The sequence below is a fragment of the Elusimicrobiota bacterium genome (assembly GCA_016182905.1).
Lineage (GTDB): Bacteria > Elusimicrobiota > Elusimicrobia > UBA1565 > UBA9628 > GWA2-66-18.
In genome coordinates, this window is record JACPFR010000056.1 from 1 (window position 1) to 56,150 (window position 56,150).

Annotated in this window: 60 protein-coding genes and 1 tRNA gene (1 of these 61 running past the window's edge); 28 read left to right on the plus strand and 33 right to left on the minus strand. The window is 67.8% G+C overall.

The genetic code is table 11. From position 1 onward, the window contains the following. Positions 1-287 precede the first annotated feature (287 nt). The 5 genes from def to HYV14_16545 all read left to right on the plus strand — a co-directional run bounded on the left by def (position 288) and on the right by HYV14_16545 (position 3,843). Positions 288-830, plus strand: a complete 543-nt coding sequence (gene def, locus HYV14_16525; GenBank protein MBI2387593.1) for a peptide deformylase — start codon at positions 288-290, stop codon at positions 828-830. Between the two features lies 1 nt (position 831). Continuing rightward, positions 832-1,809 (plus strand): ATP-binding cassette domain-containing protein, encoded by a 978-nt coding sequence (locus HYV14_16530; protein MBI2387594.1) that lies wholly within the window; start codon positions 832-834, stop codon positions 1,807-1,809. Further along, a complete protein-coding gene (locus HYV14_16535; GenBank protein ID MBI2387595.1) occupies positions 1,806-2,600 on the plus strand; it encodes an ABC-2 family transporter protein in 795 nt (264 codons plus the stop codon). The genes HYV14_16530 and HYV14_16535 overlap by 4 nt, the downstream gene beginning before the upstream one ends. Next, positions 2,600-3,391 (plus strand): ABC-2 family transporter protein, encoded by a 792-nt coding sequence (locus HYV14_16540; protein ID MBI2387596.1) that lies wholly within the window; start codon positions 2,600-2,602, stop codon positions 3,389-3,391. Before HYV14_16535 ends, HYV14_16540 begins: the two co-directional genes overlap by 1 nt. Positions 3,392-3,459: 68 nt before the next feature. Continuing rightward, complete coding sequence (locus tag HYV14_16545; GenBank protein MBI2387597.1) at positions 3,460-3,843, plus strand: PilZ domain-containing protein; 384 nt, start codon at positions 3,460-3,462, stop codon at positions 3,841-3,843. 9 nt (positions 3,844-3,852) lie between these two features. Here HYV14_16545 and HYV14_16550 read toward each other — a convergent pair whose 3' ends face one another. From HYV14_16550 to HYV14_16660, 23 genes are all read right to left on the minus strand, one after another. Next, entirely contained in the window at positions 3,853-4,791 is a 939-nt protein-coding gene (locus HYV14_16550) for a hypothetical protein (protein ID MBI2387598.1), read from the minus strand. Between the two features lie 99 nt (positions 4,792-4,890). Continuing rightward, positions 4,891-5,175: a hypothetical protein gene (locus HYV14_16555; protein MBI2387599.1), complete on the minus strand. Its 285-nt coding sequence runs from the start codon at positions 5,173-5,175 to the stop codon at positions 4,891-4,893. Positions 5,176-5,214: 39 nt separating this feature from the next. Beyond that, a complete protein-coding gene (locus tag HYV14_16560) occupies positions 5,215-6,072 on the minus strand; it encodes a glycosyltransferase family 9 protein (protein ID MBI2387600.1) in 858 nt (285 codons plus the stop codon). A gap of 3 nt (positions 6,073-6,075) precedes the next feature. Continuing rightward, positions 6,076-7,194 (minus strand): radical SAM protein, encoded by a 1,119-nt coding sequence (locus HYV14_16565; GenBank protein MBI2387601.1) that lies wholly within the window; start codon positions 7,192-7,194, stop codon positions 6,076-6,078. Next, positions 7,182-8,042, minus strand: coding sequence for a hypothetical protein (locus HYV14_16570; GenBank protein ID MBI2387602.1), 861 nt, complete (start codon positions 8,040-8,042; stop codon positions 7,182-7,184). Before HYV14_16570 ends, HYV14_16565 begins: the two co-directional genes overlap by 13 nt. Beyond that, on the minus strand, positions 8,035-9,030 hold the full coding sequence (locus HYV14_16575; GenBank protein ID MBI2387603.1) for a radical SAM protein: 996 nt from the start codon (positions 9,028-9,030) through the stop codon (positions 8,035-8,037). Before HYV14_16575 ends, HYV14_16570 begins: the two co-directional genes overlap by 8 nt. 80 nt (positions 9,031-9,110) lie before the next feature. After that, a complete protein-coding gene (locus HYV14_16580; GenBank protein MBI2387604.1) occupies positions 9,111-9,581 on the minus strand; it encodes a hypothetical protein in 471 nt (156 codons plus the stop codon). A 145-nt stretch (positions 9,582-9,726) separates the two neighbouring features. Then, entirely contained in the window at positions 9,727-11,076 is a 1,350-nt protein-coding gene (locus tag HYV14_16585) for a TldD/PmbA family protein (protein ID MBI2387605.1), read from the minus strand. 7 nt (positions 11,077-11,083) lie between these two features. Next, positions 11,084-11,302: a hypothetical protein gene (locus tag HYV14_16590; protein MBI2387606.1), complete on the minus strand. Its 219-nt coding sequence runs from the start codon at positions 11,300-11,302 to the stop codon at positions 11,084-11,086. After that, on the minus strand, positions 11,299-11,859 hold the full coding sequence (locus HYV14_16595) for an aminoacyl-tRNA hydrolase (GenBank protein MBI2387607.1): 561 nt from the start codon (positions 11,857-11,859) through the stop codon (positions 11,299-11,301). Before HYV14_16595 ends, HYV14_16590 begins: the two co-directional genes overlap by 4 nt. A gap of 12 nt (positions 11,860-11,871) precedes the next feature. After that, positions 11,872-12,603: a 50S ribosomal protein L25 gene (locus HYV14_16600; protein ID MBI2387608.1), complete on the minus strand. Its 732-nt coding sequence runs from the start codon at positions 12,601-12,603 to the stop codon at positions 11,872-11,874. A gap of 22 nt (positions 12,604-12,625) precedes the next feature. Continuing rightward, positions 12,626-13,558 (minus strand): ribose-phosphate pyrophosphokinase, encoded by a 933-nt coding sequence (locus tag HYV14_16605; protein MBI2387609.1) that lies wholly within the window; start codon positions 13,556-13,558, stop codon positions 12,626-12,628. Between the two features lie 91 nt (positions 13,559-13,649). Then, positions 13,650-15,038, minus strand: coding sequence for a bifunctional UDP-N-acetylglucosamine diphosphorylase/glucosamine-1-phosphate N-acetyltransferase GlmU (glmU, locus tag HYV14_16610; GenBank protein ID MBI2387610.1), 1,389 nt, complete (start codon positions 15,036-15,038; stop codon positions 13,650-13,652). Positions 15,039-15,060: 22 nt separating this feature from the next. Beyond that, positions 15,061-15,131 (minus strand) — tRNA-Gln (locus HYV14_16615). Further along, positions 15,117-15,410, minus strand: a complete 294-nt coding sequence (locus HYV14_16620) for a septation protein SpoVG family protein (GenBank protein MBI2387611.1) — start codon at positions 15,408-15,410, stop codon at positions 15,117-15,119. Before HYV14_16620 ends, HYV14_16615 begins: the two co-directional genes overlap by 15 nt. A 4-nt stretch (positions 15,411-15,414) precedes the next feature. Then, positions 15,415-16,305 carry a 4-(cytidine 5'-diphospho)-2-C-methyl-D-erythritol kinase gene (ispE, locus tag HYV14_16625; protein MBI2387612.1) on the minus strand — a complete coding sequence of 297 codons (891 nt, stop codon included), beginning with the start codon at positions 16,303-16,305 and terminating at the stop codon, positions 15,415-15,417. Beyond that, the gene (locus HYV14_16630) at positions 16,302-18,419 is read right to left on the minus strand and encodes a tetratricopeptide repeat protein (protein MBI2387613.1); all 2,118 of its coding nucleotides are present in this window, start codon (positions 18,417-18,419) and stop codon (positions 16,302-16,304) included. The genes ispE and HYV14_16630 overlap by 4 nt, the downstream gene beginning before the upstream one ends. Further along, positions 18,416-18,841 (minus strand): GNAT family N-acetyltransferase, encoded by a 426-nt coding sequence (locus tag HYV14_16635; protein ID MBI2387614.1) that lies wholly within the window; start codon positions 18,839-18,841, stop codon positions 18,416-18,418. The genes HYV14_16630 and HYV14_16635 overlap by 4 nt, the downstream gene beginning before the upstream one ends. Beyond that, on the minus strand, positions 18,822-19,442 hold the full coding sequence (gene tsaB / locus HYV14_16640) for a tRNA (adenosine(37)-N6)-threonylcarbamoyltransferase complex dimerization subunit type 1 TsaB (protein MBI2387615.1): 621 nt from the start codon (positions 19,440-19,442) through the stop codon (positions 18,822-18,824). The genes HYV14_16635 and tsaB overlap by 20 nt, the downstream gene beginning before the upstream one ends. Beyond that, on the minus strand, positions 19,435-19,887 hold the full coding sequence (gene tsaE / locus HYV14_16645) for a tRNA (adenosine(37)-N6)-threonylcarbamoyltransferase complex ATPase subunit type 1 TsaE (protein MBI2387616.1): 453 nt from the start codon (positions 19,885-19,887) through the stop codon (positions 19,435-19,437). Before tsaE ends, tsaB begins: the two co-directional genes overlap by 8 nt. Further along, positions 19,878-20,798 (minus strand): NAD(P)H-hydrate dehydratase, encoded by a 921-nt coding sequence (locus HYV14_16650; GenBank protein ID MBI2387617.1) that lies wholly within the window; start codon positions 20,796-20,798, stop codon positions 19,878-19,880. The genes tsaE and HYV14_16650 overlap by 10 nt, the downstream gene beginning before the upstream one ends. Continuing rightward, a complete protein-coding gene (locus HYV14_16655; GenBank protein MBI2387618.1) occupies positions 20,795-21,373 on the minus strand; it encodes an HNH endonuclease in 579 nt (192 codons plus the stop codon). The genes HYV14_16650 and HYV14_16655 overlap by 4 nt, the downstream gene beginning before the upstream one ends. A 100-nt stretch (positions 21,374-21,473) precedes the next feature. After that, positions 21,474-21,773 (minus strand): zinc ribbon domain-containing protein, encoded by a 300-nt coding sequence (locus HYV14_16660; protein MBI2387619.1) that lies wholly within the window; start codon positions 21,771-21,773, stop codon positions 21,474-21,476. A 135-nt stretch (positions 21,774-21,908) separates the two neighbouring features. Between HYV14_16660 and HYV14_16665 the strand changes: the two genes are divergently transcribed. The 4 genes from HYV14_16665 to hrpB are packed head-to-tail and all read left to right on the plus strand — an operon-like array spanning position 21,909 to position 26,899. Beyond that, positions 21,909-22,943: a methyltransferase domain-containing protein gene (locus HYV14_16665; protein ID MBI2387620.1), complete on the plus strand. Its 1,035-nt coding sequence runs from the start codon at positions 21,909-21,911 to the stop codon at positions 22,941-22,943. Further along, complete coding sequence (locus HYV14_16670; GenBank protein MBI2387621.1) at positions 22,930-23,820, plus strand: radical SAM protein; 891 nt, start codon at positions 22,930-22,932, stop codon at positions 23,818-23,820. Before HYV14_16665 ends, HYV14_16670 begins: the two co-directional genes overlap by 14 nt. Further along, positions 23,817-24,485 carry a glycosyl transferase, family 2 gene (locus HYV14_16675; protein MBI2387622.1) on the plus strand — a complete coding sequence of 223 codons (669 nt, stop codon included), beginning with the start codon at positions 23,817-23,819 and terminating at the stop codon, positions 24,483-24,485. Before HYV14_16670 ends, HYV14_16675 begins: the two co-directional genes overlap by 4 nt. Further along, positions 24,485-26,899, plus strand: a complete 2,415-nt coding sequence (gene hrpB, locus HYV14_16680; protein ID MBI2387623.1) for an ATP-dependent helicase HrpB — start codon at positions 24,485-24,487, stop codon at positions 26,897-26,899. The genes HYV14_16675 and hrpB overlap by 1 nt, the downstream gene beginning before the upstream one ends. 92 nt (positions 26,900-26,991) lie before the next feature. Here hrpB and HYV14_16685 read toward each other — a convergent pair whose 3' ends face one another. From HYV14_16685 to hpt, 8 genes are read right to left on the minus strand one after another with little or no spacing between them, the layout of a single operon-like run. Then, positions 26,992-27,843, minus strand: coding sequence for a succinylglutamate desuccinylase/aspartoacylase family protein (locus HYV14_16685; GenBank protein MBI2387624.1), 852 nt, complete (start codon positions 27,841-27,843; stop codon positions 26,992-26,994). Continuing rightward, on the minus strand, positions 27,840-28,175 hold the full coding sequence (gene acpS / locus HYV14_16690; GenBank protein ID MBI2387625.1) for a holo-ACP synthase: 336 nt from the start codon (positions 28,173-28,175) through the stop codon (positions 27,840-27,842). The genes HYV14_16685 and acpS overlap by 4 nt, the downstream gene beginning before the upstream one ends. Before the next feature lies 1 nt (position 28,176). Further along, positions 28,177-30,045 (minus strand): glutamine--fructose-6-phosphate transaminase (isomerizing), encoded by a 1,869-nt coding sequence (gene glmS / locus HYV14_16695; GenBank protein MBI2387626.1) that lies wholly within the window; start codon positions 30,043-30,045, stop codon positions 28,177-28,179. Between the two features lie 3 nt (positions 30,046-30,048). Beyond that, positions 30,049-30,774 (minus strand): pyridoxine 5'-phosphate synthase, encoded by a 726-nt coding sequence (locus tag HYV14_16700; GenBank protein ID MBI2387627.1) that lies wholly within the window; start codon positions 30,772-30,774, stop codon positions 30,049-30,051. Next, on the minus strand, positions 30,771-32,147 hold the full coding sequence (gene glmM / locus HYV14_16705) for a phosphoglucosamine mutase (protein MBI2387628.1): 1,377 nt from the start codon (positions 32,145-32,147) through the stop codon (positions 30,771-30,773). The genes HYV14_16700 and glmM overlap by 4 nt, the downstream gene beginning before the upstream one ends. Further along, on the minus strand, positions 32,144-32,983 hold the full coding sequence (folP, locus tag HYV14_16710; GenBank protein MBI2387629.1) for a dihydropteroate synthase: 840 nt from the start codon (positions 32,981-32,983) through the stop codon (positions 32,144-32,146). The genes glmM and folP overlap by 4 nt, the downstream gene beginning before the upstream one ends. 16 nt (positions 32,984-32,999) lie before the next feature. After that, positions 33,000-34,805: an ATP-dependent metallopeptidase FtsH/Yme1/Tma family protein gene (locus HYV14_16715; protein ID MBI2387630.1), complete on the minus strand. Its 1,806-nt coding sequence runs from the start codon at positions 34,803-34,805 to the stop codon at positions 33,000-33,002. Further along, the gene (gene hpt / locus HYV14_16720; protein MBI2387631.1) at positions 34,806-35,351 is read right to left on the minus strand and encodes a hypoxanthine phosphoribosyltransferase; all 546 of its coding nucleotides are present in this window, start codon (positions 35,349-35,351) and stop codon (positions 34,806-34,808) included. Positions 35,352-35,467: 116 nt separating this feature from the next. On the opposite strand from hpt, the gene HYV14_16725 reads away from it, so the two are divergent. From HYV14_16725 to HYV14_16745, 5 genes are all read left to right on the plus strand, one after another. Continuing rightward, positions 35,468-37,006, plus strand: coding sequence for a response regulator (locus tag HYV14_16725; GenBank protein MBI2387632.1), 1,539 nt, complete (start codon positions 35,468-35,470; stop codon positions 37,004-37,006). A gap of 7 nt (positions 37,007-37,013) precedes the next feature. Further along, positions 37,014-38,066 (plus strand): chromate transporter, encoded by a 1,053-nt coding sequence (locus HYV14_16730; protein MBI2387633.1) that lies wholly within the window; start codon positions 37,014-37,016, stop codon positions 38,064-38,066. Between the two features lie 15 nt (positions 38,067-38,081). Next, positions 38,082-38,456, plus strand: a complete 375-nt coding sequence (locus HYV14_16735; GenBank protein ID MBI2387634.1) for a response regulator — start codon at positions 38,082-38,084, stop codon at positions 38,454-38,456. Beyond that, a complete protein-coding gene (locus HYV14_16740) occupies positions 38,453-39,547 on the plus strand; it encodes a D-alanine--D-alanine ligase (protein MBI2387635.1) in 1,095 nt (364 codons plus the stop codon). The genes HYV14_16735 and HYV14_16740 overlap by 4 nt, the downstream gene beginning before the upstream one ends. Positions 39,548-39,639: 92 nt before the next feature. Then, positions 39,640-40,995 (plus strand): hypothetical protein, encoded by a 1,356-nt coding sequence (locus HYV14_16745; protein MBI2387636.1) that lies wholly within the window; start codon positions 39,640-39,642, stop codon positions 40,993-40,995. 33 nt (positions 40,996-41,028) lie between these two features. On the opposite strand, the gene HYV14_16750 is transcribed toward HYV14_16745, so the two are convergent. After that, positions 41,029-43,383 (minus strand): diguanylate cyclase, encoded by a 2,355-nt coding sequence (locus HYV14_16750; GenBank protein ID MBI2387637.1) that lies wholly within the window; start codon positions 43,381-43,383, stop codon positions 41,029-41,031. A gap of 93 nt (positions 43,384-43,476) precedes the next feature. Between HYV14_16750 and HYV14_16755 the strand changes: the two genes are divergently transcribed. From HYV14_16755 to HYV14_16815, 13 genes are all read left to right on the plus strand, one after another. Then, the gene (locus tag HYV14_16755; GenBank protein ID MBI2387638.1) at positions 43,477-44,244 is read left to right on the plus strand and encodes a TSUP family transporter; all 768 of its coding nucleotides are present in this window, start codon (positions 43,477-43,479) and stop codon (positions 44,242-44,244) included. 12 nt (positions 44,245-44,256) lie between these two features. Further along, a complete protein-coding gene (locus tag HYV14_16760; protein ID MBI2387639.1) occupies positions 44,257-45,345 on the plus strand; it encodes a ribulose 1,5-bisphosphate carboxylase large subunit in 1,089 nt (362 codons plus the stop codon). Between the two features lie 88 nt (positions 45,346-45,433). Then, entirely contained in the window at positions 45,434-45,865 is a 432-nt protein-coding gene (locus HYV14_16765; protein ID MBI2387640.1) for a hypothetical protein, read from the plus strand. Between the two features lie 93 nt (positions 45,866-45,958). After that, a complete protein-coding gene (locus tag HYV14_16770) occupies positions 45,959-46,243 on the plus strand; it encodes a hypothetical protein (protein ID MBI2387641.1) in 285 nt (94 codons plus the stop codon). 10 nt (positions 46,244-46,253) lie between these two features. Continuing rightward, a complete protein-coding gene (locus tag HYV14_16775) occupies positions 46,254-46,592 on the plus strand; it encodes a hypothetical protein (protein MBI2387642.1) in 339 nt (112 codons plus the stop codon). Positions 46,593-46,727: 135 nt separating this feature from the next. Further along, on the plus strand, positions 46,728-47,213 hold the full coding sequence (locus HYV14_16780; protein MBI2387643.1) for a translation initiation factor IF-3: 486 nt from the start codon (positions 46,728-46,730) through the stop codon (positions 47,211-47,213). Between the two features lie 26 nt (positions 47,214-47,239). Next, the gene (gene rpmI, locus HYV14_16785) at positions 47,240-47,437 is read left to right on the plus strand and encodes a 50S ribosomal protein L35 (protein MBI2387644.1); all 198 of its coding nucleotides are present in this window, start codon (positions 47,240-47,242) and stop codon (positions 47,435-47,437) included. A gap of 13 nt (positions 47,438-47,450) precedes the next feature. Further along, on the plus strand, positions 47,451-47,798 hold the full coding sequence (gene rplT, locus HYV14_16790; GenBank protein MBI2387645.1) for a 50S ribosomal protein L20: 348 nt from the start codon (positions 47,451-47,453) through the stop codon (positions 47,796-47,798). Positions 47,799-47,808: 10 nt separating this feature from the next. Continuing rightward, a complete protein-coding gene (pheS, locus tag HYV14_16795) occupies positions 47,809-48,861 on the plus strand; it encodes a phenylalanine--tRNA ligase subunit alpha (GenBank protein ID MBI2387646.1) in 1,053 nt (350 codons plus the stop codon). After that, positions 48,845-51,241 carry a phenylalanine--tRNA ligase subunit beta gene (locus HYV14_16800; protein ID MBI2387647.1) on the plus strand — a complete coding sequence of 799 codons (2,397 nt, stop codon included), beginning with the start codon at positions 48,845-48,847 and terminating at the stop codon, positions 51,239-51,241. The genes pheS and HYV14_16800 overlap by 17 nt, the downstream gene beginning before the upstream one ends. A gap of 2 nt (positions 51,242-51,243) precedes the next feature. Further along, positions 51,244-51,480, plus strand: coding sequence for a hypothetical protein (locus tag HYV14_16805; protein MBI2387648.1), 237 nt, complete (start codon positions 51,244-51,246; stop codon positions 51,478-51,480). Continuing rightward, the gene (locus HYV14_16810; protein MBI2387649.1) at positions 51,477-51,785 is read left to right on the plus strand and encodes a cell division protein ZapA; all 309 of its coding nucleotides are present in this window, start codon (positions 51,477-51,479) and stop codon (positions 51,783-51,785) included. Before HYV14_16805 ends, HYV14_16810 begins: the two co-directional genes overlap by 4 nt. Further along, positions 51,782-53,071: a replication-associated recombination protein A gene (locus tag HYV14_16815; GenBank protein ID MBI2387650.1), complete on the plus strand. Its 1,290-nt coding sequence runs from the start codon at positions 51,782-51,784 to the stop codon at positions 53,069-53,071. Before HYV14_16810 ends, HYV14_16815 begins: the two co-directional genes overlap by 4 nt. A gap of 100 nt (positions 53,072-53,171) precedes the next feature. Here the strand turns inward: HYV14_16815 and HYV14_16820 are convergent, their stop codons facing one another. Next, positions 53,172-54,566: a hypothetical protein gene (locus tag HYV14_16820; GenBank protein ID MBI2387651.1), complete on the minus strand. Its 1,395-nt coding sequence runs from the start codon at positions 54,564-54,566 to the stop codon at positions 53,172-53,174. A gap of 110 nt (positions 54,567-54,676) precedes the next feature. Here HYV14_16820 and HYV14_16825 point away from each other — a divergent pair, with 110 nt between their 5' ends. Next, on the plus strand, positions 54,677-56,150 hold the 5' portion of the coding sequence (locus tag HYV14_16825) for an AMP-binding protein (protein MBI2387652.1). 1,154 nt of this gene lie beyond the right edge of the window; only the first 1,474 of its 2,628 coding nucleotides appear in the window; the start codon lies at positions 54,677-54,679; its stop codon lies off the right edge, out of view.

The following is a 56,150-nucleotide window of genomic DNA, read 5'->3' on the forward strand; positions in this document are numbered from 1 at the left end:
AGAAGCTTGACGGATTTGTGCAAGCGTTTCTTTAGACACACGGCATGACAGTACAGGCCTTGCGTGGGTTGAACTTCTCCACCCTCTGAGAATCCGGGCGTATAGGCGAGTTCTCCTGGGTCGGTGTCATTTGCAGCGATAGGAAGGCCGCAGAAACAACATTGGAATATCTGGCGATCGCTCATGGAATATTTCCTATATAGGCTAAAGCATAAGTTCGGTACTCCCTTGAGTCAATGCTTTACCTCGGGATGACGGGACAAGTCCGGATATGGCAAAATGCCCTCATGAGCGCGAACATCGTCGGCATCGCCACCCGGAAGGTCACCTTGCTCGGTCATCCCGTCCTGCGCAAGGTCCTGCGCAAAATAAAGCCCGACGAGATCCGCTCCGAGGACATCCACCGCCTCATCCAGGAGATGGCGGTCACCATGGAGGAGTACGACGGCGTCGGCATCGCCGGCAACCAGGTGGGCGAGGACCTCTCCGTGTTCGTCATGGGCCTGCCCAAGGGCACCAAGCGCCACCCCGACGGCATCGAGCTGACCGTTGTGTTCAACCCGGTCATCAAGCCGCTCGGCGACGAGACCGAAGAGGACTGGGAGGGCTGCCTGTCGGTGCCCGACCTGCGCGGCAAAGTGCGCCGCCACAGCAAGCTCGAGCTCAGCGGCCACGGCCTCGACGGCAAGGCCTTCAAGCGGATCTACGAGGGCTTCCCCGCCCGCGTCGTCCAGCACGAGACCGATCACCTCAACGGGTTCGTCTACCTCGACCGCATGGACGGCCTCAAGACTCTCTCCTACATGAGCGAGATCGGCCGCAGGGGCTGAAGTGGCCCTCGCGGTCGAGACGAAGGGCCTCACCAAGGACTACCGCTCGCCGGTCAAGGAGCCGGGCCTGTGGGGCGGCGTCAAATCCCTGTTCGACCGCAGGTACAAGGACACGCGCGCCGTCGACGGGGTCTCGTTCTCCATCGAGGAGGGCGAGCTCGTCGGCTTCCTCGGCGCCAACGGCGCGGGCAAGACCACCACGCTCAAGATGCTCTCCGGCCTGCTCACGCCCACGGCCGGGGAGGCCACGGCCCTGGGGCACGTCCCCTGGAAGCGCGAGCCGTCGTTCCAGCGGGCGATCTCGCTGGTCATGGGCCAGCGCTCTCAGCTGTGGTGGGAGATCCCCGCCTTCGAGACCTTCAAGCTCAACCAGGCGATCTACGGCCTCTCGGACGCGGACTTCCGCGTCCATCTCGACGAGCTCGTGGAGCTGCTCCAGCTCGGCGAGCACCTGTCGATCCCGGTCAAGAAGCTCTCCTTGGGCCAGCGCATGCGCTGCGAGCTGGCCGCCGCCCTGCTGCACCGGCCGCGCCTCCTCCTGCTCGACGAGCCCACGATCGGCCTCGACGTCGTCATGCAGAAGAACGTGCGCGAGTTCATCAAGGCCTACAACAAGCGCTCCGGCTCGACGATCATGCTGACGAGCCACAACATGACCGACGTCGTGGAGCTCTGCAAGCGGGTCATCGTCATCGAGAAGGGCCGCCTGCTCTACGACGGCGCCCTCGACCGGCTCGTCGAGCGCTACGCCGACCACAAGATCCTGCGCGCGCGCTTCACGACCGACGTCGAGCCCGGCGATCTGAAGGGCCTGGGCTCCGTGGTCAAGTACGAGGAGCGGACCGTCACGCTCGAGGTGCCCCGCGCCCGGATGGCCGCCAGCGCCGCCGCTTTGCTCGGCTCCTACCCCGTCGCCGACCTCAACGTCGAGGAGGTCGCCATCGACGACATCGTGCGCCGCCTCTTCACCCACGAATGAACAAGTACTGGGTCGCCTACCAGATCGCGCTCCAGGAGACGCTCCAGCGCCGGTCGACCTTGATCATGGACCGCCTGGGCGGCTTCGCCGTGGTCGTGAGCCTGTATTCGTTCTGGACCGCGCTGATCGGCGACAAGGCGACCTTCCTCGGCTACACGCGCGGCGAGATGCTGACCTACGTCCTCGCGCTGAACGTCCTGCGCTCGTTCGTCTTCACCGGACGCGGCTGGCAGCTCGTCGGGGAGATTTCGAGCGGCAAGATATCCTCCTACCTGATCCGGCCGCTCGAGTACTACGGCTACGCCCTCTCCCTCGACCTCGCGCAGAAGACGGTCCACGTCGCCGCGTCCTTCTTCGAGGTGAGCCTTCTCGCCTTCCTGGTCCAGGACGAGCTTTTCCTGCCGCTGTCTCCCTCGACCTGGCTCATTTTCATCGTCGCCGTCGTGCTCTCGTCGCTGCTCTTCTTCTTCCTCGAGTTCATGGTCAGCTCCCTCGCCTTCTGGACCTCGGAGTCCGGCGGGCCGCTGTTCTGCTTCGACCTGTTCCTCCAGTTCGCCGCCGGGGCCTTCTTCCCCCTCGACGTCCTGCCCATGGGCCTGCGCCGGCTGCTCGAGATGACCCCTTTCCCCTACATGGTGTACTTCCCCGTCCGCGTCTTCCTCGAGAAGGTGCCCCCCGCCGAGGCCATGAGGCTCATCGGCATGGAGGCGCTGTGGCTCATGGCCGTGTTCACGGCGGCGATGATGGTATGGAAGAAGGGCGTCGCCTCCTACTCGGCGGAGGGCGGCTGATGGAGTTGCTCCGGAAGTATTGGCGCATCTGGCTGCGCACCGCCTCGATGGCGATGCAGGCGCAGCTCACCTACCGCCTGGGCTCCTTCGGCTTCCTGCTCGGCAAGATGATCCGGCTGCTCTTCTTCTTCGCCTTCATGGCCGCCGTCTTCAACCACGTCGAGACCGTGGCGGGCTACAACCTCGTCGAGACCGCGCTGTTCTTCATGACCTTCAACCTCGTGGACATGACCGCGCAGATCCTGTTCCGCGGCGTGTACGGCGCCCGGCGCACGGTCAGCGAGGGCGACTTCGATTTTTATCTCGTACAGCCCTGCTCCCCTTTATTCCGCATGACCTGCTCGAGCGTGGACTTCCTCGACATCATCACCATCATCCCGGTCATCGTCATGACGGGTGTGGTCTTCGCGCGCCTGCCGCCCCTCGGCTGGCAGAACTACGCCGCCTACGCGCTCCTGATGCTCAACGGCGTGGGCCTGATCTACGCCATCCACATCCTCGTCGCCGCGCTCGCCGTGCGCACGCAGGAGCTCGAGAGCGCCATCTGGATCTACCGCGACGTGATGTTCATGGGCAAGTTCCCCGTCGACGTCTACGCCCCGGCCGTGCGCTGGGCGCTGACCTTGGGGATCCCGATCGCGGTGATGACGACCTTCCCCGCCAAGGCCCTGCTCGGCAGCCTGTCGGCCGCCTGGATCGCCTACGCCCTGGCCCTGACCGCCGTCGCTTTGCCCGCCTCTTGGCTCTTCTGGAAGGATTCCGTGGCCCGCTACACCTCGAGCTCCAGCTGATGATGGTGTCAGGCATTCCACTATTTTCAGTATTGACGCCGTAACCGGCCCCGGATACCCTAAAGACGATGAATGAGAGCGGCCGCACCCACCAGCGTTGGCCCAGCGACCTCGCCGTCGAGGTCTTCAGCGGCCCCGTGGGCGGCGTGCGCATCGGCGAGGGCGTCCTGCTCGACCTGAGCCTTACCGGCTGCCTGCTGCGGGTGCGCGGCCTGCTCAAGGCCGGCTCGACCTACCGCGTCCGCGTCAACTGGAAAGGCGGAGCGCTCGACCTGCCGGGACGCGTGGCCCGCGACGCCGGGCGCTCCGGAACCGATCAGACCGCGCGACACTACGGCTTGGCCTTCAACCTCACCGGCGGCCAGGAAAAGGAGCTTCGCCTCCTGATCGACCAGGTCCGGCGCACCGAAAAGCCCGAGGACAAGGGCTTCATGCGCTCCTACTGGGGATAGCCGACGCCGTCAGTCTTGCTTCTCGCGCGGCGTCGTTCCTATTCGATCCGTCTTCCGAGTCCCGCCGGACGGCGGGCAGCGGGAACGATCCGCCTGCGCGTCTCCGGCACAGACGGCGGGTCCGAGCATCGCCTCGAGAACCGGGCGCAGTTCGGCGTGATGGCTCGCGCCGTAGACGACGAGGATGCGCTTCGCGCGGCTCAACTGCTCGGCGATGAGGGCGGCGAGGACTCGGTTGCGCACGAGGCTGTCTTTGTCGGCCACGCGCCGGCTCAGCAGCGGCGAGTCCGGTTGCGGGAGAATCTCGTCGAAATCGGGTTCGCCGGTGAAGGCCTTCCCGTTCCCGGCGGAGTACCAGGCTTCAAACTCCGGGTCAGACATCAACAAGCGCGGAGCCACGCCGAACTCCCGCGAGAAAGCGGACACGATCTCGCCGATGGTGCGCCGGCCCTCGGGACGAGCGGCGTCCAAGAACCAAGTCCGTAAAATATAGAAACCCTGAAAATCGCGCATCGTGCATTTGCGGCGGGCGTGACAATCCTCGGCGAGCACGCCCTGCAACTCCTTCGCGGCGGCCGGCTCGCCCCCCAGCCACCTTACTCCTTGAGCTTCCGCCAGTCTCGCCGCGTGCGCCGACTCGCCTCCGGACGGGGGGCGTCGAGACCCCGGGCGCACGCCCTCGAGGATCAGCACGGCGGGACTCTGGGCGGCCAACTCCTCTTCGATGAGACGGAACGTCGAGGAGTCCTCGCCGTGGCGCGCCGCCACGAAGGAGAGGGCCGCGCGTCCATCGTCGTACCGCGCCCAGAACGGAGCCGGCGCCAGGTCCAGCGAGGAATTCCATGAGCGCACGAGCCGCGGATCGCTCGAATAGGGGGGCGTAGCGGGCGTATTCTCCGCCGCGAGCCCCGCCGAGAGGATCAGCATGATCGAGGCGGCGCGCACCATGGCGCAAACAGGATAGCCCCGCCGCCGCGTCACGGCAAGGGTCCTGTCCCAATCCTAGCCGCCGCGGCGGCGGCATGTCGCTGCGCCGCGCCGGTCAGTTCAAGAAGAATGCGAGATGTAATAGTAGCTGATGTGATCAGAGTAGCTGCTATGCGCGTAGCTGTTGTGGTCCGTGTATTTGAGGTAAACGGTATAACCGCTGTCTATCAACCGAAAGACTTTGTTTTTGGGGCCTTTCGGGCCCAGGGGGTTCTTTTGGGACTTGAACCCGCCCTTGTTGGCGGCCAAGGCCGCCATTCGTTTCAGCGCCTGCCGTCTCGCCGGCGTTGCCTTGCCGATGACCGACTGCTTGGTTTTCCCGCCGCTCTTTTTTCCCTTCTTCATTGGTGGCTCCCTGTACCGCTCGCCTCGCGGGCGAGCCGTTCACTCTTGGGTCTGAATGATCTTTAGAATTTCGCCGAAAATCCGCTCTACGGAGATTTCGTCAAGGCAATGGTTTTCCGGCCGCGGGCATTGCGAGGCGTAATTCTTGGGGTATCGCGGACCGATGCAGCGGCTTCGTTGATCGCACCTTTCCGCGGCAGCCGACAGCAAAACTTGGCCGTCATACCCGTACGTCGCCGCATCGGTCGGGCCGAAAACGACGATGGCCGGCGTCCCCGCCAAGTGGGCCGCGTGCATGATGAAATTATCCGCCGTGACGACCAAGTCCGCTCTTTTCAACAGCGCCAGGAGCTGGCGGGGAGTAGTCAACCCCAATAGGGAATAAGCTCCCCTAACGTATGGGTCGCGCTTCCGGCCAACCTGCAGCGCCAGCAGGCCCTCGCTCGACGACAACTCGACGAGCCTCTCCCACCTTCCCATGCTCCATATTTTCCGCGGCGAATCCGAACTCGGCGCGATGATCACGTTCTTCCTCTTCCATGGGACGGCGCCCGCGACCAGAGGATCGTCCTGAATGGCCCCCGGCAGATAAAGATTTTCCGCGATCGGCGTGGCGAGGCCGAACGCGCGCGCCAGGATTTGAAAGGGACGCCGGCTTCCTCCTCCCAACTCCTCCAGCGCCCAGTAATCCGTCTTGATGATTCGCGCCCCTTTGGGGGGGAATCCGATGCGTTCTATGGCCGGATGTCCTTTGAAAATCGTCGTATACCGCGTTCTTCTGATCAAATTGAACTTCTGTCGAGGATTTCTCTCGAAAGCGGCCTTCAGCACGCCCGAGACCATCAGCGCGTCCCCGTACCCGCCGACGACATTGATCCATGGTTTATCCATCAGCATGGCCTAGGCATTCGCGTGAACCGAAAAGTCGGCCTTCAACCCGGTGATCGGCTCGAAATATTTTTTCAAGAAAATCCGCTTGGCGTCGCACCATTCCGTCTTGTGCATGAAATCCTTTCGATCGTTATAGGCATCCAGCGGACAGCCGCCATGGCATATCCGCCAATATCCGCAGCCGCGGCACTCCGTTTCCTGCAGCACATCGTCACGCTCCATCAGAACCCTCCGCTGACGATCCTGGAAGATGTCGGTCAGGGACCGGTCCTTGATATTCCCATATGAAAGGACTTCCCAGTCGGACGAGCGCCCGCAGTGGGATGCCCGGCCCGTCGGGCCGATGTATACGTGATCGAAGGCGCACTGGCCGGAGTTCGAGCAGCTTAGATGCCGGGGGCCTTCCTCGTAATTCTTCAAGTAAGTTCTGAAAGGATCCACCTCCTTGAACCGCGAGCGGTGTTCCCACCATGCGGGGAAGATGGCCCCCAGGAACTCGGTGAATTCGAGAGGAGTGATGCCGATCTTATTCTTGTCGTCGTTCTCGAATATTTCCACCGGATGGATCTTGAAGTTCCCGTTAAGCTTGAAATTGGCTAAAAAATTGAAGATGTCCAAGGGCCTCGTCAGGGCTTGGCGCGTCACCACGTAGATGAAGCCCCAACTGATCTTGTTCTTTCGGAGAAGCTCGGCGCCCTTCATGAACAACCGATTGTACGTCTCGGAATTCCGGCGTTTCCCGACGCCCCTGATATTGGGCAGCACTTCGAAGCTCGTCCCGATCGTCCCGATTCCCAGGCGCCGGAGGACGTCGATTATGTCCTGATTGATCAGGGTCAAGTTGGATTGTATGCTGTGATGCAGTCGAGCCTTCGTCGCGCGGCAGTGGTTTTCCTGAAACTCGACGGCTTCCTTGAAATAGTCCGCGCCGACGATGCACGGCTCTCCGCCGTGCCAGGTCAGGTTGATCGTCTCCCTCGGGTTCTCCTCGAGATAGCGGTTGAAGCTCTTGAAGCAGACCTCCAGCAGGTCGAGGGGCATGATCCGGGGGGCTTTTCGCTGAACCACGTCGCAGTAGATGCAATTCGCATTGCATGCTTCCGTGGCTTTGAAGATTATGGTCGGCACGAGGCCCTCGGGGACTTCTCCCGCGTCCGATGGGAATCGGCGGCGTCCAGTAAATTCGAAAACAGCGTCCGGCAGCCGGCGTCCTCGCCGCGGCGGCCGGCGAATTTTCCCAGGCAGATTCTCCAGGCCGGGCAGAAGGCGCACGCGCTTCGCTGGAGGAAGGGTTCTTGCCAAACGGCCAGGGCGGCCTGGTATTCGTCGTTTTGCGAGATCGATCCGAGCGAGCTCACTCCCTGCGCGATGAATTCGCCCCGTAAAAGTGCCGCGTGATTCAAGGCGATATTCTCGTTTTCGTCGATATGCAGGTATCGCCGGGGGTTTTCGAAATAGACCGAATCAAAATCCATGGGCGTCCGGGGATCATAATGCGACATGACGTGATGAAACGGCTCGATAGTTCCGCGGCCGGCCCGCCCGTAGACCGAGTAATGCATGAGGTCGTCCAACGCGTCCCAGTCGAGCTCCTCGGCCTCGAAAGTCAGCCCGCAATCGATCCCCAACGAGGCCAGAATCCTCGATTCGCGGATTCCCTCAGGGCTGGCCGGGGAGAATACACGGATATTCAGCTCCTTCAGCAGCGCAAGGCGCTCCGTGAGCTCGTTGAACGGACCGAGGCCGGCGACATGGAGCGCGATTGGGATCTCGCGCCAGTCTTCGTCGAAAGGGACCCCCGTCAATGACTCTTTCCGGCTTGAGAGCAGCACGGCGTGCAGCTTGTTGCGCGCGTTCGCCAGGCGATCGATCTCCCGGATCCAGCCGGCGTCATCGGTCCGCACGACAAGCGCTTTCCGCTCGATCCTCGAGATCAGCGCCTCATCGCACGGGCAGACCAGAATATGGTCACTCATCCGGATAGGCGCTCGCCAGGCGCACCTTGGGCTCGTTCATGAAATGCGTCAAGTTGTGCGCCAGACATCCGCCGGCGCAAAGCCCGTTGTCGCGATGCTTGCAGGCGTCGCACTCCTCGAATATCCCGCCCGCCTCGACCCTCATGGAGCGGTGCATCTCCGAGAAAAACTCATAAATGTCCGCGATGGAGTCGAACTCATAGAGTGATTTCTTTTGATAATTGGAAGTGGCGAAGCACGACCAGACGCTCATGTCCGGGCCAATGTCGAACGCCGGGCTGCAGCCGAAGTTCAGCCGCCCGCCGTTTAATTTGTAGAGGCGCCCCAGCTGCTCCTCGCTGAAGAGGCATAGCGGCATCCCGCAGTCGAGAAGCGGCATGATGCCGAAACTCTCGAATTTTGGGATGAGCGCCACGAGACGCCCCGCCATTTCGCGCATATCCTCGATCTTCACGTGCTGATTATAGTCCCGGCCTGGTATCGGATGCGCCAGTCCCAGGCGAACGTGACGCTTCAAGCCGAATTGATTTATCAATTGGAACAGGAAGTCGAGCTCGAAATCGGGACGATAGATGTTGAATCCAGCGCTGGTCAGGCGGCCGAGGGAGCCGAGGAATCTCTTGATGCGTCCGGATTCCGCGGCAGTGGAAATCCCGGGGTCGTTGATGTTGCAGACGATGGACAGCCGCTCCGGGTCTCGGCCGCCCAGATGGCGCGCCGCCTCTCCCAGCGTTTTCTCCGAGAGTATGCCGCTCGTGAAGACATTCACGTGAAGGTCCCTCTTGAGCAAATACAGGATGAACTCAACGGAATGCGGATGTAGAAAGGGCTCGCCGCCGAGAAGCGCGACATTTTTTTCGCCGGATGCTTCCGCGAGATCGGCGATATAGATCAGGTTCTCCCAGCTCAAGACGTCCTCCGGGGCGGAGTCGTCCATATGCTTCTTGGCGAAGCAATAGGGACAGGAGCGCACGCATTTTTGCGTCAATAAAATATTAGGAATGGCGCGGCATCCTTGCGATCGGCTTACCCTCGGCCTGCTTCCCGGACGCTACGGTCGGGCATGGCCTAACTGTTGAAAAAAGAGTCGGCGGCAACTTTGGCGAGCTCTTGAAGGTCCGCCTCCGCGCCGGCCAGCCCCGCTATATCGGCGGAATCCCCCGACGACTTCGCGAACGCTTCTCGCCGGTGCCGCAGCCCCGCGGCCTTCGCCGCGGCGAGGCGGGCGAGCGCTTTCCCCTTCGCTTCGGCGTCTAGCGCCGTCTTTAAAGCGTCCTTCGTGGATTTCTCGGCCGTGTCGGCGCGCCGCTCGGCCTTGGCGGCCTGCTCCCGGTGCACCTCTCGGCCGAAAAGGAAGCCGGCGGCGGCGAACGCGATCGCCTCGACGCTTCCGAACAGATAAATCGCTCTTGTCCACGTTCTTTCATCGGCCGTGCCGGTTATCTGCAGCATGTGCCGGAGCACGAGCCCAAAAGCCGCCAGCACGGCGATAGCCCCGACGAGAAGGACGGGGGTCCATTTTCCATTGGCGTCGTCCATGTTTAAAAGATCGCTTCCATCGCCCCTGCTCGTGGTAATTTTTGTGATTTCGTTCTATCATTAAATCCGATGGCGGACGGATGGGCAATCCTCTTTCACGCCTCGAATGAGAAGACCGGCGCTGGAGAGACCGAGGGTGGACGCGTTAAGCGACGTCGAGGGAGGAGATGCGGAAGGTGGGGGCGCCGAGGGAGCCTTGGAAGGTGAGGTCGGAGGCGACGCCGTCGACGCGGGACAGGAGGTCGAGGAGGCTGCCGGAGATCATGGCGCCTTTGACGGGGCGGGCGACTCGCCCTTTCTCGATGGACAGGCCGGAGACGCCGACGGAGAAGGCGCCCGAGACGGGGTCCACCATGTGCATGCCGAGCACCTCGGCGACGAGGAGGCCCGACTTCGTGTCCGCGATGAGGGCCTCGCGCGTCGCCGCGCCGGGAGCGAGGTAGAGGTTCGACGCGCCGGGGCCGGGCAGGCCGGCGTAGGAGTCGCGGAAGGCGCAGCCGTTCGAGGGCAGGCCTTCCCGGGCCGCGGTGAACGCGTCGTGGAAGAAGCCGCGAAGGACGCCCGCCTCGATCATCGCCTTGTCGCGGGTGGGCACGCCCTCGTCGTCGAATCGGCTCGACCCCAGGCCGCCGGGGCGGCGGGGATCGTCGCGCAGGGTGACGAGCGGGGAGGCGACCGTCTTGCCGAGCTTGCCGGCCAGCAGCGAGCGTCCGCCCTGGACCTCGTCGGCCGAGAGCAGCTCGGCCAACAGCTCGAGGAATTCCCCCGCGACCCAAGGCTCGAAGAGGATCGCGCGCTTGCCGGCCTTGACGCGGCGGGCGCCGAGCAAAGACGACGCGCGCAGGCCCGCCTCGCGGCCGGCGGCGGCGAAGTCGAGGGACGACGCGCGCCGCTCGGCGCGATAACCCTCGCCGAGCTGGACCTCGGCCCCGTCCTCGGCGGCGACGACGAGGGAGACGCTCGCCGAGCCGCCGCGCTCGCCGGCGAGCAGGCCGCTCGTGCCGGCGACGACGACGGACCCGCGGCTCTCCGCGTACTCGACGCGCATGACCTTGGCCACGCGCGGGGACGCGAGCGCGGCCGCTTCGGCCTCGCGCAGGCGCTCCTCGACCTTCTCCCACGGGGCGGTGAACAGCGCCTCGTCCCACAGGGTCCCGGGCAGGGCGTCGTCACCGGGGGCGGGCTGGGGGCCGGGGAGGACGCGGCGGGGGTCGGGTTCGGCGTGAGGCAGCTGCTCGAGGGCACGAGCGTATAATTCCTTTATAGCCTCGAGGTCCGCGCCCCCGGCCGCGGCGAAGCCGACGCGGCCGTCGCGCACCACGCGCACCCCGGCGCCCGCGTTCTCCGAGGCCTCGACGCCGTCGCGCTCGCCCTCCCGCCGGGACACGGAGCGCGCCTCGCCGCTCGACAGGAAGACCTCGGCCTGGGTCTCGGCGGAGCGGGACCGCATCCAGGCGACGGAATCACGCGCCAGCTGCTCGAGGTCGGCACTCATGCGGGTGTCAGCGGCCCAGCGAGGACCAGCCCGTGTACAGGAACAGGAAGGACACCAGCAGGAAGAACATGCCCCACTTCTTGCGCTCGAGGGCGATGTAGGCGTCGTTGAGCAGGTAGTCGCGCAGGACCGCGTTCATGCGCTCGATGAGGTCCGGGCGGTACAGGTAGCCCAGGCCGAGGACGCCGCTGAGCAGGCCGATGACGATCTTGAGCGTGGGGGTCATGCAGCGGGATTATAGCGGTTCATGGCCATGTCGATGCCGTTCTCGCGAACGACCCCGACGGCCTCGGCCGCGGTGGCGAGAACGGCGTCCAGTTCGTTTTCTTCGCTTTTATTGAATTTTCCCAGAACAAAATTCGTCGCGCTTACCTTCTCCGGCTGAGGCCCGATGCCGATGCGAAGCCTCGATATGTTCTCCGTTCCAAAGTGCGAGATGATGGACTTCATGCCGTTCTGACCGCCCGCGGATCCGTTCTTCCGGATACGGATCTTGCCGAGAGGGATGGCGAGCTCGTCATAGACGATCAATATATCCTCCAGCGCGATGTTGTGGTAGGCGGCGAACTTCTGCACGAACTCTCCGGAGAGGTTCATGAAGGTCATCGGCTTGGCGACCCACAGGTCGCCGCTCTTGGCGGCGATGCCCAGTCCTTTAAAATCCTTCCAAAAAGAGTCCGCCTCGCCGACCAAGCGGTCGGCGAGGCGGAAGCCCACGTTGTGGCGCGTCTTCTCGTACTCCGGGCCCGGGTTGCCGAGGCCGACGACGAGCTTAAGCGCCACCGAAGGAAAGGGCTACTTGCCTTCCTTCTTGGGTTCCTTCTTGGCGTCGGCGGCCGGAGCGCCGGGCTTCGCCGCTTCCTTGATGACCTTGCCTTCCTCGTCCTTCTTGCCCTTCGTGGAGGCGGATTCGGGCTCGGCGGGGACGGCGCCTTCGACGACGGCGCCGGCGACGGGCTCAGCGACGACCTCGACCTTGGCGAGGACGATGCGGATGATGGCGGCGTCCGCGGCGTCGAGGACTTCGATGCCTTCGGCCAACGAGAGGTCCTTGACGAGGATGCCCTGGTGAAGCTCGAGCTTGGAGACGTCGACGTCGATGTGCTGCGGAATGGCCGTGGGCAGCGCCTTGATGCGCAGCTCGCGCATGTCGATGGACATCATGCCGCCGGAGGTCTTGACGCCGGGCGCCTCGCCGACGACGTTCAGCGGGACCTTCGCCTCGATCTTCTGGGTCAGCGAGATGCGCTGGAAGTCGGCGTGCACGGGCCGGTCGGTGACCGGGTGCCGCTGCAGCTCCTTGACGATGACGGTCTCCTCGCCCTTGGCGTGCTTCAGGCGCAGGATGGCGTTCGCGCCGCCCTTGCGGCGGGCCGCCATGAGATCCTTCTCGGACAGCGCGACGCTGATCGGAGCTTTCTCGCCTCCGTACACGACGGCCGGGATGCGGGATTCGGCGCGCAGGGACGAGAGCGCCTTCTTGGTGCCCTTCTCGGCGCGGACTTCGACGTTCAGCGTGATTTCCATGACTCTATTACTCTCCTGTGTCTTAAACGAACAAAGCGCTGATGGACTTGCCCTGATGATTCCGCGCGATCGCCTCGCCCATGAGGGGCGCGATCGACAGGACCGTCAGTTTCCCCCCGGCCAGCGCATGGACCGGGATCGAATCGGTGAGGATCATCTCCTCGAGAGACGACTTGGCGATCAAGTCGTGGGCGGCGCCGGACAGGACGCCGTGGACGCAGGCGGCGTAGACCTTCAGCGCGCCGTTCTCGCGGATCTTGTCGGCGACCTTGCACAGCGTGCCGCCGGTGTCCACCATGTCGTCGAGGATGAAGCAGTTCTTGCCCTTCACGTCGCCGATGATGTTGTAGACCGAGGCCTCGTTCGGGCGCGGGCGCCGCTTGTCGATGATGCAGAGCTGGGCGTTGAGGCGCTTGGCGAACGCGCGGGCGCGCTCGACGCCGCCGACGTCGGGCGACACGACGACGAGGTTCTTGAGCGCCTTCTTCTTCACGTAGTCGATGATGATCGGCGCGGCGTAGAGGTGGTCGACGGGGATGTCGAAGAAGCCCTGGATCTGGGCGGCGTGCAGGTCCATCGTGATGACGCGGTTCGCGCCGGACTCGACGATGAGGTTCGCGACGAGCTTCGAGGTGATCGGCATGCGCGGCGCGGTCTTGCGGTCGGCGCGCGCGTAGCCGTAGTAGGGCATGACGGCGGTGATGCGCCCCGCCGACGCGCGGCGCAGCGCGTCGATCATGATCAGGAGCTCCATCAGGTTCTCGTTCGTCGGACGGCAGGTCGGCTGGATGACGTAGCAGTCGGCGCCGCGGACGTTCTCCTCGATCTGGAGGTTGATCTCGCCGTCGGCGAAGCGTCCGACGTGGGTCTTGCCCAGCGGCACGCCGAGATACTTGGCGATGTCGTCGGCAAGGGGCCGATTGGCGTTTCCGGAGAACACCTTGAGGCCCCGCAGGGTCTTGAGGCCCTCCATGGGGAGCGGCTTCTCCACGAACTTATGTGACGCCATCCGCGCCTCCGCCTTCTCCGGGGATTTGATCGCCATATCAGGTCTTGTTCACCTGGCGGGCGCGCGCGATCGCGAGAGCCTCGTCGGGGACGTCCTCGGTCACGGTCGAGCCGGCGGCGACCTTCGCCCCGCGCCCGACCTTCACCGGCGCGATCAGGTTCACGTTGGAGCCGATGAACGCCTTCGCGCCGATCGTCGTCTTGTGCTTCTCCTTGCCGTCGTAGTTGCAGGTGATCGTGCCCGCGCCGATGTTGACGTCCTCGGCGATGTCGGCGTCGCCGATGTAGGAGAGGTGGTTGACCTTGGAGCCGAAGCCGATCCTCGACGCCTTGACCTCGGTGAAGTTGCCGACGCGCGCGCGGGGCCCGATCGTGGACTCCGGGCGGATGTGGGCGAACGGCCCGACCGAGGTCTTCTCGAGCAGGCGCGACTGGATCACGTAGGAGAAGCGGACCTCGCACTCGTTGCCGATCTGGGTGTCCTCGATGTGCGTGTAGGGCCCGATGCGGCACATGCGGCCGATCTTCGTGTGGCCGCGCAGGATGGTGCCGGGGTAGATGACCGTGTCCTGGCCGATCTCGACGTCGGCGTCGACGTGCGTGGACTGCGGGTCGCGGATCGTGACGCCGGAGATCATCAGCCTCTCCAACATGCGCTTGTTCAATACGCGCTCGGCGGTGGAGAGCTGGGCGCGGTTATTGATGCCCTGGATCTCCTCGGAGTTCGAGGACGTGTACGCGTGGATGCGCCCGCCCTTGCCGCGGATGGCCTCCATCACGTCGGTCAGGAAGTGCTCCTTCTTCGGGCCCTTGGCGCCGATCTCCTTGAGGCCCTGCACGAGGGCGTCGACCTCGAAGCAGTACGCGCCCGAGTTGACCTCGGTGAGCGCGAGTTCCTTCGGGGAAGCGACGCTTTCCTCGACGATGCGCTGCACCTCGCCGAGGGCGCCGCGCACGATGCGGCCGTAGCCCTTCGGGTTCTGCAGGCGCGCCGTCAGGAGCGTGGCCTGCCCCTTGAGCTGCTCATGGGTCAGATAGAGGTTGTAGATGGATTCGTAAGTGAGCAGCGGCGTGTCGCCGCACATCACCATCGCGGTCTTGAACTTCTTCAGGTATGGAAGCGCCTCGAGGACGGCGTTGCCGGAGCCCATCTGCTTCTTCTGGTGGATCATCTGCAGCGGACGGGCGATGCCGACGGACTTGAGCATCTCCATCGACGCGTCCTTGACCTGGCCGGCCTCATGGCCGACGACGACGCCGATCGAGCCCGGCTTGAGGGCGTTGGCGATGCGCAGGACGTAGAACAGCATGGGGCGTCCGCCGACGTGGTGCAGAACCTTCGGGATGGTGGATTCCATCCGGGTGCCCTGACCCGCGGCGAGGATCAGCACGCACAGCTGGCCTTGGCCCTTTTTCGTCGCGCTCATTTCATTTTCCTCGAAATCTGCATTCCCGGGCGTGGATTCGAACCACGAATAACGGCTTCAAAGGCCGCTGTGTTACCATTACACCACCCGGGAGTCTGCCTTGTTCCCTGCAGCGGCCTGGAGAACCTCCCGCTCGTAGCAGGCGAACACTTTGCTCTCCAGAAACGACCTGAATTCGACGGTGATCGGATGCGCCACGTCCTTGAAGCTGCCGTCGGGCATCTTCCGGGACGGCATGCAGAGTATGAGCCCTTTGTCGCTCGCGATCACTTTCATATTGCGGACCACGAAGCAGTGGTCGAACGTGACGGTGGCGAACGCCTTGAGCTTGTCCTCGTTGCGCAGGTGGACGCGGATTTCCGTGATCTCCAAGATTTCAGCCGTGACAGCTCGTCAAATAGACTTTCCAGGGGTAAGCCTGGAGCCGCCGGACCACACGCACGCCTTCGGCGTGCGAGCCGATAAACCCGAAGACCGAAGAACCCGAACCCGACATGCGCACCCCCTTCACACCCGCTGACTCCAGGATGCGTCGGGCTTGTGCGACTTCTTTCATGACCGGCAACTCCGCCTGCTCCAGGCGGTTGAAAAGAAGACCCCCCCATTCCTCGACGGGACGGCCGCTTTTCAGACGACGGATGAGTTTATCAAGTTGAGACAAGCGCGTCAATATATCGCTTCGGCGGCGGGGCGGCACGGCGGTGAAGACCGGGCCGGTCGGCGACGGGAAGCCGGGCCAGACCAGGACCATAAAAGGAAGGGATTTGGCGATCTTGATGGGCTTCAGACGGTCGCCGATCCCGGTGGCGCGGCAGAAGTTGGCGTCCTTCAGGAAGAACGGGACGTCCGCGCCCAGCTTGACCGCGATGTCGTGCAGCTTCTTCTTCTTGGCCGCCGTCAGATCGATCTGCAAAAGCCTGGCTAATCCGAGAAGAGTGCCCGCCGCGTCCGAGGACCCGCCGCCGAGGCCGGCGCCCATCGGGATGCGCTTGTACAGCACGATCTTGACGCCGACGCCCACCCGGAACTCCCGATAGAAGGCCCGCGCGGCGCGCAGGACCAAGTTGTCGGGCCCGGCGGACAGGGGCATGGTGCCCAACTCGTCCACGATCTCGAGGGTCGGCTTATTGCCGTTGACGACCTCCATGTCGAGTACGTCGTAGATGTTGATCTTGGCGAAGAGGGTGGCCAACGTGTGGTAGCCGTCCTTGCGCCGCCCCGTGACCTCGAGGAACAGGTTGACCTTCGCGGGGCACTGCTGCTTCATGGAAAAAACTCGGCTTTCGGTTCAGCGCAGGAGACGGCGAGCTCCCAGAAGCGGCCCTTGGTCTCCATCAGGCGCGGGACCTGGCGAGCGCGCGCGCGCAGGAAATCCGACAGGGCGACGCTGACGCCGTTGCCGGCCGGAGAGATTCCCCGCGCCATCCCTTCCTCGAGGTCGATCCTCCAGGCGGGACGCATCAGGCTCGTGCGGCCCCAGCCGCGCTCCATGCGCGCCGGCCCCGGGGCGAAGGCCTCGCCGGACAGCGCGGCCGCGATCGCGGCGAAGGCGCCTTGCGCGGCCTCCTCGACGCGCGCCTGGTCGAGGCCCTCGACGGGGAACGGGTCCATCGAGAAGCCGCGCGCGTCGAGCCGCGCGCGCCAGGCGGTCGAGAACATCGGGCCGAGCAGCTCGAAGGACACCTCGCGCGGGGCGCGGAAGGCGAACAGCGCCTGGCGGGACACCGGGCGGCCCGCGATGCGGCCCTTGAGCTCGCACAGGCCGCTCAGCTTCTTGACGCCGCCCTGCACGGCCTCCAAGTGGCGGCGCCAGAGCTCGGCGAGCGTCTCGTCGGACATCTCCTTCTGCAGGGCCTCCGCCTTCTCTCCGGCCTTCGCTCCGCCGAGGCTCTGCGCGAGGCGCCACGCGAGCCAGGCCGAGCCGGCGTCGCCGACGGCCTGATGGGCGGCGCCGAGATGGTCCCAGAGGGCCCCGTCGTCGGCGATGGCGCGCGCGGACGCCTCGAGCTCGACGACGGCCTCGGTGCTGCGTCCCTGCTTGAACAGCGCCCAGCCGAGGGAGTCGCGGTACGCCGCGTTGCCGGGCTCGAGGGCGAGGGCGCCGCGGATCAGCGCCTCGGCCTCGACGAGCTTCAAGCCCCGGTCGGCCAGCGCGTAGCCGAGGTAGTTCAGCGCCGGCGCGTCATCGGGCTTGCTCGCGATGAGCGCGCGGAACTCCGGCTCGGCCTCCGCCATCTTGTCCATCTTCTCGAGGATGGTGGCCAGCTGCCACCGGGCGTCGCGGTCGTCGGGCTTGAGGGCGAGGACCTCGCGCAGCAGCGCCGCCGCCTCGGCCCGCTCGCCGAGGTCGTCGTGGCCCAACGCCAGGTAATAGGCGATGCGGTCGTCCTTCGGCCAGCGCGTCCGCGCCTCCTGCAAAGTCCTCATCGCCTCCTTCACGCCGCCGGACTGCAGCTGATAATAGCCGAGGCGCAGGTGCAAGGTCGGATCGTCCTTGAGGGCCGAGCTGTCCTTCAGATAGCCCGCGGCCTTGCGGAAGTCGCCGGCGCGCTCCGCGTCGGAGGCAAGCCAGGCGGCGGCCATGGCGTCGTCCGGGCGCTTCTCCTTCAGGCGCAGGAACTCGGCGCGCGCGGCGGCCGCGTCCCCGCGCGCGGCCTCGAGCTCGGCGACGTGGGCCCACAGCTCATGATCGTCCGGGATCGAGGCCAGCACCTTGCGGTATTCGGCGACGGCCGCGGCGGTGTCGTGGGAGATCTCGTACACCTGCCCCAAGGTCAGGCGCACCGGGTCGGACTCGGCCTCGTCGAGGGAGATCGCGCGGCGGAGCTTCTCGACGGCGGCGGCGTAGCGGGACTCCTGCGCGTCGAGCTTGCCGAGCTCGTGCAGCACCTTCGCCGCGTGCTCCGGGTTGGCGGCGAGGAAGCGCTCGAGCATCGAGCGGGCGCGCTTCGGGTCCTTCGGCGCGATGAGCTCGGTCAGCGCCATGATCGCGTCGATGGAGGCGGAGTCGAGCTTCAGCGCCGCCTCGAACTCCTTGACCGCCTCGTCCTCCTGGCCGCGCGACCAGAACACGCGGGCCAGGATCATCGCCGACTTGCCGTCGGTGGGGGCCAGCTCGAGCCGCCGGCGGGCCCATCTCTCGGCGCGGGCCCAATCCTCGAGCTCGAGCGCCAGGTCCGCCGCCTCGCCGGCGAGGAACGCCGAGCCGGGATCGAGCGCGAGAGCGTTCTCGTACGCCGTCAGCGCCTCCGCGAACGCCCCGCGCCGCTCGAGCAAGGTCCCGCGCAGATATTCCTGCTGCGCGCTCGCCGAGGCTCCGGAGCCCGCCGACGAGGAGGCCGCGGCCGGGACGGCGAGGAGGAGCGCCAGGAGCAGGTTCATGGGATGTCGAGGTCCATCAGCACGGCGTCCGAGCCATCATAGTAGAACTTCGGACGGCGGCCGACAACCTTCGCGCCGGCCTTCGCGTAAAAAGAGAGCGCCCGGGCGTTCGCCGCCGAGGCCTCGAAGGTGACCTTCGCGCAGCCGCGCGCCTTCGCGGCGCGCGCCAGCGCCGACAGCAGCGCGCGGCCGACGCCGCCGCCGTCCGCGGCCGCCGCGAGGTCGAGCAGCCGGCATTCGCCGTCCGCGACGCGCGCGAGCGCGTAGCCGCGCTCCGGCACGACGAGGAAGATCGCGTCGTCCCGGCCGAGCTCGCCGGCGAGCGCCGCGCGGCTCCAGCCGGCGGCGAAGGGACGCGCGCCGATCGCGGCCACGGCGTCGAGGTCCCCCGCGGCCGCCGGCCTAACCGCGAGGCCGCTCATAGCTCGCCGGCTTCAGGTAGAAGGGCTCGAACGGCGGCATCTTCCCGGCGGCGAGCGCGGCGCGGGCGACGGGCAGGAGGTCGGCGGCGGTCGTCTCGCCGTAGGAGACGGAGAGACCGCTCTTCTCGGCCGCGTCGCGCAGCGCCGGCCAATCCTTCGGCGGCGTGAACGCCGCGGCGCCGAAGGCCTTCCCCTTCCGGAACTCCTGGGTGTACACTTCGTCCTTCCAGCCGGGCAGCGCTCCCAACGCCCGGCCGGACTTCGCCCGTCCCGCGGCGGCCGCCAGGCGGCTGATCGCGATGACGGGGATCTTCAACTGGAACCCCGCGGCGGCGGCGAAGGACATGCCGATGCGGATGCCGGTGAACCGGCCGGGGCCGGAGGCGGCGGCGATCGCGTCGAGGTCCTCCCAGCGGAGCTTGGCCTTTTTCAGCAGGCGCTCGACGAGCGGCAGGAGCGCCTCGTCGTGCTTCTTCGCCGCACGCTTCAGCTCGAAGGAGCCGACGGCGACCGACAGGACTTCGCCCGTCGCGTCGACGGCGAGTATATTCGCGTTCGGATTCGCGTTCGGCCGCGCCTCACGCTCCTTTCTTTTATACACGCCCTGATTCTAGGATTTTACGGGCGATCGGTCCGGTCGCCTTCATCGCCAGGAGGCGGCCGCCGGGGGCGTGGGACAAGGTCGCCTCGAGGCGGTCCTTGGGCCAAACCCCGCCGGCCGCGTCGGGCCACTCCACGACCACTGCCCCGCGCGGGTCGGCCAGCAGCTCGTCGAGGCCGAGCTCGGAGTCCTCGCCGCGCGCCACGCGGTAGAGATCGAGGTGATGCACCGTCAGGCGCTTGCCGCGGTAGACGTGGGCGAGCGCGAAGGTCGGGCTCGACACCCGTCCTTTATAGCCCGCCCCGCGGGCCAGGCCGCGCGCGAGCGTCGTCTTGCCCGCGCCGAGCTCGCCGCGCAGGAGCACCAGCGCTCCGGGCTTCAGCCTCCGGCCGAGGCGCTCGCCGAGGGCGATCGTCTCCGCCTCGCTCGTCAATTTTAAGCGCACAGGGCTTTGAACGCGTGCGGCAGATAGTCCACGAGGTCGGTCGAGGTCACGGCCCACGGCGTGAGCTCCTTCTCGGCGGCGTCGCCGGCGGCGCCGTGAAGCCAGGCGCCGAGCGCCGCGGCCTTGAACGGCAGGTCCCCGGAGACCCGTCCGGAGGCGAGCATCTGCGCCCAGAGCCCGGCGATGAGGCCGGTCAGCACGTCGCCCGTGCCGCCCTTGCCGAGCCCAGGCCCGCCCGTGGGGTTGGCGACCGTGCGCGCGCCCGAGGAGATCAAGGTCTTGCGGCCTTTCAGCAGGACCACGCCGCCGAGGCCGCGCGCGAGCTTCTCCGCGCACTTCAGGCGCTGAGCCTCGACCTCGATCTTCTTCATCCCGAGCAGGCGCCCGGCCTCCGCCGGGTGCGGCGTGTAGATGCAGGGCTGCTTGCGCGCCCGCAGCATCTGCTCGACGCCGTCGGCGTCCTGCTGGGCCAAGGTGTTCAGCGCGTCGGCGTCCACGACGGCCGCCGCCGGCACGCCGGACAGGGCGAGCAGCACGAAGCGCGCCGCGTCGGCGTGCGTCGTCATCCCGGGGCCGATGGCCATCGTCGACGCGCGCCGGGCCTTCGCGTACTCCTTCAGCAGGTCCACGCCCTCGGGGCGGAACGCGCCGGAGGAGTTCTCCGGCAAGGCCAGAGTCATCGCCGAGGGCACGGCGCCCGCGACGGTCCCGGCGACGCCGGACGGGACCGCGACGGTCACGAGGCCCGTTCCGGAGCGCAGGGCGCCTCTCGCCGCCAGGATCGCCGCGCCGGCCATGCCGCGCGAGCCGGCCACGACGAGGACGTGGCCGAAGGTCCCCTTGTGGTCTCCGGGCTCGCGCGCGACGAGGCCCTCTCGCAGCTCCGCCTTCCCGAGGGCTTTGACGCTCACGCGTTCTCTTGGGACAGGAGCTTCTTCCAGCTTTCGGGGATGTGCGCGCGCGGATGAGGCACCAGGCTCCCCATCAAGGTCCAGCGCGGCCGCTCCGGCTTGCGCTTCAGCGGCATGCCCGCCTCGTCCGGCAGGCGATCCGCCTTCTTCAGGTTGCAGGGGCGGCAGGAGGTGACGATGTTCGTCCACTCGTTGGAGCCGTCGCGCGAGCGCGGGATCACGTGATCGAGGTCGAGCTCCTCGCTCGACTTGCGCTTGCCGCAGTAGGCGCACTTGTAGCGGTCGCGGGCGAAGACGTTGTGGCGCGTGAAGGCCACCTCGCGGTGCGGTATCCGGTCGTAGCGCACGAGCCGGATCACCTCGGGCACGGCGAAGCGCAGGTTCGTCGAGTTCACGAACCCCGCCGGGATCTCCACCCAGTTGGACGAGACGGCGACCCAGGCCTCGAAATCGTAGGGGGTCAGGTCCTCGTCGAGCGCCTCGGCCAGGCCCATGTAGACGAGCGTGACCGCCCGCCGCCAATCGGCGACGGCGACGGCCCGGAAGCTCCTGTTCAGCACGAGGGTGCGGCCCATGTCCTAATAGACTAACAGGCAAATACCGGGAAATCAACGCCCACGGCGGCCCTAGGCCGGTCAGGCCGGGTAAACCCTTATTTTCACGGCGCTATCGCGCCTATTTCGTTCCGAGGCCTGGGGCGACCGGCCGGGACGCGCCCGCGTTCCAGCGCTCGAGCTTGTGCAGGTTCCGGACCAGCAGGCGCGCGACGAATAGGGGGTAGCCCATGTCGTGCAGCTTGGCGGCGCTGAGGATCTTCATCTGGTCGACCGTCATGTCCGGATGAGTGAAGCGTCCGTCGGCGTAGCAGAGGCTGCAGTAGGTGTGGCTCTTCGACCCGTCGGAATACGTGCCGCCGCCTTTGGGGTCCTTCTTGAGGGGCATGCCGCAGCTTTGGCAGTCGTTCCGGGTCGTCATACGGGCACCTCCGACGGCGGGGAGCCGTCCTACTCCTCGACGCAACGCTACTGCCTGTAACGCCCCGGTCCGATCGCGCACCCACTTCAGTACAATCTGGGACGTTTTCACGGAGGCTCCCCCATGCCCATCGACATCGAAGCCGGAGTCCGCGACTATTACGGAAAGACCTTGAAGAGCGGGGCCGACCTCAAGACCGACGCCTGCTGCTCCCCCGCGGCCCTGCCGCGCAAGGTGCGCGAGGCCCTCGCGAAGGTGAGCGACGAGGTCGTCGCGCGCTACTACGGCTGCGGCCTGACGATACCCGCGGAACTGACGGGGTTGAGCGTGCTCGACCTGGGGTCCGGGTCGGGACGCGACTGCTATCTGCTGTCCCAGCTGGTCGGCGCCTCCGGGCGCGTCACGGGCGTGGACATGACCGACGAGCAGCTCGCGGTCGCCGAGCGCAACCGCGCGCATCACGCCCTGGCCTTCGGTTACGGGAACGTCGAGTTCCTCAAGGGCGACATCTCGCGGCTCGACGCGCTCGGACTGAAGGACGCGTCGTACGACCTGATCGTGTCCAACTGCGTGATCAACCTGGCGCGCGACAAGGAGGCCGTGCTGCGCCAGGCCCGGCGCGTGCTGAAGGAGGGCGGCGAGATGTACTTCTCCGACGTCTACGCCGACCGGCGCGTGCCCGAGGAGCTGAGGAACGACCCCGTGCTGTACGGGGAGTGCCTGGGCGGCGCCCTGTACTGGAACGATTTCCTGGCCCTGGCCAAGCGCGCGGGGTTCGCCGACCCGCGGCTCGTCGAGTCGCGGCCCCTTTCCATCGACGCGGGGCCCATCCGCGAGCGCGCCGGGCGCATCGGCTTCTACTCCGCGACCTACCGTCTGTTCAAGCTCGAGGGCCTGGAGCCCGCCTGCGAGGACTACGGCCAGGCGGTGAGGTACAAGGGAACGATCGAGGACGCGCCCCGGGAGTTCGAGCTCGACGGCCACCATCGCTTCGAGACCGGGCGGATCATGACGGTGTGCGGCAACACCTCGCTGATGCTCGAGAAGAGCCGCCTCGGCCGCCACTTCGACTTCTTCGGGGATATGAAGACGCATTTCGGCATCTTCCCGGGGTGCGGGACGAACATGCCGTTCGCGACGGAGCCGAGGAACGACGGTGCCTGCTGCTAAATGGGCCGTCGCGGAAACCACCGCGCAGGGCAAGCCCCGCGCGAAGGTCGAGCCCGCGACGCTGACGACGGTGTGGCTCAACACCGGCACGCTCTGCAACATCGAGTGCGCGCATTGCTACATCGAGTCCTCCCCCCGCAACGACCGCCTCGAGTACCTGAGGGCCGCCGACGTCCGGCCCTTCCTCGACGAGGCCCGCGACGCGGGCGCGCGCGAGGTCGGCTTCACCGGCGGCGAGCCGTTCCTGAACCCGGACCTGATCGCGATGGCCGGGGAGTGCCTCGAGCGCGGCTTCGAGGCGCTGATCCTGACCAACGCGATGGCCCCGATGATGAACCGCAGGCGCGAGCTCCTCGACCTGCTCGTGCGGCGCGGCCGCGGCCTGCGCCTGCGCGTGTCGCTCGACCATCACATCGCGGCGGCGCACGACGCGGAGCGCGGCGCGGGAGCCTACGACAAGACCTTGGCCGGCCTGCGCTGGCTGCTCGACGCGGGCTTCGACGTCTCCGTGGCGGGGCGCGCCTTCGTCGACGAAGACGAGGCCGCCGCGCGCGAGGGCTACCGCCGCGCGGTCGGCCGGGACGTCGAGCTGACGGTGTTCCCCGAGATTGGCGCGCCGGGAGACCTGCCCGAGATCACGACCGAGTGCTGGGGCCTCCTCGGCAAGGCGCCCGAGTCGGTGATGTGCGCCTCCTCGCGGATGGTCGTCAAGCGGCGCGGAGCGGAGCGCCCCGCGGTCGTGGCCTGCACCTTGATCCCGTACGATCCCCGCTTCGAGCTCGGCGCGACCTTGCGGGAGTCGTGGCGCCCGGTCGCGCTCCAGCACCCGCACTGCGCCTCGTTCTGCGTCCTCGGCGGGGGGTCCTGCTCGCCGTGAAGGTCACCGTCGTCATCCCCGTCCACGGGAGCGGCGCCGACTGGCTGCCGCGCATACTCGCGCGCCTGGCCGAGGTCCCGGGCCTCGAAGCGGTCTGCGCGGGCGACGCCCCGCCGCCGGAGGGATCCGGCGCGCGCTTCGTGCGCGTCGACGGCCCCTCGCGCGGCGCGCGCCTGCAGGCGGGCATCGACGCCGCGTCCCACCCCACCATCCTGCTCCATCACCCGCGCTCGCTCGTCCCGGCCGAGGGCCTGCGCTGGCTCGCCGCGCGCGCGGGCCGGGCGGGCTGGGGCGGGTTCACCCACGCCTTCGACTGGGACCATCCCCTGCTGCGCTTCACGAGCTGGTACTCGAACCGGGTGCGCGCCTCGCGCCGCGGCATCGTCTACCTCGACCACTGCGTGTTCTTCGAGAAGGCGCTCCTGACCCGCCCCATCCCCCCGGTCGAGATCTTCGAGGACACCGAGCTGTCCTTGATCCTGCGCGAGAGCGGCCCTCCGGCGCTCGCCCCCTTCGTCGTCGAGACCTCGGCGGTGCGCTTCCGCGTCAACGGGCCGTGGCGCCAGGCCCTGCTCAACCAGCGCCTGAAGCTCTCGTACCTGCTCGGAGCCTCGCACCGGCGCATGAACGCGCGCTACGAGCGCGGCCTGAGGCTCAACTCCTGATGGACCGGGCCCTGCCGATCGCGGCGTTCCGCGACGCGATCGTCTCCGAGCTCGGCCGCGCCGGGGCGCTGATCCTGACCGCGCCGACCGGCAGCGGCAAGTCCACGCAGACCCCGCAGTATCTGCTGGGGAGATTCCCCGGGAAGATCCTCGTCCTCGAGCCTCGCCGCCTGTCCGCGCGCAGCCTCGCCGGGCGGGTCGCGGTGGAAACGAAGACGAGCCTTGGAGCCGCGATCGGCTACCAGGTCCGCTTCGACAGCCGTTGCGGCGCCGACACCATAGTCGTCTTCCAGACCTACGGCGTCTTCGTCGCGCAGATGATGAGGGATCCGGAGCTCAAAGGCGTCGGAGCCGTGCTCCTCGACGAGTTCCACGAGCGGAGCCTCGACTGCGACCTGGCCCTCGCCTGGCTGAAGGCTTTGCGCGCAGGGAAGCGGCCCGACCTGAAGATCGCCGTCATGTCGGCGACGCTCGAGGCCGAGGCGCTGTCCCGCTATCTGCCCGAAGCGGCCAAGGTGGAGGTGCCGGGACGGCTTTTCCCCGTCGACATCCGCCACCATCCGCTCGACTCGCGCGGAGGTCCGGCGGAGGGCGCGCTCGCGGCGCTCAAGGAGCTCGCGCGCGAGGGCCTCGACGGCTCCATCCTCGTCTTCATGCCCGGCCTGCGCGAGATCCGCCGCGCGATGACGGTCCTGACGCCCTACTGCCGGGAGATGGACCTCGAGCCGCACGCGCTGCACGGGAGCATGGACCTCGCCGAGCAGCAGAGCGTCCTGGAGGAGTCCCCCCGCCGCCGGGTCATCGTCGCGACCAACGTGGCCGAGACCGGGCTGACCATCCCCCAGGTCACCATGGTCATCGACAGCGGCCTGCACCGCGTCGCGGCCTACGACGCGGCGCGCGGCATCAACACCTTGTATCTCGCGCGCATCAGCCGGAGCAACGCCGCCCAACGCGCCGGCCGCGCCGGGCGCACCGCGCCCGGACGCTGCGTACGCCTCTGGTCGCGGTCCGAGGAGACGGGCATGGCCCCGAGCCTCGTGCCCGAGATCCTAAGGCTCGAGCTGAGCTCCCTGCGCCTTCAGGCCGCGTCGCTCCCCGCGCCGGTGGACTGGGTCACCGCCCCCAAGACCGACGCCTGGGCCGCGGCGGGAAAGACGTTGTCCGCGCTCGGAGCCGTCGACGCCCAGGACCGCGTCACGGCGAAAGGGCGCGCCTTGCTGCGCTACCCCGCCCCGCCGCGGGTGGCGAGCGTCCTGGAAGCGGCGCGCGCCCTGGGCCCCGAGGCGTACGAGCGCGCCTGCGCCATGGCCGCCGTCTTCGAGACCGCGGGCGATCCTCGCCCCGGCCGGACGGCGGACCTGACCGCGCTCGCCTCCGATCTCCTGGCCGGCGCGCGCGAGGAGACGTCGTGGGAGGCCTCCGAGGTGTTCCGCCAGTTCAAGCGGCTGTACCAGGACCCCGGCGGAGCCCTTCCCGAGGCGACCGCCGGCGCGCTCCCGCTCGCCTGGCTCGACGCCTTCTCGGACCGCCTCGCCGCGCGCGAGGGCGACGGGTCCTTCTACCGGCTCGGCGACGGGCGCGGGGCGCTGCTGCCCGCCGCGAAGGACCCGCCTCCCTTGCTGATCGCGCTCGACGTGCGCGAGCGCGCCGGAGGAGGGCAGGCCCGGCAGGTCGCGATCAATCTGCATCTTCCGTTCACGCCGGAGGCGATCCTCGCGGCCTTCCCCGAGGAATGCGCCTGGACGCCGTCGGCGGAGTTCGACGACAGGAAGGGCCGGGTCATCAAAGAAGACCGTCTCCTGTTTCGAGGTCTCGTCATCTCTCGCCGCGAGGTCACCGCGCGAAAAGAATACAAAAAGATCGCCGCCGACCTTTGGGCGGAGAAGTTCGCCTCGGGCGAGCTGCGGCATCCGGGACTCGACGACAAGGCGAGCCAGCTCGTCGTGCGCATCGCGCTGGCGCGCCGCCTGTATCCCGACATGGGCTACCCGGAGATGAGCGCCGACGACTGGCGGCTGATCTACGGCGAGGCCTGCGCCGGGAAGAACTCCCTCAAGGACATCGAGCGGGTGAGCCTTCTGCCGCACATCGAGGGCTACCTGGGGCGCGGCCTGGCGGACTTCCTCGACCGCGCGCTGCCGGCGACGAAGCGTCTGCCCTCGGGCAAGACCGGCCGCTTCACCTACCACGAGACGCATCCGCCGGAGCTGTCGGCGCGCCTGGGCGACTTCGTGAAGATGACGGGCACGCTCGCGCTCTGCGAGGGACGCCTTCCGGTGACCTTCGACGTTCTGGCGCCCAACCACCGCACCGTGCAGAAGACGAAGGACCTCGCGTCGTTCTGGGCCAATGCTTATCCCACGGTAAAAAAGGAGCTGCAGCGGCGTTACCCGCGCCATCCCTGGCCGTGAGCGACTCGCACCGGTGCGAGTCGCGCGGCTGTTTCCGGAAACAGTCAGGGGCGAAAACTACTGATAATCACTATTCCCGGGAATAGTGATTATCAGTAGTTTTCCGGCAGTTGGGCCGGGACCGCGAGGTAATACCACTCCTCGCCGACGGCCGCGGCCTCGTAGGGCATGACGACGAACGCATCTTCCGGAGCGAGGAGCTCGACGCCGTCGGCGTAGCGCGCGATCGGCTCGCCCTTCGCCACGGGATCGAAGTTCTTCCAGGGGCGCGCGAACTTCCCCTCCCTCTCGCGCCGGACCATCGCCGTCAAGCGCAGCGCCTTCGGCCTCGGCCGCCGGGGCGTGCCGATGATCAGGCCGAAGTGCGCGATCGCCCGCCGCGCCGCGTCGAAGGCGAACTCCGCCGCCGCGGGGTCGTCGTTCCGGCCGGCCTCGACGGTCAGCGCGCGCTTGCCCAGGCTCTGGGCGTAGCCGGTCGTCGTGAGCGCGTCCGAGCCGGCATAGAGCGCGGGCCAGCCGAGGATCAGATATTCCGCGCCGAGCGCCTCGGCCCAGCCGCGCACGGGCACGGACTCGTCGTCGAGGAAGACGAAGGGGACCGTCGGCGCCTGGGTCCCGTGCAGGTCGAGGACGGCGTCGTGCGCGGCGATCAGCGCGGCCAGCTCGGAGGCGAGCGCCTGCTCGCGGTTCGCGGGGGCGGGGTGAGGCCGCACGACGCGGTTGAGGTTCTCGTCGACGAAGTGGAGGCCGCGCGCGACGGCCTCGGCGTTCGCCCGGGGGACGATAGTCAGCTGGCCGCGCGCCAGCGACAGGCCGTCGGACGCGAGCTCCGCGTCGAGGCGCTCGAGCGCGAGAACGCCGGGCTTCTCCTCGCCGTGCACGCCGCCGAGGAGCAGGACGCGCGGCCCCGGGCCGCGGCTGAAGTAGCGCCGCGCGTCGATCAACGCGCGAGCACGGCGAAGGCGACGGCGTGGTCGCGGCCGTGGGAGAGCGAGAGCTTGAGTCCGCGCACCGGCTTGCCGTGGATCTTGACCGACGGGCGGCCGTCCGCGCCGCGCTTGACCGAGATCGCGGTCAGCGGTACCTCGGCCTTGCCCAGGGCCTTGTAGACGGCCTCCTTGGCGGCGAAGCGCACGGCGAAGTGGGGCCACGGGTTCTTCTTGCTCTTGCAGTAGGCGATCTCGTGAGCGGAGAACACGCGCGGGAGGAACTTCGGGTTGCGGCGGGCCAGCGACTTGATCCGCCCGATCTCGACGAGGTCGACCCCGAGCTCCATCCTACTCGACCGTGACGCTCTTCGCCAGGTTGCGGGGTTGGTCGACGTCGCAGCCGCGCAGGTCCGCCACGTGATACGCGAGGAGCTGGAGCGGGATGATGTTCACGATCGGCGACAGGAGCTCGGGGACCGGCGGCAGGCGCAGGACGGCCTCGCAGTCCTTGAACTCGCCCGCGCCCTCGGTGGCGACGACGATGACCCGCGCGCCGCGGGCTTTCACTTCCTCGAGCGACGACAGGGTCTTCTCGAGGACGCGGGACTGCGTCGCGATGACGACGACGGGCATCTCGGTGTCGATCAGCGCGATCGGGCCGTGCTTGAGCTCTCCGGCGGGATAGCCCTCGGCGTGGATGTACGAGATCTCCTTGAGCTTGAGCGCCGCCTCGAGGGCGATCGGGTAGTTCACGTAGCGGCCGATGAACAGGAAGTGCTCCGACTTGGCGAACTTCTTCGCGACGGCGAGGATCTCCTTGTCGAGCTTGATCGCGGCGCGGATCCAGCCGGGCACCTTGACCAGGTCGTCGACGAAGGCGCGGCCCTGCGCCTCGGTCATCGCGCCGCGTCCGATGGCGGCGTGGAGGGTCAGGACGGCGAGGGAGGTCAGCTGGCCGATGAAGGCCTTCGTGGAAGCCACGCCGAGCTCGGGGCCGCAGTGCGTGTACAGGGTCCAGTCGGCGGCGCGGGTGAGCGCGGAGCCGACGGTGTTGCAGACGGCGAGGACCTTCGCGCCCCTTTCTTTAGCGATTTTCACGGCGGCCAAGGTGTCGGCTGTCTCGCCCGACTGAGAAACGGCGATGACCAGGTCGTCGGGGCCGACGGTGGTCTCGCGATAACGGAACTCGGAGGCGGTCTCGACCCTCGTGGGGACGCCGATCAAGGTCTCGAACCAGTACTGGCCGACGAGGCAGGAATGATAGGCGGTGCCGCAGGCGATCATCTGCACCGAACGGACGTTCTTCAATATGTCCGCGTTCATGCCGCAGTCGCGCTCGAGCACGCCCTTCAGCGGGAACAGGCGCCCGCGCATCGTGTCCTCGCAGGACATCGGCTGGTCGTGGATCTCCTTGAGCATGAAGTGGCGGTAGCCGGACTTCTCCGCCATCGTGCGGTCCCAGGTGATGTTGATCGGCGTCTTGACGATCTTCTTGCCCGCGAGGTTGAAGAAGGACGCGCCGTCCTTCTTGAGGACGGCCATCTCGCCGTCCTCGAGGAACACGGCCTTGCGCGTGTAGGCGAGGAAGGCGGGGACGTCGGAGCCGAGGAAGGTCTCGCCGTCGCCGAGGCCGATGATGAGAGGGGACGCGGTCTTCGCGGCGACGATCACGCCGGGAGCCTTCGACCAGAGCACGGCGACCGCGTAGGCGCCGCGGACGTCGCCGAGCGCGCGGCGCACGGCCTCGAAAAGGAGGGGCTCGTTGAGGTCGGGCTTGGGCGAGGAGCCCGGCGGCTGGAGCTGGACCAGCTTCTCGGCGACGAGGTGCGCGAGCACCTCGGTGTCGGTCTCGCTCTCGAACTTGGCGCCCGCGGCGGTCAGGCGGTCCTTGATCTCGAGGTAGTTCTCGATGATCCCGTTGTGGATCACCGCGACGGTGCCCGTCGGGTCGGTGTGCGGGTGGGAGTTGACCTCGCTCGGCTTGCCGTGCGTCGCCCAGCGCGTGTGACCGAGGGCGACGGAGCCGGCGAGCGGACTCGCCGCCAGAACCTTCTCCAGGTTCGTCAGCTTGCCCTGGGCGCGGCGGCGCTCGATGACGCCGTCGACGATGGACGCCAGGCCCGAGGAGTCGTACCCCCGGTACTCGAGGCGCTTGAGGCCCTCCATGAGCAGGGGAACGGCTTGCTTAGGCCCGACGTAGCCGACTATGCCGCACATGCGCTAGTCGATGGCCCGGCGCATCTCGGAGACGGCGGTCTTCAGGCCCACGAACACGGAGCGGGCGACGATCGAGAAGCCGATGTTGAGAGCGGACATGTGCGGGATGCGCGCGACGGGCGCCACGTTGTGGTAGTCGAGGCCGTGGCCGGCGTGGACGACGATGCCCATCTCCCAGGCCATGTACGCCGCGAGCTCGAGGCGCTCGAGCTCGAGCTTCTGCTTGGGCTTGCTGTGGGTCTTGGCGTAGTCGCTCGTGTCGAGCTCGACGATGTCGGCGCCGATGTTGCGCGCGGCGCGCACGGCCGGGGCCTCGGGCGCGACGAACAGGCTGACCTCGACGCCGGCCTTCTTGAGCCTGGCGATCGTCTTGGCGAGGCTCTTGCCGTTGCGGACGAGGTCCAGGCCGCCCTCGGTGGAGACCTCGCCGGGCCGCTCCGGCACGAGGCACACCGAGGTGGGGCGGGCCTTGAGCACGGAGGCGATGATCTTGGGGTCGTCGGAGAGCTCGACGTGGGTCTCGCCCTTGAGGCGGCAGAGCTTGACGATGTCCGCGTCCTGCATGTGGCGGCGGTCGCGGCGGAGGTGGCAGACGATGATGTCGGCGCCGGACTGGCGGGCGACCTGCGCGGCCTGCACGGGATCGGGATCGATGTCGAGCCGCGCCTGGCGCAGCGTCGCGACATGGTCGATGTTCACGCCCAATTTCAGCTTCTGCTCGGTCTTCATCCGTGTTTCTCCTCTCTTGCGCCCGTCTCGGTCAGATAGATCTTGGCGATCTCGTCGGCGATCCTGCGGTTCTCCGCGGACTTGGGGCCCTCGACGAGGACGCGCAGCACCGGCTCGGTCCCCGAGTAGCGGACGAACACGCGGCCGCGGCCCGCGAGGGTCCTGGTCGCCGCGGCGATCGCGGCGGAGGTGCGGCCGAGCGCGGCGATGGCCGGCTTCTGCTTCACGCGGACGGCGCGCAGGACCTGAGGCGTCGCCTTGTACAGCCGCCCCAGGGCGCTCATCGGCTTGCCCGACTCGCGCCAGGCGGCCAAGGTCTGAAGGCCGGTCAGCATGCCGTCGCCGGTCGGGGCGAAGTCCCGGAACACGATGTGCCCGGAGTTCTCCCCGCCGAGGCTCAGACCCTCGCGCTCGATGGCCTCGGTCACGTAGCGGTCGCCGACCGGGGTCGTGACCGCGTCGACGCCGAGGCCGCCCAGGTAGGACAGCAGGCCGAAGTTCGACATGACGGTCACGGCGACCTTGCCGCCCTTCAGGGCGCCGCGCCGCAGCAGGCGGGCGGCCGCGGCCGCGATCAGCGCGTCGCCGTCGAGCAGGTCGCCGCGCTCGTCGCAGATCAGGGCGCGGTCGGCGTCGCCGTCGAGGGCGAGCCCGGCGTGCGCGCGGCGGCGCTTGACCTCGCGGCGCATCGCCTCGGTCGCGGTCGCGCCGCAGCCGTCGTTGATGTTCCGGCCGTTCGGCTTGACGCCGATCGCGAAGACCTCGGCGCCGAGCCCGGCCAGCAGCCTCGGCGCGAAGGCGGCGGCCGCGCCGTGCGCGCAATCCACGACGATGCGGGCCCCGTCGAGGTCGAGCGCCGCGGGAAAGGCGCTCTTGAGGAAATCCAGATAGATGCCGGCCCGGTCCGCGGCGGCGAAAGGCGGGCGCGAGATCGCGGGCGGCGCGGGGCGCTTCATGCGCCCCTCGACCTCGTACTCGAGGGCGGGCGCCATCTTGAAGCCCGCGCCGTCGAAGAACTTGATGCCGTTGTACTCCGCGGGGTTGTGGCTCGCCGAGATCACGGCGCCGGCGAAGCAGCCCAGGCGAGGAGCGAGGTACGACACGGCCGGCGTGGGGATGACCCCGAGGTCGAGCACGCGCACGCCGGCGGCGGAGAAGCCCGAGATCAGGGAGCGCAGCAAAGCGGGGCCGGAGCCGCGCGTGTCGCGGCCGACGGCGATGAGCGGGGCGTGGCCGTTGATCTTGACGCCCTGGCGCTCGAGAAGGACCTTCGCCGCGTGATAGGCGAGCGCGCGCACCGACTCGGGCGTGAGGGGGCCCTGGCCGGGGATGCCGCGCACGCCGTCGGTACCGAACAGGGAAGGGGAGCTCACGCGGCCTCCGAGACGGCGCGCAGGGTTTCGATGACGCGCCGGGTCTCGAGGACGTCATGCACGCGTAAAATGGAAACGCCGTTGAAGCAGGCCCAGGCCGCGACTGATAATGATCCGGCGAGACGGTCCCCCGATCCGTTGTCGTTCAAAATCTTTCCGAACATCGATTTCCGGGAGACCCCCAGCAGAACGGGGGCGATGGCGGAGAGTTCGCCGGCGCGGCGGATCAAGGTGAGATTGTGATCCAACGTCTTTCCAAAGCCGATGCCGGGGTCCACGACGACCCGGTCTGCGCGGCCTCCGGCCGCGACGAACGACTGGAGGCGACCTTGCAGGAACCGGGAGACCTCGTCGAAACAATCCTTGTAGGTCGGGTCGGCCTGCATCGTCTTGGGCGAATCACCCAGCATGTGCATCAAGATCACTCGCTCCGCGCGCTGCGCGACCTTGAGCATGTCCTTGTCGTCGCGCAGCGCGGAAATATCGTTGACGATCACGGCGCCGACGTCTAATGCCTCGGCCGCTATCGCGGCCTTGGTGGTATCGATCGAGATCCGGACCTTGACCTGCTTGGCCAAGGCCTTGATCACGGGGATCACGCGGACCCGCTCCACTTCCAACGGCACCGAGTCCGAACCCGGACGGGTCGATTCCCCGCCGATGTCCAGGATGTCCGCGCCCTCTTCCACCAGCTTCAGGGCGCGTTCGACGGCGAGGTCGCTCGTCGCCGCGCGGCTTCCCGCGTAAAACGAATCCGGCGTGCAGTTGACGACCCCCATGATCGACGGCTTGCGAAATCGCTTCGCGATCTCGCCGCCTGATCTTGGCTCGGTCATCGTCGCGGTCACGATATCAGGCTCGGGCCGAGGCCAGCACGGCGTCGATGTCGTCGCCGTTGAGCACCTCGCGGTCGAACAGGGACTGCGCCAAGGTGTCCAGGGCCTTCTTGTTGGCGGACAGGATGGAGCGAGCCTTCGCCTGCGCCTCGGTCACGATGCGCTTGACCTCCTCGTCGACGAGCTGCATCGTACGCTCCGAGAAGGCCCCGCCCTTGTTCAGGTCGCGGCCCATGAACATCTCCTGGTCGGGCTTCTTCAGCGACAGCGGGCCGACGATCTCGCTCATGCCGAACTCGGTGACCATGCGCGTCGCGTAGGCCGTGGCCTTGGACAGGTCGTCCGCGGCGCCGGTCGTGATCTCGTTGAAGGCGAGCTCCTCGGCGGCCCGGCCGCCGAGCAGGATCGCGAGGCGGTTGGTGATGTCGACGCGCGAGGTCAGATACTTGTCCTCCAGCGGCAGCTGGAGGGTGTAGCCGAGCGCGAAGCCGCGGGACAGGATCGAGACCTTGTGCACCGGGTCGGTGCCGGGGAGCATCTTGGCGACGATCGTGTGGCCGCACTCGTGGTAGGACACGATCTTCTTCTCGCGGTCGGACATGATGTTGGACCGCTTCTGCGGCCCCGCCATGACGCGCTCGATGGCCTCCTCGAGGTCGGCGAGCTCGACGACCTCCTTGTTCTTGCGCGCGGCAAGCAAGGCGCCCTCGTTGATCACGTTGGCGAGGTCCGCGCCGGCGAAGCCCGGGGTGCGGCGGGCGACGACCGCGAGGTCGGCGTCCGGCGCCATCTTCACGATCTGGGAGTGCACCTTGAGGATCGCCTCGCGGCCCTTGCAGTCGGGCACGGGCACGTTGATCTGCCGGTCGAAGCGGCCGGGCCGAAGGAGCGCGGTGTCGATCACGTCGGGGCGGTTGGTGGCGGCGATGAGGATGATCCCCTGGTTCTGCTCGAACCCGTCGAGCTCGATCAGCAATTGATTGAGAGTCTGCTCGCGCTCGTCGTGCCCGCCGCCGATGCCGGCGAAGCGGGCCCGTCCGACCGCGTCGAGCTCGTCGATGAAGATGACGGCGGGCGCGGCCTTCTTGGCCTGGTCGAAGAGGTCGCGCACCCGCGAGGCGCCGACGCCGACGAACATCTCGACGAACTCGGAGGCGGAGGCGGAGAAGAACGGCACGCCGGCCTCACCGGCGACCGCGCGCGCGAGCAAGGTCTTGCCCGTGCCGGGAGGCCCGAACAGGAGCACGCCGCGCGGCATCTTGCCGCCCAGCTTCTGGTACTTGTCGGGCGTCTTCAGGAAGTCCACGACCTCGCGGAGCTCCTCCTTCGACTCCTCGCAGCCGGCGACGTCGGCGAAGGTCGTCTTCTTCTTCTTCTCGTCGACCATCTTGGCCTTGGAGCGGCCGAAGGACATCGCCTGCTTGCCGCCGACCTGGACCTGGCGGATCACGAAGAACCACCAGAGGAAGAAGAAGAGCAGGATGCCGCCGAGGTTCAGCGCGAAGGCGTACATGCCGCTGCGGTCGCGCTCGCCCTGGAAGACCGAGACCTTGTGCGCCTCGAGGTCCTCCACGAGCTTCGGGTCGGGCAGGGGCAGGGCGCGGAAGTGCTGGGTCGTGCCCTTCTTGTCGCGGTAGTCGCCGCTGATCATGTCCGGACGCATGCGGACCTGGGTGATCGTGCCCTCGCGCAGACGGGCCTTGAACTCGGAGTACGGGATCTCGGCCTCGAGCGGGACGGTCTTCACGCTGTTGAACAACGTCAGCAGGAGCACGAAGCCGAGGCCCCAGATGACGAGCTGCTTCAGGTTTTTATTGTCCATCTAGATCTTCAACACTCCCACGCACGGCAGTTGCCGATAGCGCTCGTCGTAGTCGAGGCCGAAGCCCACGACGAACTCGTTCGGGATCTTGAATCCCACGTATTTCGGCTGGAACGGGACCTTCCGGCACTCGGTCTTGTCGAGCAAGGTGCAGACCTCGAGCGAGCTCGGATGATGCGCGCGCAGGGTCTCGGTCAGGGAGGTCAAGGTCAGGCCGGTGTCCACGATGTCCTCGATGAGCAGCAGATGCTTGCCCTCGGGACTCTGGCGCAGGTCGAGCAAGGTGCGGATGGCGCCGGTCGAGGCCGTCCCCGCGTAGGAGGAGACCGCCACGAAGTCCGTCTCGACGTCCACCTCGGGGCCGATCGCGCGCAGCAGGTCGGCGAGGAAGATGACGCTTCCTTTGAGCACGCCCACGACCACCAGGCGCTTGCCCGCGTAATCGCGCGTGATCTGGACGCCGAGCTCCTTGATCCGGGCCCGGAGGACGTCCTCGTCGATCAAAACCTTGGTCAAAGCGGGGTGAACGGCGGTTCGGGAGGTCATGAAGGTGCATTTTACCTTTTAGGCCGGCTCCTTATCAAGGAAGCGCGCGGCGGCGCCGTTACGGGGCCGTGTCCTGAGGGTGGACGGCATGGGATTGGTCTGCTACAATGCCGTCCGTGCCGACCTCCGCTGAACTCGCCTTCTCCGTCCTCGTCGTCGACGACGAGCCAGACGCCCGGACCGTGCTCCGGGGCGAGCTCGAGAAAGTCCCCGGCGTGACCCTCAAGGTCGGGACCGCCGGCACCGGCGACGAGGCCCTCAACAAGCTCAAGGACGTCCCCTACGACCTGGTCTTCCTCGACTACCGCCTCCCCCCCACCAACGGCCTCGATATATTGGAGAAGATCCGCCAGCACCACCCGAAGACCGCCGTCGTGATGACCACGGCCGCGGGCAACGAGCAGGTGGCCGTGGCCGCCATGAAGAAGGGCGCGATGGACTACATCACGCAGAGGGACCTGCGTCAGACCGACCTCGGCCAGCTCCTGCGCCGCGTCATCGAGATTCGCGACCTGGTCAACCAGAACATGGAGCTGCGCCAGGTCAACCAGATGAAGAACGAGTTCATCGCGAACGTCTCGCATGAGCTGCGCACCCCCCTGACCGTCGTCATCGGCTACGCGAACACGATGAAGGACGGCAGCATGGGCCCCCTCAACGAGGCGCAGCAGAAGGCGCTCACCTCCATGATCGACCGCGCCGAGGGCCTGATGGCCACCCTCAACAACATCCTGCGCATCCGCGAGGTCCACGAGGGCCGCAAGCAGCTCCTCCTCAAACCCGTCGAGCTCAACCGCCTCGTCGCGGCCGCGCTCGAGCGCGCCGGACGCGAGATCCGCCGCCGCAAGCTGAAGCTGACCGCAGAACAGCAGACCTCCGAGATCTGGGTGATGGCCGACGAGGAGAAGCTCGGCGACGTGATCGACAACCTGCTCTCCAACGCCTGCAAGTTCAGCCCCGTCGAAGGCGCGCTGCGCGTGCTCGTGGCGACCGAGAAAGGCCACGCCCGCCTGTCCGTCGTCGACGCCGGGCCCGGCGTGCCGCCCGAGGTCCTGCCGCACATCTTCGACACCTTCTCCGCCGCGAACCAGGGCCCGACGCGCGAATACCCCGGCCTCGGCCTCGGCCTTCCCCTCTCGAAGCAGATCGTCGAGGCTCTCGGCGGCCGCATCTGGATCGAGAGCGAGGGCTCCGGGCGCGGGACCACCGCCCGCCTCGAGCTGCCGGTCTCGGCGAAGGACGCGCCTCCCGCCGTCGTCGACGGCTCAGAGACGGTGCGCAAGAAGCGCGTCCTCATCGTCGAGGACAACCCCGACCTCGTCGAGGTCCTGATGCTGTTCCTCGCGAGCGTCAGCCGCAACCTGTCGATCTCGACGGCGCACTCCGGCTTCGAGGCGCTCGAGCGCATCGAGGAGGAGATGCCGAGCCTCGTCATCCTCGACGTGATGATGCCGGGCATGGACGGCTTCGAGGTGCTCTCCCGCCTCAAGCGGCTGCCTCGCGAGAAGCGCCCGCCGGTGATGGTGCTGACCGGCTACTCGGACGCGCTGTCCCGCGCGAAGGACGCCGGCGCGGACGAGGTCATGCTCAAGCCCTTCGAGAAGAACGCTTTCGTCAAGAAGGTCCTCCAGCTCCTCGGCGCCCCGACCGTCTGACGCGGCCGTGGAGGTCTTCCTCTATTTCCTGAGGCTCGGCGCGACGGTGTTCGGCGGCGTCGGCCCCCAGCTCCTCGCCATGCGCCGCGACCTCGTCGACGAGCGCCGCTGGGTCACCCCCGCCGAGTTCGACCGGGGCGTCGCGCTCGCCTACATCTGCCCCGGGCCCGTCGGGACGCAGGCGGGCGTGTACATGGGCTGGCGCCGTGCCGGCGCGCTCGGCTCCCTCGCCGCCCTGACCGGCTTCCTGCTCGTGCCCTTCCTGCTCGTCGTCGCCCTCGCCGCCGCCCACGCGCATTATGGCTCCGGGGGCCGGTTCGGGAACCTCGTCCTCGGGATGCGCAGCGCCGTCGTGCCGGTGATCGCGCTGTCCGCCGTGAAGCTGTTCCGGATCGCGTTGACGGGCCGGCTCGAGAAGGCGATTTCGATCGCCGCCCTGGCCTGGTGCGTCCTCCGCCCGGAGGACGCGACCGCCGCCGTGCTCGCGGCCGGAGCGCTCCTCGCCTTCCGCGCGTCGCGCGGGACCAAGGCGCGGGGCGCCGCCTCGGCGGGCCTCCTCGCCCTGTTCCTCGTCGGCCTCCAGGCGGGCGCGCTCGTCTACGGCACCGGCCAGGCCATCCTGCCGATCGTGCGCGAGGCCGCCGTCGTGCGCCGCGCCTGGCTCACCGACGCCCAGTTCGCCGACGCGGTGTCCGCCGGCCTCGTCACGCCGGGCCCCATCGTGATGGCGATCGCCTACGTCGGCTTCGTCGCGGCCGGCGTCGGGGGCGCGTTCGCGGCCGCGGCCGGAGCCTTCGTCCCCGGTTGGCTCCTCGTCCTGCTCGTCGGGCCCTGGATGGAGAGGCTCGAGCGCGACCCGCGCCTGAAGGCCTTCGCGCGCGGAGCGACGGCCGCGGCGATCGGCGCCGTCGGCGCCGCCGCGCTCGCCCTCGCCGGGACCACGCTCGGCACGCCCGCGGCCGCCCTGCTCGCCGCCGCCTCCGCGGCCGCGGTCCTGCTCGGCGCCCCCGACGCCGCGGTCATCGCGGCGTGCGGCGCCGCCGCCGCGCTCTTTTTATAAGGCTATAATTCCCCCATGGCGCGCGTGCTGATAGTCGACGACGAGGAATACATACGGGATCTCATCAAGGAAGTGCTCCTGGCCCAGGGCCACGAGTTCGAGCTCGCCGCCGGCGGGACCGAGGCCCTCGAGATCCTGCGCCGCAAGGCCATCGACCTCGCCATCGTCGACCGGAACATGCCGGGCATGAGCGGCATCGAGGTCGTGCAGCTGATCCGCCAGAACCCGAAGACTAAGGGCCTGAAGGTCCTGATGTGCACCGGCTCGAGCGTGACGAAGGAGATCGACGAGGCCTTCGCCGCCGGCGCCGACGACTACGTGCTCAAGCCCCTGAACTTCCCGGCCCTTCTGGGCAAGGTCGCCAAGGCCCTGGCCTCCCCCGCGAGATGAAGCGCTCGACCGTGGTCGTCTTGTGCGGCGGGAGATCGGCGGAAAGGCTGGTCTCCCTCGTATCGGCGCAGTGCGTCGTCGCCAACCTCGACGCGAAACGCTTCAAGGTCAGACTGATCCATATCGGGACGGATAACGGATGGGTGGAGGTCTCCCCCAAGCGCCTTCTGGCCGAGACGCCGGGCTCGCTGCATCGCGGAGGAGCCTCGGTTCTTCGCCTTCGGCGCAACGGCATAAAAAAAGATCCTTGGAAGCTGCTCACCTCGCTGGGGCGGCGCGACTGCGTCTTCCCCGTGCTGCATGGCCCCATGGGCGAGGACGGCACGATGCAGGGCCTGCTCGAGCTGACCGGCGTCGCCTACGTCGGCTGCGGCGTCCTGGGCTCGGCGGCCGGCATGGACAAGGAGGCGACCAAGCGCGTCGCCCACTCGGCCGGGCTGCCCCAGGTGCCGTGGGCCGTCGCGCGGACCCCGCGCGAGGCGGCCGCGGCCGCCCGCCGCTTCGGCTTTCCCGTCTTCATCAAGCCCGCGCGCATGGGCTCATCCGTCGGCGTCGTGAAGGTCAAGGGGCCCTCCGGCGTCGCCGCCGCGCTGCGCGAGGCGCTGCGCTTCGACGACAAGGCGCTCGTCGAGAAGGGCATCCCCGCGCGCGAGGTCGAGACCGCCGTGCTCGGCGACCCCTGGGCCTCGAAAGGAGACCGCTTCGAGCTCAAGGCCTCGCTCTGCGCCGAGATCCTGCCGAACGCCGAGTTCTACGACTACAAGGCGAAGTATCTCGACCCGAACGGCGCGAACTTCGTCATCCCCGCGGCGGTGCCGGCGAGGGTCTCCGCGCGCGTGCGCGAGGTGGCCCTGGCCGCGTTCCGCGCCCTCGACCTGTACGGCCTGGCCCGCGTGGATTTCTTCGTGCACAAGAAGACCGGCGCGGTCTACTTCAACGAGCCGAACACCTTGCCCGGCTTCACTCCGGCCAGCATGTACCCGCGGCTGTGGCGCGAGACGGGCCTGCCGACGAAGAAGCTCGTCGAGACCTTGGTCGCCCTGGCCCTGCGCCGCGCCGCCTCCCGGCGGCGGATCAGCACGAAGCATTGAATGACCTCGGACCCGGGCGGGGATCCCGACTGTTTCCGGAAACAGCCGCCGTCGTTCGTTAAGGGACTAGCCGGCGCGAGTCCCGTGAGACCATGATCGACGCGATGATCGTCGCGGGCTTTCTTCTCGCGTGCCTCTACTTGGGCGCGCGCGCGCGCCGCTCCGAGGACCTCGAGGGCTGGATCCTCGCCGGCCGGACCTTGACCTTGCCGGTGTTCGTCGCCACCCTCGTGCCCACCTTCTACGGCGGCGTGCTCGGCATCGGCGAGTTCACCTGGAGCGCCGGCCTGTCGAACTGGACGGTGATGGCCCTGCCCTACTACGTGTTCGCGGGCCTGTACGCGGCGTTCCTCGCCGGGCGCGTGCGGACGACCGCCGGCCTGACCATCCCCGACCATCTCGAGTCGGCCTACGGCCGGCCGATGGCGCTGATGGGCGCCTTGCTCGTGTTCATCCTCGCCAGCCCCGCCGACGAGCTCCTGATGGCCGGCTCCCTGCTCGGGCACATGACGGGCCTGCCCGTCGCCGCGGCGTCCCTCGTCGCGGCCCTCGTCGCGCTGACCCTGATCTGGCGCGGCGGCCTGCGCTCCGACGCGGCCGCCAACCGCCTGCAGTTCGTCGTCATGTTCGCGGGCTTCGCCCTGGTCATTCCGTTCGCATGGCATGCCGTCGGGAGCCCCTTGGCCATGGCCCGGAAGCTTCCCGCCGGCCACTTGAGCTGGACCGGGGGATTGAGCGCCATGCAGCTGATCGGCTGGTGGCTGATCGCGGTGTGGACCATCGTCGATCCGTCCTTCCACCAGCGCTGCGCCGCGGCGGAGAGCCCGGCCGTCGCCCGCAAGGGCATCCTCATCTCGATCGCGTTCTGGGCCTTGTTCGACCTCATGACGACGACGGCGGGCCTGTACGCGCGCGCCGCCCTTCCCGCCCTGGGGAGCCCGACGCTCGCCTTCCCCCTGCTCGCCGACGCGGTGATGCCACCGGTCGCGCGCGGCCTGTTCATCGCGGGCGTCTCCGCCTCGCTTTTCGCGGCGCTCCAGGGCACGGCGATGCTCGCCGCCGCGTGTCTGGGCAAGGCCCGCCTGCGCGCGGGGCTGGTCTTGACCATGCTCCTGTCGTACGCGCTCTCCCGCCTCGTCCCCTCCATCGTCGGGCTGTGGTACGCGGTCGGAAGCGCCGCGATCCCGGGCCTCCTGCTGCCGATGCTCGGCGTCTATCTCCCGGCGCTCCGCGTGCCCGGGGCCTGGGCCGCGGCGTCCTCGGCCGCGGGCTGGCTCGTCTCCCTGTCCTGGGTCGTCGCCGCGCGGATCGAGGGAGCGCCCCCGCTGGGCGTCGAGCCGATGTTCCCCGGCCTGCTCGCGTCCGGGGCGCTGTGGGCGGCGGGCTGCTTCTCGTCGACGCGCACGGTCACGACGGCGCCGAACAGCACGCCCCACGCGCCGCAGTAGGCCCAGACCACTTAGGAAATTTCCCCGGCGCGGCTAAGACCCGGCTTCCTCTCCGGCCTTGACCGACTCGACCTTGAGGATCAGGCGCTCGAAGGTGTCCCGGAAGCCGCCCGTGAACGGCTCGTCGACCACGCGCAAAGTCCCGAGCCGGCCCGCGCGCGCCGCCGGGACCAGGCCGCGGCCCGGCGCCTCCGCCCGCAGGCGCTCGAGCTGGTCGGTCGGCAGCACTTGGCCGGCGGCGAGCTTCGCGGCGAACTTCTTCTCAACGAGCCTCGCGGCCTCGGCCGCGTCCTTGCCGACGAGCAGGAACTCCTTGCCGCCGGCGCGCACCGGCTCCTCGACCGAGTAGCCCAGCTTGCGCAGGCGGTTGACCTCGACGCGCATGATCACGCCGAGCCGCTTCAGGTAGCGATCGCCCGCGTCGTGGCCGAGGACGTCGTTGACGGCCTTGAAGTTGCGCGCCGAGATCATCGCCGCGGCGCCCTTCCCGTCGTAGTCGGCCTCCCACCGCGGCCGCGCCATGTCGATCCACTCGGCGGTCCGCGTCAAAGTGAGGGGGTCCTTGAACACGGCTTCGAGGAACACCGCGTACTCCTTCTGCGTGAGCTTCTCCTTCAGCGCCCGGATCTCCGCGATCCGGTCCTGCCGCGGCGCGGACGCGTGCTCGACGAAGTCGTGGGCGAGCGTCGAGAGCTCGCGCAGGCGCGTGAAGGTCAGCGTCCCAGGGACCTCGACGACGGCCTCCCCGCGCAGGCCCTCGGCCTTCGCCTTGTTCAGCACCCCGTCGGCGGCCTTGAGCGTCTCCTCGAAGCCGCGCCCTTCCTCGGGCGCGATGCCGTAGGTGAAGTCGCCGACCGGACCGGTGCGCCGCATGCGCGTCATCGCGGCGTCGATCGCCAGCCTCTCCGGCCCGCCCGGAGCGAGGCCGACTCCGTCGTCGCCGAGCTTCACGTCGCCGAGGATCTTCTCCGGCGGGAAGGCCTTCCGCATCCGGCGGGCGAACTCGATGACGTCGTTCATCGACCCGAACGCGACGATCTCCTCTCCGCCGAGCCGCGCGGCGCGCACGCCGGCCCTCTTCGCGATCGCGTCGATCTTCGGCCCCGCCGAGGCGAGCATGCGGTCGCCCAGCTCCTTGCCCGCCACGGGCCCGTGCACGTCGGCGAGGCCGGCGTTGACCGCGCCGAAGTTGTTCATGTCGAGCATGGCGACCGTCGGCTCCTTCACGCCCGCCAGCAGTTCCTCGGCCTTCTCCATGATGAAGGCCCGGTTGGGCAAGCCCATCAGGCCGTCGGTGTAGAAGATCTCCTCGGCCCGCTTGAACAGCGCGCCCTCGCCGCGCGCCTCGAGGGAGCGCTGCATCTGGCGCAGCGGCGAGCGCTTGTCGGCGGCCTGGCGGGCGGGGCCGTTCGTGGGGCTATGATCGAAGAAGCCGTCGGCGACGCCGCGGAAGCGGATCGGGCGGCCGCGGACGTGGTCGAAGACGTCGACCGGCGTCCCCAGGATCGCGCCGGCGTGCACGGCGAGCGCCCGCGCGTTCTTGATGTTGGGCTTCCACCGCGTATCGAGACCGACCTGGGAATAGGTCCCGCTGTCGAAGTCGAGCCGCGGCCGTCCCGTGGCCGGGTCGACGAGGACCGCGCCGGCGAACAAGACCGGGCGGCCGCCGCCGAGCGCCGCGTGCTTGACGCCCATCTCCTTGGCGTCGCCGGGGACGACGCGCCCGACCGTCATCCCGATCGTCCCGTCGGGGTTCTCGAAGATCACGTAGTTGTGCTTGACTCCCGGCTTCATGCGCCTCCAGGAGGCCGCGTCGGCCTCGAAGACGAGGCCGTGCTCGCGCGCGGCCTGCATGATCTCGGGCGCATAGACCGAACCGGGCAGCAGTCCGGGGTCGAGCTTGACGCCCGCGCCGCGCCGTTCGAAGCCCGCCGGACGGGGCACGGCCTCGGGCGCCGCGCCCTCGCGGGCGGCGCCTTGGTCGAACAGCATCCGTCCGGCGTCGGGGGAGTCATCCGACGTCGACGCGGCGGAGCCGACCGTCCGGCCGACGACCTTCGGCCGGCCCGGCACGGCGGCGGCGCCCGGCGAGGATGGGAGCGCGGCGCTCGGCCTTAACGCGACCGGCGGCACGACGGCGGGCCGGATCGCCGCGGGCCGGGCGAGGTTCGGCGCCGGCGCCGGGAGGTTCGCCAAGCTCGGCGCGCCCGAGGCGTTCAACGACGGCGCGCTCATCCGGACGGGAGCCGGCGCCCCCAACGAGGATCCGATCGCGCCCGTCTGCATGCCGGGGGCGGCCTGGCCGGATACGGGACCTTCGACCTGGCCGGCGCGGGCGGCGCAGGCCAAGCCCAAGAGCAGGAGGACTCGGAGGGAGAGGGGCCTCACCGCCCCAATATAACAGCCCCGTCGAGGTCCCCGCCAGATGATTAATGTAAGGAAGCGCCTTGACCGGCGCGGCCGATTTGACGAGAATGGCTGATGGACCTCGGCCTCGGCGCGACGATCTTTCTGGGCGCCTGCGTGTTCTTCGCCGGCATCGTCGACGCGCTGGCCGGCGGCGGCGGTCTGATCACCTTGCCCGCCTATCTCGCCGTCGGCCTCAACCCCGCCCTCGTGCTCGGCACCAACAAGCTCACCTCCTCGCTGGGCACCGTCGTCTCGACCTGGCGCTACCACGACGCGCTGAAGTTCTCCATCAAGGATTTCCTCCCCGTCATCGCGGCCTCGACGATCGGCTCCTGGCTCGGCGCGCGCGCCGCCATCCTGGTCGACCCGTCCTGGATCCGGCCCATGCTGCTCGCCGCCTTGCCGGTCGTGGCCTGGCTGGTCTGGTCCAAGAAGGACTTCGGCTCCGTCGACGACAGCCACCGTCTCTCCGCCGGCGAGCGCCGGCGCCGCGGCGTTCTCGTCGCCGCGCCCATCGGCGCCTACGACGGTTTCTTCGGCCCCGGCACGGGCACCTTCTTCGCGATCGCCTTCGCCCGCTGGGGCCGCCACGACCTGCTCGGCGCCACGGCGCGAGCGAAGATCCTCAACCTCGTCTCGAACCTGGGCGCGCTCGGCGCCTTCATCTGGGCGGGCCGCCTCGACTGGAAGATCGGCCTTTCGATGAGCCTCCTCTCGATCGCGGGCCATTGGGTCGGCTCCCATCTCGGCGTCAAGAAAGGAGCCGGCCTCATCCGACCCGTCGTCGCCCTCGTCTGCGCGGGCCTTTTCGCCAAGGTGCTCTTCGACGCCGTTCGTTGATATGATGTCCCGGTGAGCGAGCGCCTGATCGCCGTCTACGAAGTCCCCGGTCCCGCGGCCGAAGCCGAGAAGACCGCGCGCGCGATCGCCTTCGAGGAGACGGTCGAGGTCCCCTTCGAGTTCCCTCTTCCGTCGCGGATCCGCGAGGAGATCGTCGGCCGCGTCGGAGCCCTGACGCCCGTCGAGAACGGGCGCTTGCGCGTCGAGATCGACTTCCCCGCGGCGCTCGCCGGCGGACGCGTCGGCGCGCTCCTCAACCTGGTCTTCGGCAACGCGTCCATCTGGCCGGGCGTCCGCCTGGTCGACGTCCGTTTTCCCGAGTCCTTCTTATCGGCGTTCTCCGGGCCGAACTACGGCGTCGCCGGGCTTCGAGAGCTCCTCGGCGTCCAGGGCCGTCCGCTGCTGGCGACCGCGCTCAAGCCGATGGGCTCGACCGAGGTCGAGCTCGCCGAGGCCGCCGCCGCCTTCGCGCGCGGCGGCGGGGACATCGTCAAGGACGATCAGAACATCGTCGATGCGACCTATGCCGTTTTCCGTTCGCGCGTCGGCCGGATCGCGGAAGCCGTTTCTCGAACGAAGTGCCTGTACTTCCCGCATCTGTCGGGTCCGCAGGAAGAGCTGGAGGACCGCCTCCGCTTCGTTCTCGGCCTGGGGCTTAAAGGAGTGCTCATCTGCCCCGCCATCGTCGGCCTCGATCAGACGCGCGCCTTGGCCTCCCGGCGCAAGGCCGTGTTCATGGCCCACCCGGCTTATTCCGGGGCGTTCTACGCCGAGCGCTCCCACGGCATCGAGCACTCGCTGTATCTCGGGACCATGATGCGCCTGGCCGGGGCCGACATCACCGTTTTCCCCAACGCCGGAGGGCGGTTCGGCTTCACTCCGCAGGAATGTCGCGCCATCGCCGAGAGAGGACGCGCCCCGTTGGGCGGCCTGGCGCCGATCTTCCCGGCTCCGGGCGGCGGCATGAACCTCGACAACACCGGCGCCATGGCGGCGGATTTCGGCGCCGACTCGATTTGGCTCGTCGGCGGACGCCTGCTGATGCATCCCGGCGGGCCCGAGGCCGGCGCGCGGGCCTTCCGCGAGAAGATGCCCGCGTGAACGAACAACGGATTCGGCTCGTCGACTGTTTACGGAGACAGGCGGCTGACGGCACCGTCAGTCAGCCGGCGCAGCGACGCTGAACCCCGTGTACGAGATCGACGGCCAAGACCGGGTCATCCCCCTCGACCTCGCCCCGCCCCCCGACCCGGGAGACCCGCTGCCCATCGTGCTGGCCAAGGACGGCGCCGTGATCCTGTCCTACGTGGCGGGGCGCGAGCTGACCGTCGTGGCGACCTTCCCCGCGTGCGCCGCGACCTTGTTCGGGGAACCGCGCGCCAAGACGCTGGCCAAGCACCCGCTCGCGGAGCGGGGGCTCAAGCCGCACGGCGCCTTCGAGATCAGGGACTCGTCCTGGGCGCGCGCGCTCGAGGCCCGCGACGGCGCGGGGCGCAAGAAGCACTTCGTCTTCACCTTCCGCGACTCGGTCTTCGAGTGCGTCGCCGCCGACATCGGCGTGGAATTGATAAGGGAAGACGACGACACCATCAAGCTGATGTCCAAGCGCCTGTATAAGTAGGGCCCTCCAGGGAACTTTTTCTCCCCCTCGATCGCATGGTAAGTGATGACTCTTGACGAAATCACTTACTTATGGCATACTACACCATAACCTATGGTTGAGGTCCTCCATAGGTTCAAGCGCAATTATCCCGACGGCAGCATCGAGCAACGAGTGATCTGGGATGTTCCCCGAACACCCGATCGCCCCGACGGAATCCGCTATCGACTGGCGTACATACCGGCCGGAGCCGCAAACCCGGCCGTTCTCTACGACAACCATCACCCGAAAGGCCATCACAAGCACATCCGAGGCGTGGAATACGCCTACGAATTCGTCGACTGGAAGAAACTGATTGAAGACTTCAAAAAGGACAAAGCCGCCCATGAGAATCTTTGAGGTCAAATTCATGACCGAAGAGGAGGCCGACGCCAAGTTCCTGGCGTCGGTCAAACTGGCCCATACCGGTCAAAAGTATCCGGGCGACGAGGGCGTCTTCTTCACCGGCTGGGAAGCGGCGCTCAACGCTTTCACCGACAAGCGCATGGATCTGCTGCGGCTCATCAAGAAACACTCCCCCCGCTCGATCAACCAACTCTCCAAGATCGCCGGCCGTGATTTTAAGAATGTCTATACGGATGTTATGCTTTTCAAGCATCTCGGCATCGTCCGCGTGCCCGGCGGACGGAGACCCGTGGAGCCCCTGAAGGTGCTCTACGACGCGATCGACATACACGCGACCGTCTGATTCTCCGATTGACGCCCCCGTCGGGGAATTGCTACGATTACCCCTCGCCTTATCCAGCCACTAGGAGTATCAAGCCTCATTAATAATTACAACAGGAATTTTAAGGATAGCCGGGATACCACCCGGATAAACGGCATGATCCGGGCCTCCATGGTCCGGCTCATCGACGCAGACGGGACGCAGGTGGGAGTCAAGCCGATCGCCGAGGCGCTGGCCTTGGCCCGGACTCGCGGGTTGGACCTCGTCGAGGTCGCCGCGACGGCGCAGCCCCCGGTTTGCAAGGTTTTACCGTACTCGAAGTACAAGTACGAGCAGGACAAGAAGGAAAGGGAGTCCCGGAAGAAGCAGAAGGCCGGCCTCCTGAAGGAACTGAGGTTCAGGCCGAACATCGGCCTGCATGACTTAGAAGTGAAGGTCCGGCAGATCGAGGAGTTCATCGACGCGCACGACAAGGTGCGCATCACGGTGGTCTTCCGCGGGCGCGAGATGCAGCACCGGGACCTCGGGTTCAAACTTTTGATGTCGATCCAGGAAAAGCTGGTCGACAAAGCGGCCGTCGAGCAGGCTCCGATGCCTGACCGAAACCGCCTCGTGATGACGCTGATACCGAAGCCGCACTAGCCGCTCAAATAAAAGTAGAGGTTCGTATGCCCAAGTTGAAGTCGCATTCCGGCGCCAAGAAGCGCTTCCGCACCAACGCCGCGGGGAAGTTCAAGCACGAGCATCCCGGACAGCGTCACCTGATGGCCCCCCTCGGCGGAAAGCGCCGCCGCTTCCTGCAGGGATCTTCCACCCTTAACGCGACCGACGCGAAGACGATGCGCCGGTTCCTCCCGTACGGCTGAGGCATAGACCACCATGAGAATCAAATCCGGCGTCACCACCCGCGCCCACAAGAAGAAGTATTTCAAGCTCGCGAAAGGCAACTACTCCGCCAAGCGCTCGCGCTGGCGGATGGTCAAGCAGCAGGTCGAGGCGTCCCTCGCCGAGTCGTACATCGGCCGCAAGGACAAGAAGGGCGACTTCCGCTCCCTCTGGATCGAGCGCATCAACGCCGCCTGCCGCCAGCACGACACGACCTACAGCCGCTTCATCAGCGGACTGAAGAAGGCCGGCATCACGCTCAACCGCAAGATGCTCTCCGAGATGGCCATCCGCGACGGCGCGTCGTTCGGCAAGATCATCGCCCTCACCAAGGGCGCGTAAACCTCCGGCCATGACTCGTTCCGACTGGGAGAAATCCTACGTCCGGGCCGAGTCGGCCTTGCGTGAAGCCGGAGTCGAGAACGCGGACCTCCTCAAGCTCGAGGAGGTCCGCGTTCGATTTATGGGAAGGAAGGGCGAGCTCACCGAGCTGCTCAAGAGCCTGAAGGACCTGTCGATCGAGGACAAGCGCGAGCTGGGGCCCAAGGCCCAAGCGCTGAAGACGTCATTCGACGCCGTTATTGAAGCCCGCCGCGCCGCGCTCGAGGACCAGAGTGACGCGGCGGCGCCGGAGAAAGACGCGATCGACCTCACTTTGCCGGCGATCCGCCCGCCGAAGGGGCGCCTGCATCCGCTGACGACGACGCTCCACGAGATCGCGCGCATCTTCCAGCTCATGGGCTACTCCTGGGCGGAAGGGCCGCACGTCGAGGACGAGCGCCACAACTTCACCGCGCTCAACATACCGGAGAACCATCCCGCGCGCGACAGCCAGGACACGTTCTACCTGCAGGACCTGCCGCTGCTCCTGCGCACCCACACCTCGCCGGTGCAGGTGCGCACGATGGAGAGCCAGCGCCCGCCGCTGCGCGTGGTCTGCCCGGGCCGGGTCTTCCGCCACGAGCAGCTCGACGCGACCCACTCGGCCGTTTTCGGCCAGGTCGAGGGCCTCGTCATCGACGAGGGCATCGGCCTCGCCGACCTGAAGGGGCATCTGCAGGCCTTCCTGCAGAAGCTTCTCGGCGCCTCGACGAAGACGCGCTTCCGCCCCTCCTATTTCCCGTTCACCGAGCCCTCCACGGAAGTCGACGTCAAATGCTTCTTCTGCCCCGGCACCGGCTGCCCCGCGTGCAAGCACACCGGCTGGATCGAGATCCTCGGCGCGGGCGTGGTCAACCCCGCCGTGCTCAAGGCCGTCGGCTACGACGAGAAGAAGTGGTCGGGCTTCGCGTTCGGCATCGGCGTCGAGCGCGTGGCGATGCTCCTGCACGGGGTGCGCGACCTGCGTCATTTCTACACGAACGACCTCCGATTCTTGAAGCAATTCGATGAAAGTCTCCTATAACTGGCTCAAGGAGCATCTCCCTCTCGAGCTCTCCGCGACGGAGCTCGCGGGCCATCTGCTCAAGATCGGCTTCGAGGTCGCGGGCCACGAGCGCCTGGGGCCGACCTTCACCGGCGTCGTCGTCGGCAAGGTCGTGTCGAAGGAGAAGCACCCCAACGCCGACAAGCTCTCCGTCTGCGTCGTCGACGACGGCGCGACGAAGCGGACGGTCGTGTGCGGCGCCCCGAACGTGGACGCGGGACAGACCGTGGCCTACGCGCGCCCCGGCGCCGTGCTTCCGGGCAATTTCAAGATCGAGGGCCGCAAGCTGCGCGGCGTCGAGAGCCAGGGCATGATCTGCTCCCGCGCCGAGCTGGGGCTGCCGAAGGACGTCGACGGGATCTGGGTCATGGGCGAGGGCCCGGCGCTCGGCTCCGACGTGGGCTCCCTCCTGGGCCCGGCGGACGACATCCTCGAGGTCGAGGTCACGACGAACCGCCCCGACTGCCTGTCCCACCGCGGCCTCGCGCGCGAGCTCGCCGCCTACTTCCACAAGGAATTGAAGCCTCTCGGCGGGGGCATGCTGGAAAGCGCCAAGCCCTCGTTCCCCGTGACGGTCGAGGACGGCGAGGCGTGCCCGTTCTACGGCGGGCGCCTCATCGAGGGCGTCACCGTGGGCGAAAGCCCGGCGTGGCTGAAAACGAAGCTCGAGTCGATCGGCCTCCGGCCGATCAACAGCGTGGTCGACGTCACGAACTACGTCCTGCACGACATCGGTCAGCCGCTTCATGCGTTCGACGCGGATAAACTGACCGGATCGAAGATCATCGTGCGCCGGTCGAAGGCCGGGGAAAAGCTCTTGGCGCTGGATCATCGCGTCTATGACCTTCCGGCGGGACTGCTCGTGATCGCCGACGGGGAGAAGCCCGTCGCGCTGGCCGGGGTCATGGGCGGAGAGGACTCCGCGGTCACGACGGCCACGAAACGGATCATTCTCGAGGGCGCTTTTTTCAATCCCGCCGAAGCGCGGAGATCGTCGCAAAAGACACGCTTACGGTCCGATTCCTCTTATCGCTTCGAACGCGGGACCGACCCGGAGGCGCCGCGCGCGGCGGCGGATCGGGCGGCGGCGTTGATATTACAGATCGCGGGCGGTTCCGCGGCCAAGCCCTTCGAGGTGGCGGCTCCACGGCCGAGACGTCAGCCGATTCAGGCGAGCGTGGGGAAGATCAATGCGGTGTTGGGGGCGGATTTTGCCGATCTCGCCGTCTTGCAGGCGCTCGGGGCGATCGGCGACGTCAACGGCAACGGCGTGGAGTTCACGTATACCGCACCTTCCTGGCGGCATGACCTTTTGACGGCGAACGACCTCGCGGAAGAGGTGGGGCGGTTCCTCGGGTACGACAACATTCCTTACCGAATGGCGCCGATGGCGGCGCGCGCGGCGCGGCTCACGCCGGTCGAGACGGAATCGCGCCGCGTGCGAACGAGATTAGCGGGACTCGGACTATGGGAAGCGTATAACTACGACCTCGTGTCCGAGAAAACGCTCTTGGCTTGCCGCCTGACGGCGGAGGGGCAGCCGCGCGTCGCGCAGCCTCTGTCCGAGGATTGGGCCGTGATGCGGTCATCTCTCCTCCCGGGCCTGCTGAAGAATGCCCAGCACAACCTCAGCCGCGGTGCCGATGCGGTGCGTTTCTTCGAAGTCGGAAAGTCGTACGCGATCCGCGGCAAGGAGGTCGACGAGACCTGGCGCGTCGCGGGGATATTGCTGGGGCCGGTGCTTGACGCGCGTTGGCAGACGGCGCGGGCGCCCCGCGCGTCTTTTTACGACGGGAAGGCGATCGTCGAGGATCTCCTGGAAAAAGCCGGGCCGATCGCGTGGGCGAAGCTTTCCGAACCCGGCGCCGGCAGAACGCCTTCCGACCCGCTCTTCCACCCGACCAATTCCTTGCGCGCGACGATCAACGGCGCCCCCGTGGCGACCGTCGGCTGGCTGCACCCGCGCGTGGCCCGCGCCCACGACCTCGAGCGCGAGGGCGCGGTCGTCTTCGACGCGAACCTCGACTGGCTCGCCGGACGCGAAGCCGCGCAGGACCGCTTCGAGGAGTTCTCGACGCTCCCCAGCTCGCGCCGCGACCTGGCCCTCGTCCTCGACAAGGCCGTGCCGTACGCGCGCCTCGAGGCCGTCATCCGGGACTGCCGCGTTCCCGAGCTCCAGAGCGTCCTGCTCTTCGACGTGTACGAAGGCAAGAACATCCCCGAGGATAAGAAGAGCCTCGCGATCCGCCTGACCTTCGGGCGCTTCGACCGCACCCTGACCGACCCCGAGGTCGCCAAGGCCGTCGAGACGATCGTCGCCGCGCTCGCCAAGGAGCTCGGCGCGAGCCTGCGGGGCTGACCGTGCAGGGGCCTCTCCAGAGTCTCAAGCAGCTCGAGGTCCTGGTCAAGCAGGCCTCCGAGTCCCTCCAGAAGCTCGGCTCCGAGAACCGCCAGTTCAAGGACGTCCTCCGGCGGCTCGAGACGGAGAACAAGGCCTTGAGGGAGGAGCTCAAGGAGGCGCGCCTGACGCTCGCCCGCCATGAGCGGCTGAAGACCCGCCTGACGCGCCTGACCGACAAGCTCGAGAGGATCGGATGAACGAGAAAGTCGAGGTCCAGATCGGCACGCGCCGGCTCGTCGTCGAGATGGAGGGCTGGACGCCCATCGAGATCAACGCGCTGGCGCAGAAGGTGTCCGAGCGCGTGGTCCAGATGCAGAGCCACAACACCAACGTGGCCGACACCTCGAAGATCGCCCTGCTCGTCGCGCTGTCCTTCGCGGCCGAGCTCGACAAGGAGCGCCAGGCGCACGACCTGACGAGGCGCCTGCTCGAGAACAAGGCCGAGTCCCTGTCGCAGTCCCTGCGCGAGTCGCTCCAGGCCGGCTCCGACACGAACGGATGAGCGAGCTCTTCGCCGCGGGCGCCGGGGCTCTCCCGCTGGCGGCGCGGATGGCGCCGCGGAGCCTGGACGAGTTCGCGGGGCAGAACGCGCTTCTCGGGCCGGGTAAGCTTCTCCGGCGTCTCGTGGAGAGCAAGCGCTTCACCTCGGCGATCTTCTTCGGGCCTCCGGGCTGCGGGAAGACCGCCTTGGCGAGATACATCGCGGGGCAGTCCAACGCGGAAGTCGTCGAGCTCAACGCGGTCACGGCGGGAGTGGCGGACATCAGGAAGGCCGTGGAACAGGCCAAATATTCGGCGACCCTCGGCAGAAGGACTTTATTGCTCGTCGACGAGATACACCACTTCAACAAGACGCAGCAGGACGCGCTGCTGCCGTCGGTCGAGCGCGGGGACGTGCTCTTGATCGGCATGACGACGGAAAATCCGGGGTTTTACGTCAACGCCGCGTTGAGATCTCGCGTCACGGCGTTCGAGTTCATGCCGGTGCCGGAGTCCGAGCTGGAAAAGATCCTCGACAACGCCTTGAACGACGACGACAGGGGCGTCTCGTCACTACGGGTCATCATGACGCCCGAGGCCCGGGCTCACCTGGTACGGCAGTCCGGCGGGGACGCGCGGCGGCTATTGAACGCACTGGAGATCGCCGCGCTGACGACGGCGGCTGACGGCAACGGCGAACGACGGGTGACTCTTGCGGTGGCCGAAGAATCCATCCAAAAACGGCAGATTCGATACGACAAGAAATCCGACGACCATTACGATCACATCTCCGCCTTCATCAAGTCCATCCGCGGAACGGACCCCGACGCCGCCCTCTATTGGATGGCCAAGATGCTCGAGGCGGGCGAAGAGCCCCGGTTCATCGCGCGGAGGATATTGATCGCCGCGTCCGAGGACGTCGGGAACGCTGACTTCCGCGCGTTGCTCGTGGCAGAAGCGGCGTTCCGCGCCGTCGAGGTCCTGGGCATGCCCGAGGCGCGGATAACGCTCGCGCAGGCGGTGACCTTCGTCGCGTCGGCGCCCAAAAGCAACGCCGCCTATCTCGCCGTCGACAAGGCCTCCGCCGAGGTCCGCGAGGGTCCCTCCCGGGAAGTCCCTTTACCCCTTCGCGACGCCAACATGGACGCCAAGGAGCGCGGCCACGGCCAGGGCTATAAATATCCTCACGATTTCCCCGGCCATTGGACGGCGCAGGAGTACATGCCCAACCCGGTCCGTTTTTATGAACCGACCGACCAAGGCGACGAGAAGCGCATCGCCGAGCGCTTGAAGTCCCTCCGCGGCTGACGCCGCGCCGGTGCGCCGGACTGTTTCCGGAAACAGTCCGGTCGGCTATCCTCAAGGATAGTTCCCGGACTCGCGCCCGCGAGTCCGGTTCATCCGGACGCTATTTCGCGCGCAGGCGGAGCGGGACGAAGTCGAGCGTCACGATCACGGGGAAATGGTCGGAGGGGTTGCGGGAGCGCTCCTCGTAGGTCGCGGGGATGGCGCGCACGCTCCCGTCCGCGTTCTTGTAGCGGTAGGCTTCGGCCTTCTTGACCGCGCCGCGCAGGGCTTTCGAGACGAGGATGGCGTCCATCTGACCGTAGTGCGTCGCCCCGCCCTTGGGGTGGAAGGTGTGGGTGATGCGGTCCTTCTCCGACGGGGGGTTCGGGGCGGCGTCGAAGCTGTCGACGAGGCCCGCGGCCTCGAACAGCGGCCGGAACTCGGCCTCCTTGCCCACCTCGCCGTTGAAGTCGCCGGCGAGCATGACCGGGACGTCCGCGCCGAACTCGGCGCGGTAGCGCGCGATGATCTCGGCCGTGCGCCGGACCTGCGCGCCCCGCAGGATCCGAGACTCGGGATCGCCGCCGTCGCGGTCGCGCTTGGACTTGTAGTGGGTGCCAAACAGGACGAACAAAGGCTGGGCCTTGCCCGGGGCGCGCACGACGAGGGAGGTCAGGTCGCGGGAGAACAAGGTTCTCGGGCCGCCGCCGAGCACGGGGTCGACCCAGGTCTCGTCCTTGTGAGAGCGCTGCTCGACCAGGAAGGGAAGGTCCTTCTTCACGAGGAAGGCCACGTCGATGCCGCGCTCGTCGTTGCCCTCGATGAGATGCACGTCGTATTTGCCGTTAAGGAAGCGCTCGTTGAAGTCGCGCAAGGCGGCGATGTTCTCGACCTCCTCGAGGGTCACGACGTCGAGGTCGTTCTCGAGGATGACCTTGCCCTGCTCGCGCAGGGACCACTCCTCCTTGGGCCTGGCGTCGGAGATCTTCTTGAGCTTGCCGGGGTTCGCCGGATCCGGCACGTGCTTACCGACGTTCTCGAAGAGGTTGAGGACGTTGTAGGAGCCCATCTTGAGCTCCTTGATGGACGAAAGCGCGCGGACCGGGGCCGCGGCGGCCGCGGCGGGACCGGCGGGCTCGCCGACGGCGGCCGCGCCGTCGAATAAGCCGGTCAGGGCGGCGGGGATCGCGCTCAGGCCCTCGCCGAAGGTCTTCACCGCCGAACGAAGAGGCGTGATGGCTTTCGCGCCCTGGACGGGGACGGCGGCGGCCGGCACGGCGGCGAGCGGCACGGCGGGCGCGGCCAAGACGGGGACCAGAGCGGGAGCGAGCGCCGCCAGGGACGGCGTCAGGCCCGGCGCGAGCGCGGACGCCGACAAGGACGGGCCGAGCGCGGGAGCCCGGAAGGACACGACGCCGGGGGCTCCCGTGAGCGCGGGGACCGAGGCCTTGAGGGAGACGACCTGGGCTTTCAGCGGCGACGCGAGGATCAGCGCCGCCAGCAGGGCTCGAAGCATGACCTTATTATAAGGAGGCCGCCCGTCCCCTCCAAGGGGCATAAGACCTTGTCATTTTAGGTCTTTCAGCCCTAGGTTCCCGACGGCGGTTAAGATTAAAATAGGTCCCCATGATCCATCGGATTCTTCTCTTGATCGTCGTGCCGGTGACGAGCTTCGCCGGGGTCGTGCGCCTGCCGTCCCTTCAAACCGCGCCTTCCCTCTCGGTTCCGGTCGCCGCGCCCTCCCTCTCCGTTCCGGCGCTCGCCGCGCCCGCCCTAAGCGTTCCATCGCTGGCCGCCGCCGCTCCGATCCCCGCTCCGGCTCTCCAGGCCGTCCGCGCCGCGGCCGCCGCTCTCCCCGACCCGAAGGCGCCCGCCGCCTCGGCCAAGGCCGCCGTCGGCGCGTCCTTCGACGCCTCCGTCATCCGCAAGCCGGGGTCCGACGCCGTCGCCGGCGCCTTCTCGCTCCCGTCCTCGCTGTCCGCGCCCTCCGCCGGCGAGACGCCCGGGCCGTCCTTCGTTCCCGCCGCGTCCGCGCCCGCCGACCGCCCGCTGTTCTTCCGCCGCTACGGCCTCCTGCGCCTCGCCGTCCGGCCTTTCGTTCGCCTGCTGTATAAGACCTCGATCTCCGGCCTCGAGAACCTCCCCGCCGGGCCGGCGGTGATCGTCCCCAATCATATCTCCTACGTGGACGCCATCCTGATCTCCTTCGCGGCGGACCGGCCGATGCGCTTCATGATGAAGCGCTCGATCTTCGACAAGATGCCCCGCCTCCTCGGCGCGCTGGGCGCGATCCCGGTCTCGTCGAAGGACGGCCCGGCCCGGATCGAGGCCTCCCTCGAGGCGGCGCGCCAGGCGATCCGCGCGGGTCAGAGCGTGGTGATCTTCCCCGAGGGCCAGCTCACCTTGACCGGCAACATGATCGGCTTCCGCCGCGGCTTCGAGCGGATCGTCGAGAAAGCCCCCGCGCCGGTGATCCCCGCCTACCTCGACGGCCTGTGGGGCTCCGCGTTCTCGATGCAGAAGGGGCCCTCGCTGTGGAGCCGGCTCAAGGAGCTGCCGCGCCCGGTGTCGGTGCGCTTCGGCCCGGCCCTGGCCGAGCCGACCGCCCAGGCCGCGCGCCTGGCCGTGACCGAGCTCGGAGCCGCCGCGATGGGAGACCGCGTCGCCTCCCGCCGCCGCCCGCTGGCGCGCGAGTTCTTCGCCTCCGCGATGCGCTCCTTCGGCAAGCCCGCGATCGCCGACTCGATGGGCGCGGACCTGACCTACGGCAAGGCGCTGACCGGCGCGCTGCTGCTCGGGCGAGCCCTCGACGCGAAGCTCGAGAGCCGCCCCAACGCCGCCGTGCTCCTGCCCCCGTCGGCCGGCGGGTCTCTGGCGAACCTGGCGCTCGCCTCCGTCGGGCGCGTTCCCGTCAACCTCAACTATACCGCCAGCCGCGAGGCCGTCGAGCACGCCCTCAAGAGCGCGGAGATCACCGACGTCGTGACCTCGCGCAAGTTCCTCGAGGCGTTGAAGACCGAGCGCGGCTTCGAGCTCCCGGCGGACAAGACGATCATCTATCTCGAGGACATAGCTCCGACCATCCCCCAGTGGAAGAAGA

Bases quoted from the DNA above. Each gene is read 5' to 3' on its own strand.
- def (MBI2387593.1), top strand. From the start codon at position 288: ATGAGCGCGAACATCGTCGGCATCGCCACCCGGAAGGTCACCTTGCTC.
- HYV14_16535 (MBI2387595.1), top strand. From the start codon at position 1,806: ATGAACAAGTACTGGGTCGCCTACCAGATCGCGCTCCAGGAGACGCTC.
- HYV14_16540 (MBI2387596.1), top strand. From the start codon at position 2,600: ATGGAGTTGCTCCGGAAGTATTGGCGCATCTGGCTGCGCACCGCCTCG.
- HYV14_16545 (MBI2387597.1), top strand. From the start codon at position 3,460: ATGAATGAGAGCGGCCGCACCCACCAGCGTTGGCCCAGCGACCTCGCC.
- HYV14_16550 (MBI2387598.1), bottom strand. From the start codon at position 4,791: ATGGTGCGCGCCGCCTCGATCATGCTGATCCTCTCGGCGGGGCTCGCG.
- HYV14_16555 (MBI2387599.1), bottom strand. From the start codon at position 5,175: ATGAAGAAGGGAAAAAAGAGCGGCGGGAAAACCAAGCAGTCGGTCATC.
- HYV14_16560 (MBI2387600.1), bottom strand. From the start codon at position 6,072: ATGCTGATGGATAAACCATGGATCAATGTCGTCGGCGGGTACGGGGAC.
- HYV14_16570 (MBI2387602.1), bottom strand. From the start codon at position 8,042: ATGAGTGACCATATTCTGGTCTGCCCGTGCGATGAGGCGCTGATCTCG.
- HYV14_16580 (MBI2387604.1), bottom strand. From the start codon at position 9,581: ATGGACGACGCCAATGGAAAATGGACCCCCGTCCTTCTCGTCGGGGCT.
- HYV14_16585 (MBI2387605.1), bottom strand. From the start codon at position 11,076: ATGAGTGCCGACCTCGAGCAGCTGGCGCGTGATTCCGTCGCCTGGATG.
- HYV14_16590 (MBI2387606.1), bottom strand. From the start codon at position 11,302: ATGACCCCCACGCTCAAGATCGTCATCGGCCTGCTCAGCGGCGTCCTC.
- HYV14_16600 (MBI2387608.1), bottom strand. From the start codon at position 12,603: ATGGAAATCACGCTGAACGTCGAAGTCCGCGCCGAGAAGGGCACCAAG.
- glmU (MBI2387610.1), bottom strand. From the start codon at position 15,038: ATGAGCGCGACGAAAAAGGGCCAAGGCCAGCTGTGCGTGCTGATCCTC.
- ispE (MBI2387612.1), bottom strand. From the start codon at position 16,305: ATGAAGCAGCAGTGCCCCGCGAAGGTCAACCTGTTCCTCGAGGTCACG.
- HYV14_16630 (MBI2387613.1), bottom strand. From the start codon at position 18,419: ATGAACCTGCTCCTGGCGCTCCTCCTCGCCGTCCCGGCCGCGGCCTCC.
- HYV14_16635 (MBI2387614.1), bottom strand. From the start codon at position 18,841: ATGAGCGGCCTCGCGGTTAGGCCGGCGGCCGCGGGGGACCTCGACGCC.
- HYV14_16655 (MBI2387618.1), bottom strand. From the start codon at position 21,373: ATGGGCCGCACCCTCGTGCTGAACAGGAGCTTCCGGGCCGTCGCCGTC.
- HYV14_16660 (MBI2387619.1), bottom strand. From the start codon at position 21,773: ATGACGACCCGGAACGACTGCCAAAGCTGCGGCATGCCCCTCAAGAAG.
- hrpB (MBI2387623.1), top strand. From the start codon at position 24,485: ATGGACCGGGCCCTGCCGATCGCGGCGTTCCGCGACGCGATCGTCTCC.
- acpS (MBI2387625.1), bottom strand. From the start codon at position 28,175: ATGGAGCTCGGGGTCGACCTCGTCGAGATCGGGCGGATCAAGTCGCTG.
- glmS (MBI2387626.1), bottom strand. From the start codon at position 30,045: ATGTGCGGCATAGTCGGCTACGTCGGGCCTAAGCAAGCCGTTCCCCTG.
- HYV14_16700 (MBI2387627.1), bottom strand. From the start codon at position 30,774: ATGAAGACCGAGCAGAAGCTGAAATTGGGCGTGAACATCGACCATGTC.
- folP (MBI2387629.1), bottom strand. From the start codon at position 32,983: ATGACCGAGCCAAGATCAGGCGGCGAGATCGCGAAGCGATTTCGCAAG.
- HYV14_16715 (MBI2387630.1), bottom strand. From the start codon at position 34,805: ATGGACAATAAAAACCTGAAGCAGCTCGTCATCTGGGGCCTCGGCTTC.
- hpt (MBI2387631.1), bottom strand. From the start codon at position 35,351: ATGACCTCCCGAACCGCCGTTCACCCCGCTTTGACCAAGGTTTTGATC.
- HYV14_16735 (MBI2387634.1), top strand. From the start codon at position 38,082: ATGGCGCGCGTGCTGATAGTCGACGACGAGGAATACATACGGGATCTC.
- HYV14_16740 (MBI2387635.1), top strand. From the start codon at position 38,453: ATGAAGCGCTCGACCGTGGTCGTCTTGTGCGGCGGGAGATCGGCGGAA.
- HYV14_16745 (MBI2387636.1), top strand. From the start codon at position 39,640: ATGATCGACGCGATGATCGTCGCGGGCTTTCTTCTCGCGTGCCTCTAC.
- HYV14_16755 (MBI2387638.1), top strand. From the start codon at position 43,477: ATGGACCTCGGCCTCGGCGCGACGATCTTTCTGGGCGCCTGCGTGTTC.
- HYV14_16770 (MBI2387641.1), top strand. From the start codon at position 45,959: ATGGTTGAGGTCCTCCATAGGTTCAAGCGCAATTATCCCGACGGCAGC.
- HYV14_16775 (MBI2387642.1), top strand. From the start codon at position 46,254: ATGACCGAAGAGGAGGCCGACGCCAAGTTCCTGGCGTCGGTCAAACTG.
- HYV14_16780 (MBI2387643.1), top strand. From the start codon at position 46,728: ATGATCCGGGCCTCCATGGTCCGGCTCATCGACGCAGACGGGACGCAG.
- rpmI (MBI2387644.1), top strand. From the start codon at position 47,240: ATGCCCAAGTTGAAGTCGCATTCCGGCGCCAAGAAGCGCTTCCGCACC.
- rplT (MBI2387645.1), top strand. From the start codon at position 47,451: ATGAGAATCAAATCCGGCGTCACCACCCGCGCCCACAAGAAGAAGTAT.
- pheS (MBI2387646.1), top strand. From the start codon at position 47,809: ATGACTCGTTCCGACTGGGAGAAATCCTACGTCCGGGCCGAGTCGGCC.
- HYV14_16800 (MBI2387647.1), top strand. From the start codon at position 48,845: ATGAAAGTCTCCTATAACTGGCTCAAGGAGCATCTCCCTCTCGAGCTC.
- HYV14_16810 (MBI2387649.1), top strand. From the start codon at position 51,477: ATGAACGAGAAAGTCGAGGTCCAGATCGGCACGCGCCGGCTCGTCGTC.
- HYV14_16815 (MBI2387650.1), top strand. From the start codon at position 51,782: ATGAGCGAGCTCTTCGCCGCGGGCGCCGGGGCTCTCCCGCTGGCGGCG.
- HYV14_16820 (MBI2387651.1), bottom strand. From the start codon at position 54,566: ATGCTTCGAGCCCTGCTGGCGGCGCTGATCCTCGCGTCGCCGCTGAAA.